Genomic DNA, 55,938 nt, shown 5'->3' on the forward strand with positions numbered 1-55,938 from the left:
GCAAGGGCAAACACATCATCACGGTGAAAACCGAGCACAAGGCCGTGCTCGATACCTGCCGCGAGCTCGAGCGCGAAGGTTTCGACGTCACATACCTGGATGTGAAGGACGACGGTTTGCTCGACCTGGACGTGTTCCAGGCAGCGATTCGGCCGGACACCATCCTCGTTTCGGTGATGAACGTGAACAACGAGATCGGCGTGATCCAGGATATCGCTGCTATCGGCGAGATCACGCGTGCGAAGGGCATCGTGCTTCACGTCGATGCCGCGCAAGCCACCGGCAAGATCGAAATCGATTTGCAGAAGCTGAAGGTCGACCTGATGTCGTTCTCGGCGCACAAGACGTATGGTCCGAAGGGCATCGGCGCGCTTTTCGTGCGTCGCAAGCCGCGGATTCGTATCGAAGCGCAGATGCACGGCGGCGGTCACGAGCGCGGCATGCGTTCGGGCACGCTGGCGACGCACCAGATTGTCGGCATGGGCGAGGCGTTCCGCATCGCGCGTGAAGAAATGGCAACCGAAAACGAGCGCGTGCGTATGTTGCGCGATCGTCTGCTGAAGGGTTTGTCGGAGATGGAAGAGGTTTATGTGAACGGCGACATGGCGACCCGTGTGCCGCATAACCTCAACATCAGCTTCAACTTCGTCGAGGGCGAGTCGCTGATCATGGCGGTGAAGGACGTGGCGGTGTCGTCGGGTTCGGCTTGTACGTCGGCTTCGCTGGAACCGTCGTACGTGCTGCGCGCATTGGGCCGCAACGACGAACTCGCGCATAGCTCGATCCGCTTCACGGTTGGCCGCTTCACGACCGAGCAGGATGTGGATTACGTGATCAATTTGTTGAAGGGCAAGATTCAAAAGCTGCGCGACCTGTCGCCGCTTTGGGAAATGCATAAGGACGGCATCGACATTTCGTCGATCCAGTGGGCCGCGCACTAAGCAGCACTTTGCGCCCCGGTTGAACGCACACGCATACGAATTCAAGGAGTTTGAATCATGGCTTATAGCGACAAGGTTCTGGACCACTACGAAAACCCGCGCAACGTCGGCTCGTTCGGCAAGGACGACGACACGGTCGGCACCGGCATGGTCGGCGCGCCGGCTTGCGGCGACGTCATGAAGCTGCAGATCCGCGTGGGCGCGGACGGTGTCATCGAAGATGCGAAGTTCAAGACGTACGGATGCGGGTCGGCGATTGCTTCGAGCTCGCTCGTGACCGAGTGGGTCAAGGGCAAGACGCTGGATCAGGCGCTGACCATCAAGAACACGCATATTGCCGAAGAACTCGCGTTGCCGCCGGTGAAGATCCACTGTTCGATCCTGGCTGAAGACGCGATCAAAGCTGCTGTTGCCGATTACAAGCAACGTCATGGCGCGGGCGCTTCTGAAGCTGTTTCTGTTGAAGCGAAGCAACACGCGGCTTGAGTTTCCAGGGAGGGCGCCTGATATCGCGAGATTCACGGGGCGCTCTGGTTTTCGATTCAAGGCAAGGCTGCAGCATGCGACCGGGAGCATCCATCCGGATTCAAGCAACTGCTGATGAGAGACTATGGCAATCACGTTGACGGACAAGGCAGCACAGCACGTGCAAAAGTATCTGGTTCGACGCGGCAAGGGCGTCGGGCTGCGTCTCGGCGTGCGCACGACCGGCTGCTCGGGACTGGCTTACAAGCTCGAGTACGTGGATGAACTCGCGCCGGAAGATCAGGTGTTCGAGTCGGCGGGCGTGAAGATCATTGTCGATCCGAAGAGCCTGGCTTATATCGATGGAACCGAGCTGGACTTTGCGCGCGAAGGGCTGAACGAAGGCTTCAAGTTCAACAACCCGAACGTGAAAGACGAGTGCGGCTGCGGCGAATCGTTTCGCGTCTAGCATCCCGGAAGAACAGCAAAGAGGCGGCGCGTGCCGCCTTTTTCTTTAGCGTTACTGCTTTTTAGTCTATTTAATTCTGCTCCCATGGCCACGCTCAACGACAGTCATTTCGACCTGTTCGATCTCCCGCCGACTTACGCCATCGATTCAACAAAGCTCGATGAAGCGTACCGGACGGTGCAGGCGCAGGTCCATCCCGACCGTTTTGCGGCCGCGGGCGACGCGCAAAAGCGCGTTGCAATGCAGTGGGCCACGCGCGCGAACGAGGCGTACCAGACGCTGCGCGATCCGCTCAAACGGGCGACCTACATGCTTTCGCTACGCGGCGTGCATGCCGACGCCGAGAACAACACGGCGATGGAACCCGCGTTCCTGATGCAGCAAATGGAATGGCGCGAGAATATTGAAGACGCGGCGGCGGCAAAGAACGTGGCGGCGCTCGAAGCGCTGCTCGGCGAACTGCGCGACCAGGAACGCATGCGCTTCGAGAAACTCGCGGCGTTGATCGACAGTCACGCCGATCAGGCTGCAAGCGAAGCCGTTCGTCAGCTGATGTTCATCGAGCGTGTGGCGAGCGAGATCGGCAACCAGATCGAAAAGCTCGACTGAGCGAGACGCGCCCGGCGCTGTATTCAAACCAGACGAACCAACCCCAATAGATCAACAATGGCTTTACTGCAAATTTCAGAACCCGGCATGGCTCCGGCGCCGCATCAGCGGCGCATAGCCGTGGGTATCGATCTCGGTACGACCAATTCGCTCGTGGCCGCCATGCGCAACAGCGTGGCCGAAGTGCTGCCTGACGAAGACGGTCATTACCTGTTGCCCTCGGTGGTCCGGTATCTGGAGAAGGGCGGGCGGCGTATCGGCCGGATCGCGAAGGAAGAAGCGGCACTCGATCCGCGCAACACGATTGTCTCGGTGAAACGCTTCATGGGCCGCGGCAAAAGCGAAGTGGAAGGCGCGGAGAACGCGCCTTACGATTTCGTCGATGCACCCGGCATGGTGCAGATTCGTACCATCGACGGCGTGAAAAGCCCGGTGGAAGTATCGGCGGAAATTCTGGCTACGTTGCGATATCGCGCGGAAGATTCGCTCGGCGACGACCTGGTCGGCGCGGTGATCACGGTTCCGGCGTATTTCGATGAAGCCCAGCGCCAGGCCACCAAAGACGCCGCAAAACTCGCCGGCCTGAACGTGTTGCGCTTGCTGAACGAACCGACCGCCGCCGCGATCGCTTACGGGCTGGACAATGCATCGGAAGGTTTGTACGCCGTGTACGACCTGGGCGGCGGAACCTTCGATCTTTCGATTCTCAAGCTCACCAAGGGCGTCTTCGAAGTGCTCGCGGCCGGCGGCGATTCCGCGCTGGGCGGCGATGATTTCGATGCCGTGGTGTATCGGCACGTGCTGGCAAAAACCAGGGTGGAACCCGCAACGCCCGAAGACGTGCGTTTGCTGCTCGACCACGTGCGCGCGGCCAAGGAAATGTTGTCGGACGCGCCGGAAGCGCGCGTTCAAGCCACGTTATCCGATGGCCGGAAGATCGACCTCGAAATTACGGAGCACGACTTTGCAGCGCTGACCGAGGCGCTCGTCGCTCGCACGCTGACGCCGACACGCAAGGCGTTGCGCGATGCAAAAGTCTCCGCGTCCGAGATCAAAGGCGTGGTCATGGTCGGCGGCGCGACGCGCATGCCGGTGATTTGCCGCGCGGTCGAAGAATATTTTGGCCAGCCGCCTTTGACCAATCTCGATCCCGATCAGGTCGTGGCGCTCGGCGCCGCGATCCAGGCCGACATGCTCGCGGGCAACCGGAGCGCCGAGGGCGACGACTGGCTGTTGCTGGATGTCATTCCGCTGTCGCTTGGCGTCGAAACAATGGGTGGCTTGACGGAAAAGATCATCCCGCGCAATTCGACCATTCCGGTCGCACGCGCACAGGATTTCACGACCTTCAAAGACGGCCAGACCGCGATGGCCATTCACGTGGTGCAAGGCGAGCGTGAGCTCGTGTCCGATTGCCGGTCGCTCGCGCGTTTCGAATTGCGCGGCATTCCGCCGATGGCCGCCGGCGCCGCGCGCATTCGCGTGACGTACCAGGTGGACGCGGATGGCTTGTTATCCGTATTTGCACGCGAGCAGTTGTCGGGCGTGGAGGCGTCGGTAGTGGTGAAGCCGTCCTACGGACTCGCCGACGACGACGTCGCCCGCATGCTGGAAGAAAGTTTCACCACCGCCGAAGTCGATATGCGCGCCCGTGCGCTGCGCGAAGCGCAAGTCGATGCACAGCGTCTCGTCGAGGCATCGCAGGCGGCGTTGAGCGCGGACAGCGAATTGCTGGACGACGCAGAGCGCCTGAACATCGAAACCTTGATCGGCCAGCTTGCGACGGTCACGACCGGTGACAGCGTCGACGCCATCGAAGCGGCGACCAAGGAACTGGCTGCAGCGACCGATGAATTCGCCGCCCGCCGCATGAACAAAAGCATTCGCCGCGCACTCGCCGGCCGCAGGCTCGACGAAGTCTGAGCCCACACTGATATAGAACGGAAAGAAGTCATGCCCCAGATCGTAGTGTTGCCCCACGTCGAGTTGTGCCCGGATGGCGCGGTGATCGACGCGGATACATCGAAGAGTATTTGTGACAACTTGCTGGATAACGGCATCGAGATCGAGCACGCGTGCGAGAAGTCGTGCGCCTGCACGACATGCCACGTGATCATTCGCGAAGGGTTCAACGCGCTCGTGCCTTCAGAAGAAGACGAGGACGATTTGCTCGACAAGGCCTGGGGACTCGAACCCACGTCGCGGTTATCATGTCAGGCGATGGCCCCCGCCAACGAGGATCTCGTGGTCGAGATCCCGCGCTACACCATCAATCACGCTAAAGAGAATCACTGAAACTATCAGGGACCTTGAGACAGGAGCGCTTGCCATGAAGTGGACAGACACGCAGGACATCGCGATGGCACTGACCGACGCGCATCAGAACGTCGATCCGCAGTTCGTCCGATTTACGGATTTGCATCGATGGGTGACGGAGCTTGCCGGTTTCGACGACGATCCCGAGCAATCCAACGAACGGATTCTCGAAGCGATCCAGGCGGCGTGGATCGAGGACGCGGATTACTGATCACTGGTCACTCATCGGCGCCCACGCGAAAGACAAAGCAAAACGGCGATTCGGCGAGGAATCGCCGTTTTGCTTTTTAGCGCTGCTATCGATATCAGCCTGCAGCCAGCGTACCGTTCTCGATACGCACGCGTTGCCCCTGGCTGAACGGCGGCGGCTGCTTGTACGTGAAGTATCGGGTCTTGCCGTTTTCCATGTGCACACGTACTGAATAATCGGTCTCGCTGCGCAGATGTTTCTCGACCGCATTGCCGCCGAGACCACCGCCCAGCGCGCCGAGAATCGTCATGCCGGTACGGCCACCGCCCCGGCCAAACTGATTACCGATAAGACCACCCGCCACCGCGCCGCCCACGGCACCGATACCCGTCCCGTGACCTTCACGCTTCACGGCGGAGATCGCTTCGACAGTGCCGCACGTCGAGCAATAGGCGGCTTGCACAGGTTGCTGTTGCGCGTAGTTCGGCTGCTGCACGGGCTGTTGTTGAGCCACTTGGCGAGCTTGCTGCTCCTGCGCTGCCTGTTGTTGCTGAGCGGCTTGCTGCTGGGCAAGTTGCGCTTGCTGCGCCTGCTGTTGAGCGGCTTGTTGCTGTGCTTGCGCTTGGGCGGCAGTCGGAGCAACGGGTTGCGTCGTGACTTGCGCCGCTTGCGTCTGGTCGTTCATGGGCGACGTGCTGGACGCTTTCGGAAAAAGGCCGGTGACGGCTGCCGTGGCCGCAAGACTCGCGATGATGACCGCGCCCGCTGCGGTGGCAACCAGCGGATGGATCTTCCGATTAGGTGAATTAGGTGTGGTCATGTTCTGGTTGCTGTTATCCATTTTTGAACCTCCGTCTCAAGGCAGAGTGGGACGATGCATTTGCCGCTTGCTTGCAGTTTGCGGCTGATATAAACGGCTGGTTTGTCAATTTGTAACGGTTTACGTGTGACCCTTAGATGCAAGAAGCGCACCGGGCCCGTGATGTGCTGTGCGATGTTGTCCCATAAGGGTTTCCGGCCGTGCGGGCGCTTCGGTTCAGTAAAGGCCTCGGTGCCTTTTACCTAAAGTTACAAACTACGTGACGCCTCGGGACGTAAAAAAGGCGCTTCCGCGCCTTTTTTACAACTCAGCCAGATCCTGCTGGAAGTCAGTCTTCGCGACGCAAATGCGGGAAAAGAATCACGTCGCGGATGCTCGGGCTGTCGGTAAGCAACATCACCATCCGGTCGATGCCAATCCCGCAACCGCCAGTCGGCGGCATGCCGTGTTCAAGCGCGCGAATGTAGTCGGCGTCGTAGAACATGGCTTCTTCGTCACCCGCATCTTTCTGGTCGACCTGTTTCTGGAACCGCGCTGCCTGGTCTTCCGGATCGTTCAATTCGGAGAAGCCATTCGCGATCTCGCGGCCCGTGATGAACAACTCGAAGCGTTCCGTAATGCCAGGGGCCGTATCCGATGCACGCGCCAGCGGCGAAACCTCCAGCGGATAGTCGACAATAAACGTCGGCTCCCACAATTGCGACTCGGCTGTTTCCTCGAACAACGCAAGTTGCAGTGCGCCCACGCCCGCATTCAGGAACTGCGGCTGCGATGCATCGACGCCGAACTTCTTGAGCTCAGGACGCAGGAACGTGGCGTCGGCTAACTGCTCGCTCGTATATTGCGGCGCGAATTTCTGGATCGCCTCGCAGATCGTCAACCGATGGAACGGCTTCGACAAATCCAGTTCGCGCCCTTGATACGTGATGTTCGCGGTGCCCCGGGCATCGACGGCTGCCTGCCGAATCAACGCTTCGGTGAAGTCCATCATCCACGTGTAATCCGTGTACGCGGCGTAGAACTCCATCATGGTGAACTCGGGATTGTGTCGCGGCGACACGCCTTCGTTACGGAAATTGCGATTGATCTCGAACACGCGCTCGAAGCCGCCGACCACCAGGCGTTTCAGATACAGCTCGGGCGCGATGCGCAGGAACATCTGCATATCGAGCGCGTTGTGATGCGTGATAAACGGCTTGGCCGCGGCGCCGCCGGGAATAGGGTGCAGCATCGGCGTTTCCACTTCCATGAAATCCGCCTTCGCCATGAAACTGCGAATCGATGCAAACGCCTTCGTGCGCGCGATGAACGTCTGGCGCGTTTCCGGCGTCACGATCAGGTCGACATACCGCTGGCGATAACGCATTTCCTGATCGGAAAGACCGTGGAATTTGTCGGGAAGCGGGCGCAGCGCCTTGGTGAGCAGACGCAGTTCGGTGCATCGGACGGACAATTCGCCTTTGTTCGTGCGGAACAAAACACCTTTTGACGCAATGATGTCGCCCAGGTCCCACTTCTTGAACGCGTCGTAGACTTCCTGGCCGACGTCGGCGGGCGTAATGAAAAACTGGATCTGTCCGCTGCCGTCTTGCACCGTCGCGAAGCTCGCCTTGCCCATCACGCGCTTAAGCATCATCCGGCCGGCGACCGCGACTTGCAGCGGGTCGGCTTCGAGCGCTTCCTTGTCTTTTTCGGCGTAATCGGCTTGAAGCGCGGCGGCTTGATGTGTCGGGCGGAAGTCGTTCGGAAACGCAATACCTTGCTCGCGCAACGCACGGAGTTTGTCGCGACGCTCGGCGAGAATCTGGTTTTCTTCCAGTTCGGGAGCGGCGCCCGGCTGAGTCGGTTCGGTCATGATGTCTTCGGCGATGAATACGGTGAATGCGGCTGAATTGCGACCTGATCCGGTCAACGGCCACAAATATCAGCGACGCAATGCTGCGATGGATTGCTGCAAAGCGTCGCTGCAAAATGCTTTGAACGCGCCTTAAATCAAGCAGCGCGTTACACGTCGTGCGCTATACGCCCTGTTTCAGGCTGGCGCTGATGAAGTCGTCCAGATCGCCATCGAGCACGGATTTCGTGTTGCTGATTTCCACGTTCGTGCGCAGATCCTTGATCCGGCTGTTATCGAGCACGTACGAGCGGATCTGGTGGCCCCAGCCCACGTCCGTCTTGCTGTTTTCCAGATTGTCTTTCTCGACCTGGCGCTTGCGCATCTCGAACTCGTACAGCTTCGCCTTGAGCATCATCATGGCTTCGGCGCGATTGCGGTGCTGCGAGCGGTCGTTCTGGCACTGCACGACAATGCCGGTCGGCGCGTGCGTCAAACGCACGGCGGAATCGGTCTTGTTAATGTGCTGGCCGCCGGCGCCCGACGCGCGGTACGTGTCCGTGCGAATGTCGGCCGGATTGATATCGATTTCGATGGAATCGTCGACTTCCGGATACACGAAGATCGACGAAAACGACGTATGGCGTCCACCCGATGAATCGAACGGCGACTTGCGCACGAGCCGGTGCACGCCCGTTTCCGTGCGCAGGAAACCGTATGCGTATTCACCTTCCACCTTGATGGTCGCGCTCTTGATCCCGGCCACGTCGCCGTCGGATTCTTCCAGCACTTCGGTCTTGAAACCTTTGCGCTCGCAATATCGAAGGTATTGGCGCATCAGCATGGCCGCCCAGTCGCACGCTTCGGTGCCGCCAGCGCCCGCCTGGATGTCGATAAAGCAATTGTTAGGATCGGCCGGATTCGCAAACATCCGGCGGAACTCCATGTCTTCTACGCGTTTTTGGAGCGCTGCCGCGTCCGCTTCGCACGAGACGAGCGTATCTTCGTCGTTTTCTTCGCGGGCCATGTCGAAGAGATCCTGCGTGTCGCGCAGGTCGTTATCGAGGTCCGTGATCGTGGTGACGACGCCGTCGAGCAGCTTTTTCTCGCGCCCGAGAGCCTGGGCGTTTTTCGAGTCGTTCCAGACGTTCGGGTCTTCGAGTACCCGGTTTACTTCGTCGAGGCGAAGAGCCTTGGCGTCGTAGTCAAAGATACCCCCGGAGCTCGCCGGCGCGATGGCGCAGGTCGGCGAGGAGGTTCTCGATTGCGTTTAGACGTTCCGCTTCCATTTGATCGTTTTCAGGTTTTTTGGCTAAGAGGGAAATTATAACTTAGCGGGAAAGCTCGCTGGGCGTGCGCAAGGCTCGGCGAACGTGTTTCATCCCAGCGCGTGCTCCACGATCATCTGGACGCGCGAAACACCGTTCCACGTGTCGGAAACCAGCCGGTATGCCACCACCGTCCGGTTCGGCAACGTGTCCGTGTGATTGAACCAGATGGCGTTGAAGCGCTGCTGGCCGCGGCGCAATTGCAGTTTCAGGTGCTTGTCCTTCACCAGCGCCTGCGATGCCACTTCGAATTCGCCTGAGAAAACCGGTGCCGGAAAGCCTTGGCCCCAGACGGCGTTATCGATCAGTTCGACGAATTGCGGCGTGAAATACGCATCTTCAAGCTCGCCATCGGTTTCAACCACGCGCGATAAAGCGTCCGTTGTCAGCCACTCGCGCCCGACCGCTTCGAACGCAGCGGTGAAGCGCGGAATGTCCGCGGTGACGATGGTCATGCCCGCAGCCATCGCGTGGCCACCGAATTTCACGATCATTCCCGGTTCGCGCTTGGAAATCAGGTCCACCGCGTCGCGCAGATGGAAACCGGGAATCGAGCGTCCCGATCCCTTCGATAAAACGCCGCTGTCGTCCGCGTGCGCGAAAGTGAACGACGGCCGATGAAATTTCTCCTTCAAACGCCCCGCGACAATCCCGATCACGCCTTGATGCCACGCCGGATTGAACAGCGTCAGCGTGGCGGAATCCGCCGGATCAATACTCGCCAGTTCTTCGAGCGCCTGTTCCTGCATGCCGGCTTCGATCTCGCGGCGTTCGCGGTTGATGCCGTCGAGTTGCTGCGCCAGTTCCCAAGCGCGGCCGATGTCGTCGGTAATCAGGCATTCAATGCCGAGCGACATATCCGATAACCGTCCGGCGGCGTTCAACCGCGGCCCGAGCGCAAAGCCGAGATCGAAACCGGAGGCGACGCGCGCATCACGTGCCGCCGCGCGAAACAGCGCCGCAATGCCGGGCTGCATGCGCCCGGCGCGAATCCGCTTCAAACCTTGCGCGACGAGAATCCGGTTGTTCGGGTCGAGCTTGACCACGTCGGCGACCGTTCCGAGCGCGACCAGGTCGAGCAGACCGTCGAGACGTGGTTCGGGCATTGAATCAGTGAAAGCGTTCCGGCGACGCAGTTCTGCACGCAACGCGAGCAGCACATAAAAGATCACGCCAACGCCCGCGATGCATTTGCTCGGAAAGCCGCAGCCCGGCTGATTCGGGTTCACGATAGCGCGCGCCGGCGGCAAGTCGTCACCGGGCAGATGGTGATCGGTGACGAGCACATCGATACCCAACTCGTTCGCCGCTTCCACGCCATCCACGCTGGCAATGCCGTTATCGACCGTGATCAGCAAATCCGGCTTGCCGCCCGCGCGGCCCGCCGCCAGCGCGACGATCTCGGGCGTCAATCCATAACCATATTCGAACCGGTTCGGCACCAGATAGTCGATCTGCGCGCCGAACATGCGCAAGCCGCGCACGGCCACCGCGCACGCGGTCGCGCCGTCGCAATCGTAGTCGGCCACGACCAGCATCCGGCGTTTCGACGCGAGCGCATCGGCGAGAACGATGGCCGCTTCGTCGCATCCCTTCAGGCCGACTGGCGCGTGCAACTTCTTCAGCTCGGTTTCGATCTCGTCCGGCGAACACACGCCCCGTGACGCGTAAAGCCGCGCGATAACCGGATGAACGCCGTGGCGCACGAGCACGGCGGCGTCGGCGGGAGAGGGAGCGCGGGTGACGATTCGGGTCATTCGTTTCAACTTTTATTCGATGAACAGCGCGGCGATCGGACGTCGCCGCCAGAACTTGCGCAACGCGCCGCGTGTAATAGTGAGCGATACCAAACCGGTATCGCTGCACAAGGTAAGACGCAACGCGCCGAGCGTGCCGTTTTCCAGCGCCGCGAGCGCAGGCGCGAACCAGTTGCGCTCGAGCGTGCCGAGCGCCTGATTCCATCGCGCCCAGTCTTGTTCGATGAACGGCGCGGAGAACGGATCGAGTTCGATCAGCGTGCGGCCATCGGTTTGATTCTGGCTTGCAGCAAAAGCTTCGAACGATGCCGGCGGCGCCTCCGGAACGATATCTGCGGCAAGCGCCAGTCCACGTGTTGCCGCGGCGCTCGACATCACCCGCGCAAACGGACTTGTCACGCTGCGCATGGCGCCTTGTGCGTGCAACCAGATCGAGTTGATCGCAGGCAGGCCGCGCATTTCGCGCGCTTCGTTGAGCGGATGTTCGAACCACGCCATCTGCACTTCGTTCTGTAACTTCATCCATGCCCGCGAGCGTTCGCCCGTGCCGGCTTCGTGCGGTAGCCAGATCTCGATATTGCGACCGCTCGCACGTAAAGGCGACGCGCCGGCGAGCGTGCCGAGACTCTCTCCCGTGACATACCAGCGTACGGATTGCGGCGCCTGGATTGTCAGGCCGAGGTCTTCTATCAGCGGCTTGACGACATCGAAAAGCGTGCGCGCTTCCTGATCTTCCACGCCGAGCGTGGCCGGATCGATCAGCACCAGATGGTCACGCGCAATTCGAACGTGAACTGGTTCGACGCACGCCCATGTGGCATCGCCCGGAATTCCGCCGTCGGCGAGCAGCATGTAGGGCGCGAGCGGCGCTTCGTCCGCGGCTTGCTTTGATGATTCGTTCACCAGGCCGAATTGCCGCGAAATCCAGCGTTCGTGCGGCAACGTTCGCTGGAAATCCTCGCCGATCACGCGTTCATCGAGCGTTGCGCGGGCAAGCAGCCGATCTAGCGCCGGGCGCGCGAGGGTATGCAGCGCGTTAGCGGCGTCCGCAGCCGATGGCAGCGCGAACGGAAGAAGGAGATGAAGATCGTTGAGCTTAGGCGTAGGCATGATGCTGGGCATTGTATGGCAAAGGGCCCGGCGCTTCCTTCGCTCGCCTCGGCGTGTCAGGGGCCAGTCAGGGGCGGGTCAGCTCGCGCGGTTCGACCTTGCGATCGATTTCGCTGCGGGTCGGGAGCGTCTTGAGGTCGTACATGGCTTGCAGATTCAGCCAGAATTCAGGCGTGGTGTCGAAGTAGCGCGCAAGACGATAAGCCGTATCCGCCGTGATGCCGCGACGTTCTTTCACAATCTCGTGCAACCTCGTGGCCGGCACGTTCAGCGCGAGCGCAAGCGCATTCACGCTCATTTCCAGCGGGACCAGATAATCTTCCCGGAGAATTTCTCCCGGATGAACTGCGCGCATTCCATTCTTGGACATGTGAATCTACCTGCTCAGTGATAGTCAATGAATTCGACGTCGACCGGACCTTTCGTCGTCCATTTGAAACAAACGCGCCACTGGCCGTTAATGCGGATGCTGAGCTGGCCACGGCGGTCGCCCGAAAGCCGTTCAAGACGGTTGCCCGGCGGTGACTTCAAGTCGCGCAACTCGTGCGAAGCGTCTAGCGCTGAGAGCCTCCTGCTTGCGACATCCGCAATTGCCTGAAACCGCTTGGGCGTTCGGCCCTCGTACAGTGCCTGCGTGTCCTTGCATCGGAACGTTTGAATCATTATGTTCATCGTATTACGTTTTGCGTAATACGTAAAGAGTTATATTGGTGGGCGCGTCAAGGAGATGAAGCGAAGCGGAGCGCTCGCCGAGTATGGACTGCGGTTGCGGTTCGGAAAAATCGGCCGAATGGCCTGTGGAGTGCGTTTTGACGGTGTTTTTCGGCGTGTTGCGTTGTCCGCGCTAAAGGGGTGCTTAAGCATTGTGTGGCAAACTTCGCGCTTGATCGGACGCGCGAGCGTGCGTCCAGGTCGTATCGGATTGAATGGAACAGCTATAAGAACGGCGCAAGTCGTACGGAGCGCTCAGCCGTGCGCCAAATGCGCGATATCAGATCGAAGAACGTTAGACGCTGAAAGGAATCGCTTGAAACTTCCCTATGAATGGCAGATCGGCTGGCGCTACACCCGCGCCGGCAAACGCACCACCGGCAACGGTTTCATCTCGTTCATCGCGCTGGTATCCATGTCCGGCATCGCGCTCGGCGTGGCCGCGCTGATCGTGGTGCTATCGGTAATGAACGGGTTTCAGAAAGAGGTCCGCGACCGCATGCTTTCCGTGCTCGCGCACGTCGAAATCTTCTCGCCCACCGGGTCCATGCCCAATTGGCAACTGACCGCGCAGCAAGCACGCAAGAATCCGGAAGTGATCGGAGCCGCGCCTTATGTGGACGCGCAGGCGTTGCTCACGCGGCAAGGCGCCGTCAGCGGCGTGGCGTTGCGGGGCGTCGAGCCGACGCTGGAGCCGCAAGTATCCGATATTGGCAAGGAAATGAAGGGCGGCAAGCTCACGGATCTCGTGCCGGGCGGATTCGGCATCGTGCTCGGACGGGATCTTGCGAGCAATCTCGGCGTGGGCACGGGCGACAAGATCACGCTGGTCGCGCCCGAAGGAACCATCACACCGGCAGGCATGTTGCCAAGGCTCAAGCAATTTACGGTGGTCGGCGTGTTCGAGTCGGGCCACTACGAATACGACTCCACGCTCGCGCTGATCTCCATCTCCGACGCGCAAGCGCTCTTCCGCTTGCCCGCGCCAACGGGCGTGCGGCTGAAACTCAAGGACATGCAGCGCGCGCCGGAAGTCGCGCGGCAACTTTCGCGCACGCTGTCCGGCGACCTCTATATTCGCGACTGGACGCAGCAGAACAAGACGTGGTTCTCGGCCGTGCAGATCGAAAAACGCATGATGTTCATCATCTTGACGCTGATCATTGCGGTCGCGGCGTTCAACCTGGTTTCGTCGCTGGTAATGACCGTGACCGATAAACAAGCGGACATCGCCATTCTTCGCACGCTCGGCGCGCAGCCCGGGTCCATCATGAAAATCTTCGTGATCCAGGGCGTGACGATCGGATTCATAGGCACGGCGATCGGCGTGACGCTCGGCTGCCTGATCGCGTGGAGCATCCCGTGGCTCGTTCCCGGTATCGAACATTTGTTCGGCGTGCAGTTCCTGCCGCCGTCGGTGTATTTCATCAGCGAATTGCCGTCCGAGCTCGTCCCCGCCGACGTGATCCGGATCGGCTTGATCGCGTTCGTATTGTCATCGCTCGCCACGCTCTATCCAAGCTGGCGCGGCGCGAAGGTCCGTCCGGCGGAGGCGTTGCGGTATGAGTGATGTGTCGAACAATATCGTGCTGGAAGCATCGGCGATTTCGAAGACGTTCGTGCAGGGCGGCTTCAACGTGCAAGTGCTGGACAACGCCGAACTGCAGGTGCGCCGTGGCGAAAAGCTGGCGATCGTCGGCGCGTCGGGCTCGGGCAAGAGCACGTTGCTCCACGTGCTCGGCGGTCTCGATGAACCCAGCGCCGGCAAGGTGTCGCTGCTCGGCAAGCCGTTCACCGCGCTGCGCGAACGCGAGCGCAACGAGCTGCGCAACAAGGCGCTCGGCTTCGTGTACCAGTTCCATCATTTGCTCGCCGAATTCAGCGCGCTCGATAACGTCGCCATGCCGCTGCGCATTCGCCGCATGACCGAAGCCGACGCACGCAAGCAGGCCATGGATATGCTGGAGCGTGTGGGTATCGGGCATCGGGCGAAACATCGGCCGGGCGAGTTGTCGGGCGGCGAGCGCCAGCGGGTTGCGATCGCGCGCGCGCTGGTGACGCATCCGGCCTGCGTACTCGCCGATGAACCCACGGGGAACCTCGACGGCGGTACGGCGGACACGGTGTTCAACCTGATGCTGGAGTTGTCGCAAACGCTCGAAACCAGCTTCGTGATCGTCACCCACGACCCCGACCTCGCCGCACGTTGCGACCGGATCATGCGCCTGCGCGACGGCGTGCTGTTCGAGGAGCCGGTCGTACCCGTCTAGTTGTCCTGGAGGGATCATGTGGATCGATACGCACTGTCATCTGGATGCTTCGGAATTCGATGCCGACCGCGATGACGTCGCGGCTTCGGCGTTGAAAGAGGGCGTCAGGCGCATTGTGATTCCGGGCGTCGAGCGCCAGAACTTCAATACGGTGCGCAAGCTCGCGCATCAAATTGAGGGCGGTGCCTACGCGCTCGGTATCCATCCGCTTTTCACGCCGCGTGCGCAGGACGACGATCTGCGCGTGTTGCGCGAGCAGATCAAGGCGAGCATGGATGATCCGCGGTTCGTGGGTATCGGTGAAATCGGGCTTGATTACTTCGTTCCAGGTCTCGACGACGCCCGTCAGACCTTCTTCTATTACGAACAGCTCAAGATCGCGCGCGACTTCGATTTGCCGGTCATTTGCCACGTGCGTAAATCGCAGGACAAGGTGCTCAAAGGGCTGCGCGTGCATGGCGTGAAGATTGGCATTGCGCATGCGTTCAACGGCAGTTTCCAGCAGGCCGAAACGTTTATTTCGCATGGCATGCGGCTCGGCTTTGGCGGGAATCTCACCTTCGAACGCGCGCGGCAAATACGCAGGCTTGCCGCCGATTTGCCGCTCGATGCAATCGTGCTCGAAACCGATGCGCCGGATATCGCGCCTTCATGGTTGTACAAACATCGCAACACGCCGGAGCAGGTGGCGGGTATTGCCCGGGTGCTTGCTGAACTGCGCGGCGTCAGCGAAGAGACGCTTTCCATAGGCACAACGGCTAACGCGCACGCGGCGCTGCCGCGGCTCGCACTTATCTCGGCATAATCAGTTCCTCTTGACTGTTCGATTGCAGGCATTGGAGAGAAGCGTTTCTCTTCGATGGGCTCGCGTTCGCGTCAGGTTTCGAGGAGCGGACGTGCGGGGAATGTTGATCGGGTTTGCACTCGGAATAGTGTGGCTGCAACAGCAGGCTGCGTTGCCGGGCGTGTTGATCATTTGCAGTTGTTTGTGCGTGTTTGCATGCTGCTGCACGCTCGCGTATTGCGTGCCGCGCTGGCGAAGCGCTTCGGTGATTTGCGCTGCGTTTATCGTGGGCTTTGGTTACGCCGCGTGGCGCGCTGATATCCGGCTGCAATACGCGTTGCCCGCGGCTTTCGAGAGCCGCAATATCGAGTTGACTGGCTTTGTGCGCGGCCTTCCGCTGCAAGGCGAGGACGGTACGCGTTTTCTGTTCGAAGTCGAATCGAACGAAGCAGGGATTGCCAAGTTTCCGCGCATCGTGCAGTTGTCGTGGATGGCCGTCGATGCATCGAAGCGCGGGCCCGCCGCCGCGCCGCCTCCAGCGCTTTGGGCCGGGCAGCGCTGGAGTTTTGTCGCGCGGCTCAAACGCCCGCACGGGAACGCCAATTTTCGCGGCCGCGATGCCGAAGCGGCGCTGCTCGCGCGCAATATTCGCGCGACCGGTTATGTATCGATGCCGGAATCTGCCCGCCGCATGCCCGCCGATGCACACAGTGGTGCGCTGACGATCGACCGCTGGCGGGCGCGCTTGCGTGAACGGGTGTTGCGCGTGCTCGAGGGCGCGTCGCATCGCGGGATCGTGGTCGCACTCGCGGTCGGCGCGCAAGACGTGGTCAGCGACGCTGATTGGGCCCTACTGCGCGCAACGGGCACAAGTCATCTGGTAGCGATCTCCGGGCTGCATATTGGCTTTGTCGCGGGGCTTGCGGCGTTGATTGGCGGATGGTTCTGGCGACGCTTGCGTTGGCGCGGCATGCCGCTGCCATTGATCGTATCGGCGCAGAAAGCGTCAGCAGGAACGGCCGCGGCATTTGCGGCTTTCTATGCCGCGCTCGCCGGTTTCAACGTGCCGGCGCAACGGGCGATGTGGATGCTCTGCTTTGTCGCGCTCGCGGTTCTGAGCGGGCGCAGGCCCGCTTCTTCGCTGGTGCTTGCATGGGCGCTCGGGCTCGTGTTGTTGCTCGATCCGTGGGCGGTCACGGCAGCGGGGTTCTGGCTGTCGTTTTGCGCAGTGGCCGCAATCCTGTTCGCGATTGCATCGAGGGGAAGAAGGGCGTCGATTGGTATCGCGGACGAGATCGAGCTGAAACGCGACGATGACCTGATCCCCGATATCCCGCACGGCCTGCCATGTGCACGCAGGCTAGTTCGCGACCGGATCGGCGACGTACTTCGCCGGTACAGCATTCGCTCGAAGTCGTGGCTCAAACGTATGGCGCGCAACATTGGCCGCCGGATCGCTGCAAGTGCGCGCGTGCAATACGCCATCACCATTGGTCTCGCGCCGCTTACGGCATATTGGTTTTTCCAGATTCCGCTGCTTGGACCGCTTGCCAACGCGTTTGCGATTCCATGGATCAGTTTCCTGGTCACGCCAACGGTACTGGTCGCTGTCTTGCTGCCCGCACCCTTCGATGAATTTGCGTACCGAGCCGCTCACAGTCTTTTGACGCTCATGTGCGACATGCTCACTCACATGTCCGGCCCGGCGTGGACGTTGTGGCGGCTGCCGCAGCCCGACGGATTCGCAATGACCGCTGCCGCGATCGGCGTGATCTGGGCGCTGGCGCCGCGCGGCTGGCCGTTGCGATTCGCCGCGCCGTTGACGTGGTTGCCGCTGGTTTTTCCGCCGTCGCACGCACCGCCGAACGGAGCGTTCCGTATCACGGCACTGGATATTGGACAGGGTTCGTCGTTGCTCGTGGAAACCTCGAATCACACCTTGCTCTTCGATGCCGGTCCGGGCCCCGAATCCACGCACGCCGGCGAGCGCCTTGTCGTGCCGTATCTCTTCGCGCACGGCGTTTCCACGCTCGATACATTGATGATCAGCCACTCGGATTCCGATCATTCCGGCGGCGCGCCTGCCGTGCTGGAAAACATCCGCGTGCGTCAGTTCGCAGCTTCCATGCGTCCTCGCGAAACTTTATGGAACGTTGCTCGAAAGCAGGGCAGCGATCCCGTGCGATGCATCGCCGGCCAGCGGTGGCAGTGGGACGGCGTGATCTTCAGCGTGCTGTGGCCGCAAGCAGGGCCGCTTGCAGGGAAGCCAAATGCAACCTCGTGCGTGCTGAAGATCACGAGCGCGGCGGGGCGCTCGGCGCTGCTCGCTGCGGACATCGAAGCGGACGTCGAGCGCCAGTTATTGAAACGAGATCGCGCGTTGCTCCGGGCGGACGTGTTGATCGTGCCGCATCACGGCAGCAAGACGTCGTCTACCGAGCCTTTCCTCGACGCCGTTGAGCCGCGCGTCGCGATATTTCAGGTAGGCTACCGCAACCGTTTTAACCATCCGAATCCGACGGTGTTCGAGCGCTACCGGCTGCGTCATATCGAGCTGTCTCGCAGCGACGAAGACGGCGCCGCGCGCATGGAGGTATCGGCGGAAATTTCCATCGAACGGTTCCGGCAAACGCACGCACGCTACTGGATGGGCCGGTAACACAATAAGAGAAGGAAAGAGGGCACGACGCTTGAAAGACATCCTGCATTTTTCGCACGCGAACGGGTTTCCGGCGTCGACTTACCGAACGATCTTCGCGGAACTCGCCGACGACTACGAGATTCGCGCGGTCGAACGCTTCGGCCACAATCCGCGGCTGCCGGTCACGCGCGACTGGCCTCATCTCGTGGACGAACTGCTCGAGGACATAGATTCGACCCGTCCCCAGGACACAAAAGTCTGGCTCGTCGGGCATTCGCTGGGCGGATATCTTTCGCTGATGGCAGCGCTCAAGCGGCCGCATTGGGTGAAGGGCGTCGTGATGCTGGACTCGCCCGTGATTGCCGGCTGGCGCAGTCATTTGCTGCGGATATCGCAATGGACCGGGCTCGACACCCGCTTGTCGCCGGCGGCCGCCACGAAGAACCGCCGCACGCACTGGCCCAGCCGCGAAGACGCGTGGCGCCACTTTTACGCAAAAAGCGCGTTCGCGCGCTGGGACGAGCGGATGTTGTCCGATTACATCGACTTCGGTATTCCCGCCGACAAGGACGCTTCCGCCGCGTCCGGCAGTCCGCGCAAACTCGCTTTTGATCGAGAGGTGGAATTTCGCATCTACAAGACCCTGCCGCGCACGTTGGGCGCCCGGGTTGCGCACGGCGTGCCGGTGCCGGCGGGGTTTATCGCGGGGACGCATTCGCGCGAGGTGCGGCAAGTGGGGCTCGATATGACGCGGCGGATCGTGGGCGAGCGTCTGGAGTGGATAGAAGGCAGTCATCTGTTCCCCATGGAGCGTCCTGTCGAAACCGCGCGCGCATTGCAACGCATGCTTAATGTCCTTCGTCGCGCCGGCATTTAATTCACGCGTAAATATGGGTCGCGCAATGCAAATCGGCCTTCCCGGCGCTGGGTTCCGAGGCGCCTTTCGGGTATAATCCGTTTTTCCCGCGAGCACCTAGCGATGACCAAATATGTATTCGTCACCGGCGGCGTAGTGTCTTCCCTCGGCAAGGGTATTGCCGCCGCTTCCCTCGCCGCGATCCTCGAATCGCGCGGTCTGAAAGTCACCCTCCTCAAGCTCGATCCCTACATCAATGTCGACCCCGGCACGATGAGCCCGTTCCAGCACGGGGAAGTGTTCGTGACAGAAGACGGAGCGGAAACGGACCTCGATCTTGGCCATTACGAGCGCTTCATCAGCACGAAGATGCGCAAGGCCAACAACTTCACGACTGGCCAGATTTATGAATCGGTGATCCGCAAGGAACGCCGCGGCGAGTATCTCGGCAAGACCGTTCAGGTCATTCCGCATATCACCAACGAAATCCAGGCGTTCCTGCAGCGCGGCGCGGCTGCGGCCACGTGCGGCGAACCGGATGTTGCGATCGTGGAAATCGGCGGGACGGTGGGCGACATCGAATCGTTGCCGTTCCTGGAAGCCGCCCGTCAGATGAGCCTGCGCCTCGGGCGCAATAGCGCGTGTTTCGTGCACCTGACGCTCGTGCCGTACATCGCCACGGCGGGTGAGCTCAAGACCAAACCCACGCAGCACAGCGTGCAGAAGCTGCGCGAGATCGGTATCTCGCCGCACGTGTTGCTGTGCCGCGCGGATCGACCGATTCCAGTGGACGAATGCCAGAAGATTTCGCTTTTTTCCAATGTGCCGGAAGACGCGGTCATCTCGGTGTGGGACGTGGACAGCATCTACAAGATTCCGCAGATGCTGCACGATCAAGGTCTCGACAACATCATCTGCGAAGAGCTCAAGCTCGAAGCGAAACCTGCTGACCTGACCATGTGGGCGGGCCTCGTGCAGAAGCTCGAGAATCCGCAGAGCGAAGTCACTATCGGCATGGTCGGCAAGTATGTGGAACTGACCGAGTCGTACAAGTCGCTGATCGAGGCGCTGAAACACGCGTCCATTCATACGTCGACGAAGGTCAACATTGAATATATCGATTCCGAACAGATCGATACCGACGGCGTGGACGCGTTGAAACATCTCGACGCCGTTCTTGTTCCGGGTGGTTTCGGCGCTCGCGGCACCGAAGGCAAGATCAAGGCAATCCGCTACGCGCGTGAGTCGAAGACGCCGTATCTCGGCATCTGTCTCGGCATGCAACTGGCCGTGATCGAATTTGCACGTGACGTGGCCGGTCTGGCGGACGCAAACAGCACGGAATTCGATACCTCGACCACGAATCCGGTCGTGGCGCTCATCACCGAATGGTATGACCGCGCTGGCCGCGTTGAAAAGCGTACGGAAGAGTCGGATCTCGGCGGCACCATGCGCCTCGGTTCACAAAAATGTCCGATCAAGCCGGGCACCATGGCGGCTCGTATCTACGGAACGGATGTGAACGAGCGTCATCGTCACCGTTACGAAGTGAACAACCGTTTTGTGCCGCAACTCGAAGCGGGCGGTCTTGTGATCAGCGCGCGTACGCCGAGCGAAGACTTGCCGGAAATGATGGAACTGCCGGAATCCATGCATCCGTGGTTTGTCGGCGTGCAGTTTCACCCGGAGTTCACGTCGTCGCCGCGCGATGGTCATCCGCTCTTCAAGGAATTCGTCGAAGCGGCGCGGGCCCATCACCAGGCGCTTGACACCAATGGTCATGTAGCCAAGACCGATCCGGCTCCGGCCGTTGCGGTTTCTGTCGGAGCGCAAGCATGAAGCTGTGTGATTTCGAGGTCGGTCTCGACCAGCCGTTCTTCCTGATTGCGGGCACATGTGTAGTCGAATCGGAGCAAATGACGATCGACGTCGCCGGCCGCCTGAAGGAAATTTGCGCCAAGGTCGGCGTGCCGTTCATCTACAAATCCTCGTACGACAAAGCCAATCGCAGTTCCGGCAAGTCGTTCCGAGGACTGGGCATGGACGAAGGCCTGCGGATTCTCGGCGAAGTGAAGAGGCAACTCGGTTTGCACGTTCTCACCGACGTTCACTCGGAACACGAGATCGAAGCGGTGGCATCGGTGGTCGACGTGCTGCAAACGCCGGCGTTCCTGTGCCGCCAGACCGACTTCATCCACGCATGCGCGCGCTCAGGCAAACCCGTCAATATCAAGAAGGGCCAGTTTCTCGCGCCGCACGACATGAAGAACGTCATCGATAAAGCTCGCGACGCCGCGCGCGAAGCGGGTTTGTCGGACGATCGTTTCATGGCGTGTGAACGCGGTGTGTCGTTTGGCTATAACAACCTGGTCTCCGACATGCGGTCGCTCGCGATCATGCGGGAAACCAACGCACCGGTCGTTTTCGACGCCACGCACTCGGTCCAGTTGCCGGGCGGCCAGGGCACGAGTTCCGGCGGTCAGCGCGAATTCGTACCGGTTCTCGCGCGCGCGGCGGTTGCTACAGGTGTTTCCGGCCTTTTCATGGAAACCCATCCGGACCCGGCAAACGCAAAGTCCGATGGCCCGAACGCCGTGCCGTTGCACAGAATGGAAGCACTGCTGGAAACGCTCGTTGCGCTGGATCGGGCCGTGAAAAGCGGACCGTTCCTCGAGAACGATTTCAGCTAAAAGAACAAGGCCCGGGCGCCGCGCTTGAGTAGTCAGGCGCGGCGCCCGTGTCGCATCGGAGGAGAGGGAAATGGCAAAAGGCTATGTGATCGTGAACGCCGTCGTCACGGACCTGGAGAAATATGCGGCGTACCGGCCGCTGGCAGCCGCGGCAATCGAAGAATTCGGCGGCCGCTACCTCGCTCGCGGCGGTAAAAGCGAGACCCTCGAAGGTTCGTTGCTCCCGCGCGGTGTCGTGATCGAATTCGACGATTACGACACCGCGGTCAAGTGGTACCACTCAGCCGGGTATGAAGCGGCGCGCAATGTGCGAGACGGCGCAGCCGAGATGCACATGATGGTGGTGGAAGGCGTATAAGCTTTCCGCTCAAAAGCCCGCGCAAGCGCTTCAATCCGAACTGCTGTCAGACCTGATTCATCGTCATTTCTTGAGGAAACCATGAGTGCCATCGTAGATATCATCGGTCGCGAGATTCTCGACTCGCGCGGCAACCCCACCGTCGAATGCGACGTCCTGCTGGAATCGGGCACGATGGGCCGCGCCGCGGTGCCGTCGGGCGCATCGACCGGATCGCGCGAAGCAATCGAGTTGCGCGACGGCGAAGCCGGCCGCTACGGCGGCAAGGGCGTGCTGAAGGCGGTCGAACACATCAATACCGAAATCTCCGAAGCCATCATGGGCCTCGATGCATCGGAACAGGCGTTCCTGGACAAGACCCTGCTCGAACTCGACGGCACCGACAACAAGTCGCGCCTCGGCGCAAACGCCATGCTCGCCGTTTCCATGGCCGTGGCAAAAGCCGCGGCTGAGGAAGCCGGCTTGCCGCTGTATCGCTATTTCGGCGGATCGGGCGCTATGCAATTGCCGGTTCCCATGATGAACATCGTGAACGGCGGCGCGCATGCGAACAACAGCCTGGACATCCAGGAATTCATGATCGTGCCAGTCAGCCAGCCGACGTTCCGCGAAGCGTTGCGTTGCGGCGCGGAAGTGTTTCACGCGCTCAAGAAGATCCTGAGCGACCGCGGCATGAGCACGGCCGTGGGCGACGAAGGCGGATTTGCGCCGAATTTCGGCAGCAACGACGAATGCCTGTCGACCATCGTTCAGGCAATCGAGAAAGCGGGTTATCGTGCGGGCGAAGATGTTTTGCTGGCTTTGGACTGCGCTGCCAGCGAGTTCTATCACGATGGCAAATATCAACTGGCGGGCGAAGGTCTGCAGTTGTCGTCCACTGAATTCGCCGATTATCTCGCCACGCTCGCCGACAAATTCCCGATCGTTTCGATTGAAGACGGCATGCACGAAAGCGACTGGGACGGCTGGAAGATCCTCACCGATAAACTCGGCAAGAAAATCCAATTGGTGGGCGACGACTTGTTCGTAACCAATACGCGCATCTTGAAGGAAGGCATCGAAAAGGGCATTGCCAATTCGATCCTCATCAAGATCAACCAGATCGGCACGCTGACTGAAACTTTTGCAGCAATCGAAATGGCGAAGCGCGCGGGTTACACTGCCGTTATCTCGCATCGTTCGGGCGAAACGGAAGATTCGACGATTGCGGATATCGCGGTCGGCCTGAATGCCGGACAGATCAAGACAGGTTCGCTGTCGCGTAGCGACCGGATCTCGAAGTACAACCAGTTGCTGCGTATTGAAGAAGATCTCGGCGATATCGCGAGCTACCCGGGCAAGTCGGCCTTCTACAATTTGCGCTGAAGCTAAAGCTTTCGCGCAAACGGACGTTAGTCTGGTTAGCCGATTGATTCAGTCCGCCGCCCCGTGTTCAAGCGAACCCGGGGCGGCGCCGAAATACAAGTTGAAGTTTCAGCGTTTTCTCTTGCCTCTTAAATGCGGATTGTCACCTTTGTCCTGATCCTGCTGCTGGCGATGATCCAGTATCCGCTGTGGTGGGGGCACGGTGGCTGGTTGCGCGTTCACGAGCTGCAGCAGCAACTGGTCAATCAAACGAAGAAGAACGTGGATTTGAAGCTGCGCAATGAACGCGTGCAGGGCGAAGTCGCGGATTTGCAGAATGGCACGGCGGCTGTTGAAGAACGCGCGCGCTATGAAATGGGCATGATGAAGGACAGCGAGGTTTTCGTGCAGTTTGTATCGCCAAATTCCGCTGCACCGGCGAACTCCGTGAACGCCCAATCGAGCGCGTCTACGCGAGGGCAAGTTTCCGCTGCACCTTTGCGAGTTGTACCTAATCCGGTTTCAAAATCCAAGGAAGAACGCCGTGCGTTTGAGCGACAGGCGACTAAAGAGAAACAGGACGCCGCCAAGAAGAAAGCGGGCGGATGACTTAAACCTGAATCGAGTGAAATGAAAAAGCCGTTCAACGCGAGTTGAACGGCTTTTTATCAACAGGACGGGATCAAACGTTCCGACTACCAGTAATACCCAGGGTAGCCGACACCAATACCCGTGCCCCATCTGTTACCCCATCCGCCGCTCGAATAACCGCCGTACACCGTAACAGGCGGCCGATAGTATTGCGAATACGCCTGAGCCGCTGCTTCCGCGGCCATCGCTTGTTGCTGCTCGGCGAGCACTTGCCGGTCGATCTGGTTGTAGCGTTGTTGCTCTTCAGGCGAAAGCGGCTGAGCCGCCTGGTTTTGTGCCACCGGCAAACGGCTATATACCGGCGAAGGTCCCGGCGGATCCATCATGCATCCGCTGAGCGCAAGCAACGTTGCGCCACACACGGCGCCGGCCAGTTGCTTCGATAAACATCCAAAGGGTTTCATGTCGACCTCCAGCGGGCCGGGCTACTAATCGGACAGGGATGATGCCACGCCGCAGAGCACCGAAGCGCTATACCGCGACGTCTTGTTACAGACCACCCAACTCTGGCCGCGAGACATCGATCAGTGCCGCTGATCCGGCGCCGGGCTGACGCCTTGCGAGATTTCTCCCGCGACAAAAAGCTGCGCCACGTCCACAGGATCGAATTCGTAGCGCTGATTGCAGAATTCGCAGTGCACTTCCACGCTGCCACGTTCCTCGATCACGCTATCCACTTCTTCAGGGCCCAGCATTTTCAGCATGCCGCCCACTTTTTCACGCGAACACGTGCACTCGAAACGCGCTTGTGCCGGCTCGAAATGCTGCACGTTTTCCTGCCAGAAAAGCCGCTTGAAAACTGTTTCCGGCTCTTCTTTCAACAGCTCCTCGTTCGATAATGTGCCGCCGAGGTGGCACACGCGCTGCCACGTATCGGCATCGTGTTCGCCCGGATGTGGGACGATACCGCCATCGCCCGGAAGCTTTTGCAGCAGCATGCCGACCGCGCGCTCGGTGTTCGCGGCGAGCCACATGCGCGTGTCGAGCTGCTCTGAATGATGCATATAGTGTTCCAGCACCTCGGCCATTGACGCGAGCGGCCCATGCTCACCGCTCAGCGGCACGATACCTTGATATGCCTGCTGGCCCGGCTGCTTGTCGCGCGGATCGAGCGTGATCACGCAGCGGCCCTGACCGTTGCGGTTGAGCAGGTCGGGCAGGGTCATGTCGTCGGTAATCGCGACGGGCGTTTCGCTCGTGCCTTCTATGGACTCCGCGAGCTTCGCCGTCGCGCGCAACGACAGGTCGGAATTGCACTGCACGACGAGCATAGTCACGGGTCCGTCGCCGTAGATCTGCATGATCAACGTGCCATCGAACTTGAGATTTGCCGAAAGCAGCGCGCACGCGGCCATCATTTCGCCGAGCACGTTGCGAACGGGCGCCGGATAGGAGCGGCGCGTCAGCACTTCCTGCCACGTATCGCGCAACGAGACGATCTCGCCGCGCACGGGCGCCGCGTTGAACATGAATTTTTGCAGCTGATCGTTAACCACGCTGGGGTCCTTTAATCGATAACGCAACGCGTCCAAAAGCGGCGTTCAGCCGATCCGTACGAGTTGCGCTTTGTAATATTCGCGGCGTTCCACGTAACCACGTGTGCCGGCCTGCATCTTTGCAATATCCGCTTCCGTCAGTTCACGCACGGCTTTCGCGGGTGCGCCGAGGATCAGGGTGTTATCGGGGAAAATCTTGCCTTCGGTCACCACGGCGCCTGCACCAACCAGACAATTGCGGCCAATTACCGCTCCATTCAAGACCACGGCCTGAATTCCGACGAGCGCACCTTCTTTGATCGTGCATCCGTGCAACATCGCCTGATGGCCGACAGTCACGTTCGCCTCAATGGTCAGCGGAAATCCTGGGTCCGTGTGAAGCACCGCGCCTTCCTGGATGTTGCTGCCATGGCCGAGCACGATCGGCTCGTTGTCCGCGCGCAGCGAAGCGCCGAACCAGACGCTCGAGTTCTCTTCGAGCGTCACGCGGCCGATGATGGTCGCCGTATCGGCAACAAATACACTTTCGTGGATGGTCGGTGCGGCATCGCCGAGCTTGTAGATTGCCACTATGTCTCCTGGGCTGGACGCGGGTTGGGCGGCGGGCCTGGCGCCGCGGCGGGACAGTACAATCAGTCGAAACAGGAAGCAGGTCGACGATTGTCCGGGTTTTACATTGCGGCGCGGCCCGCTTCGTGCCGACGAATTCAATAATTGGCCGTGCAAAACCGCTATTTTAGCCGTTTGCGGTGAACCGCCGTGCGCTCGGGCGCTGAAGCTGGAACGGGTTGGTTCCAGAGCGCAATACGAACGCATATCAAAACACTCGAGAATCATGTCCGATCAGCCCGATTTGTCCATTACGTTATCTGGTTCATCCAGCGTCCGGCACGCTGCGCTCGCGTTGCTGCGAGAACGTGATCCATCGGTCAAGGCCGACGCCACGCAGCTTTTCCACGACCGCATGCTCGCGATGGACGTTACGTTCGACCCCACCGCCAAGATTGCCGATCCGCTCGACCTTCCCGGGCGCCCTGACGCGCCGGAACTGGTCGCACCATCGGCGTTGAAACGGCGCAGCATGCAGTCCGACGCTGGCCGCGCCGTGTTGTTGCACGCGCTCGCGCACATCGAATTCAACGCCGTTAATCTGGCGCTCGATGCCGTCTGGCGGTTTCCATCGATGCCCGAGGCTTTTTACAGTGACTGGTTCAAGGTTGCGGCCGAAGAAGCAAAGCATTTTTCGATGCTCAGCGCGAGGCTGGCCGATTTCGGCCACGCATACGGCGATTTCCCCGCGCACGATGGCCTCTGGGAAATGGCCGAACGCACGCGCGGAGACGTGCTCGCGCGCATGGCGCTCGTGCCGCGCACGCTGGAAGCACGCGGACTCGACGCCGCGCCGCCAATCCGCCGGCGTCTTGCGCAGGCGGGTGACCATGCGTCGGCGGCCATTCTCGACGTGATTCTCCACGATGAAATCGGTCACGTGCTAATCGGCAATCACTGGTTCCGGCATTTGTGCGAGAAGGCCAACGCCGATCCGCACGTCACGTACGAGGCCCTTGCCGAGCGGTATCACGCGCCAAGACTGCGCGGCCCATTCAATTTCGAAGCGCGCCGCGACGCCGGTTTCGATGAAGCCGAGTTGCGCGCGCTGGCAGGCCTCGACGCCGCTGAGTCGTCCCAATGAAAACGCCCACATCTGAATTCCTGACGACGCGCGGCACGCGCTTGCACGTACGACGCTGGGGCTCGCCCGATGCACCCATCCTCTTCATGTTGCACGGCTGGATGGACGTTTCCGCGTCGTTCCAATTTGTCGTCGATGCGCTTGCCGGCGACTGGCAGGTCATCGCCCCCGATGCTCGCGGTTTCGGTCTATCGGACTGGCCGGTGGCCGAAGGAAGGGGCGGGCACTACTGGTTCCAGGACTATCTCGCCGATCTCGATGCCCTGATCGACCACTACGCGCCGCATCGCGAGCAGGCGAACCTGGTCGGCCACAGCATGGGCGCGAACGTCGTTTGCCTGTATGCGGGCGTGCGGCCGGAGCGCGTGCGTCGTGTGGTCGATCTGGAGGGATTCGGGATGGCCGCGACACAACCCGGCCGGGCGCCGGCACGCCTCGCGCAATGGCTGGACGATCTACGCATGCCGCCCGCGCTCAATACCTATGCCACGCTCGACGATGTCGCCCAGCGCCTGATCCGCACGAATCCGCGCTTGCCGCTCTCGAAGGCGCGGTTTCTGGCCCAACACTGGTCGAAGGCGGATGACAGCGGCCGTTTCCACTTGCTGGCCGATCCCGCGCACAAGCTGCGTGGTCCGGTTTTGTATCGACTTGAAGAGGTCATGGCCATCTGGTCGAAAGTCGAGGCAAGGGTTTTGCACGTCGAAGCAGTCGGGTCGCCGACTCTCGCCGCGATTGCGGCTGACGTTCCTATCGATGAATTCAAGCAGCGCTTCACCGCTTTTGCCGACTGGCGCGAAGAATTTGTCCCCGACGCGGGTCACATGCTGCACCACGACCAGCCGGAGCGAATTGCAGCGCTGATAGAGGCGTTTTGCGGCTGAACCGCTTTGACGCGTTGCAGTAGAATGAATAGATGACTACTGAGTTCCGCCGATGAACGCCGACCTGCATTGCCACTCCACCGTCTCCGATGGCCAGCTCGCTCCAGCCGAAGTTGCCGCGCGGGCTCACGCGGGTGGCGTAACGTTGTGGTCGCTGACCGATCACGACCAGATCGGCGGCCAGCGCGAGGCGCGCGAAGCAGCCAAAGCGCTGGGCATGGACTACGTAGGCGGTGTCGAGATCTCGGTCACGTGGGCCGGCCGCACGGTTCACGTCGTTGGACTCAACGTGGACGCGGATTGCCAGGAACTCATCGATGGCCTTGCCGAGACGCGTAGTGGCCGCCGGGCCCGTGGCGAAGCCATCGGGCAAGCGCTGGCCGGAATCGGCATTTCCGGCGCCTACGAAGGCGCGCTAACCTACGTGAACGACCCGGCCATGATCTCGCGCACCCATTTCGCGCGATTTCTGGTGGACAAGGGATATGCCGAATCCACGTCGGATGTGTTCTCTAAGTATCTCGGCGACGGAAAGCCCGGTTTTGTCGGGCATCGATGGTCGAAACTCGCCGACGCCATGAAGTGGATCAAGGCGGCAGGCGGCGAGGCGGTGATTGCGCACCCCGGACGCTACGACTTTTCGCAGGTCGAATTCGCCGCGCTTTTCGATGAATTCATCCAGCTCGGCGGCCGTGCCATCGAAGTGGTGACAGGCAGTCACACGCCGGATCAGTATCGCGAATATGCGGACGTTGCGCGTCGTTATGGCTTCTACGCATCGCGCGGTTCGGATTTTCATGCGGCGGGCGAAGGGCGTATCGACCTTGGCCAGTTGCCGCCGCTTCCCGCCGATCTGAAACCCGTATGGGAATGTCTGCGCTGAATTCCTGCGCTGAAACTCGCATAATCCTTGTAGAACCCGGGCGCACTAGCGCCGTTTGTCGCGCAATGGCATTCATTTGCGGGTATTCTGCCGAGTTCACATTTTAAGTTTCGGGCAAAAACCAACCCGCTATTCTTCGGGCAACTTTTCTAGTCCTCTGGTCATGTCTCAGTTCTTTCGGATTCACCCGGATAATCCGCAGCCGCGCCTGATCAATCAGGCGGTGCAGATCATCAACGATGGCGGCATCGTCGCGTTGCCGACCGACTCGAGTTACGCGCTGGCGTGTCATCTCGACGACAAGAATGCCGTCGAGCGCATCCGCCGCATTCGCGGGCTCGACGATAAACAACTGCTTTCGCTGCTGGTACGGGATTTATCGGAGTTATCGAACTTTGCAATGGTCGATAACCGGAACTATCGTCTGATCAAATCCGTGACGCCGGGTCCTTACGTGTTCGTATTGCAGGCCACCAAGGAAGTCCCGCGCCGGCTTTCGCATCCGTCGCGCAAGACCATTGGCCTGCGCGTGCCGAATCACGCGATCACGCTTGCGCTACTGGAAGCGCTCGGCCAGCCGCTGCTTGGCTCGACGCTGATCATGCCGGGTGACGTGCATCCGCTCAACGACGCCGAGGAAATTCGCGAGAAACTGGAAAAACAAATTGATCTCGTAATCGATGCCGGCGCGTGCCCAATGGAACCGTCCACCGTGATCGACCTGACAGGCGAAGATCCGGTGCTCGTGCGTCCGGGGCTCGGCAGTCTGGAGCCTTTCGGGCTCACCGCTGACAACGCGCAATGACATCGTCGGCAAACATTTCTATCAGCTGATTTTCCGCAATGACACAATAGAACGAAGCGTGGGCACGAGCGCAGGGACACCGCGCAGCGGCCCGCGAAAGCTCGCAACGACCCGCCATGAGTGGCGCCACAACTGCTTGATACAATAGCGAGCTATGGATTCCTCCCTGATACAAACCATCGCGGTCTACGCGCTCCCCGTGATTTTCGCGATCACGCTGCACGAGGCCGCGCACGGCTATGCGGCCCGCCTTCTCGGCGACAACACGGCGTACGTGCTCGGGCGCGTTTCGCTCAATCCGATGCGCCACATCGATCCCATCGGCACGTTGGCCATTCCGCTGGTGCTCTATTTCGTCACGAGCGGCGCATTCATGTTCGGTTACGCAAAACCGGTTCCGGTCGCGTTCGGCAATCTGCGCAACCCGCGCTGGGGCAGCTTGTGGGTCGCGGCTGCCGGCCCGGCGAGTAACTTCGCGCAGGCGCTGATCTGGGACGTGATCGCCGTGCTGCTCGCAGCTTTCAACGTCAACGAACCGTTTTTGACGCGCATGGCCGCGGCGGGCGTCGGCGTGAATCTCGTGCTGGGCGTGCTCAACCTTTTTCCGCTGCCGCCGCTCGACGGCGGTCGCGTGCTGATGGCTTTGCTGCCGGTGCGCGCATCGATCATGTTGTCGCGGCTCGAGCCGTACGGATTTTTTATCGTGATGGCGCTGGTCATGACCGGCACCCTGACGCGTTTCTGGCTCGGACCGCTGGTGAGCGCCGGCTACGTTGCGGTGTCGGCCGTCTTGAATCCCCTTGCTTCGCTTTTCCAATAAAACCATGTTCCCTGACCGTATCTTCTCCGGCATGCGGCCTACCGGCTCGCTGCATCTAGGCCACTATCACGGCGTGCTCAAGAACTGGGTGCGGCTGCAGTCCGAATACCCGTGCTTTTTCGCGGTCGTCGACTGGCATGCACTGACGACGCACTACGAAACGCCCGAGGTCATCGAGAAGAACGTGTGGGAAGTGCTGATCGACTGGCTCGCGTCAGGCATCGATCCGGCGCAAGCGACGCTTTTCATCCAGAGCCGCGTGCCTGAACATGCCGAGCTGGCGCTGTTGCTCGGCATGGGAACGCCGCTCGGCTGGCTCGAACGCGTGCCGACCTACAAGGAACAGATCGAGAAGCTCAAGGAAAAAGATCTGACCACGTACGGTTTTCTCGGTTATCCGGTGCTGATGGCCGCGGACATCTTGTTGTATCGCGCGTCGCTCGTGCCGGTGGGCGAGGACCAGGTGCCGCACGTGGAAATGACGCGTGAAATCGCGCGGCGCTTCAACTATCTTTATGGACGTGAAGCGGATTTCGAAGATAAGGCGCTCGATGCTGCCAAGAAGCTCGGCGGCAAGCGTTCGAAGCTTTATCACGAGTTGCGCGTCGCGTATCAGCAAGAAGGTGACAACGAAGCGCTCGAACAAGCACGCGCGATGTTGCAGGAATCGCAGAGCTTGTCCATGAACGATCGCGAGCGCCTTTTCGGTTATCTGGAAGGCGCGCGCAAGATCATCCTGGTCGAGCCGCAAGTGTTGTTGACCGAAGCGTCGCGCATGCCCGGTCTCGACGGCGCCAAGATGTCCAAGTCGTATGGCAATACCATCGGCTTGCGTGAAGACGCGGAAAGCATCACGAAGAAAGTGCGCACCATGCCGACCGATCCGGCGCGCGTTCGCCGCACCGATCCGGGCGATCCGGACAAATGCCCGGTATGGCAGCTGCATCAGGTCTATACCGACGAAGCCACGCACGAATGGGTGCAAAAAGGTTGTCGCACGGCCGGAATTGGCTGCCTCGAATGCAAGCAGCCGGTGATTGAAGGGATCTTGCGCGAGCAGCAGCCCATGCTCGAGCGCGCGCAAAAGTACATGGACGATCCTTCGCTGTTGCGCGCCATCGTGGCTGACGGTTGCGACAAGGCGCGCAAATTCGCGGTCGAAACCATGCGCGAAGTTCGCGACGCCATGGGCCTTTCCTATAATTGAAGCATCGAGTAATGTCGACTACTGCGCCGCATACGCCTCCAACAACTGCCAGCGAATGGATCGTGCAATGGTCGCATCTGGTGGAGAAGGGCGGTGCGGTCCTCGACGTCGCCGCCGGCAACGGCCGTCATGCGCGTTATTTTGCGTCGCGGGGACATAACGTTTTGGCGTTGGACCACGATGAAACCGCGCTCGCGAATCTCGCTGCCGTGCAGCACGTAACCACGCGCCGCGCTGATCTGGAAAATGCGGCGTGGCCCTTGCGCGAAGACGAAAAGTTCGTCGCCGTGGTGGTGACGAATTACCTTCACCGACCGCTGTTTCCCTTCCTTTTCGATGCACTCGCGCCCGGCGGCGTCCTGCTCTACGAAACCTTTGCCGCGGGCAACGCGCAATACGGCAAACCATCGAATCCCGACTTCCTGCTCAATCCCGGCGAATTGCTGGACGCGGTCCGCCCGCGCTTGCGAGTCATCGCTTATCAGGATGGTTTTATCAGCGTGCCGCGTGCATCCTGTGTGCAGCGCATTTGCGCAGTAGCTGAGCAGGCGCCACAGTCTTCTGGCCTTACGGACCGTAACAATGCCGCAACCCCGGATCGTTACGTTCTGCAGGGCTAATCCGCTACAATCGCTTTTTCCGACCAATTTCCATAGCGTTTCATGACAAACGGAACACACGGCGGCATCCAGATCCGCGGCAGCATTCCTGCCATCGTCACCCCGATGCACGAGGACGGTAGTCTCGATCTGCCGGCGTTTCGAAAACTGATCGACTGGCATGTCGAAGAGGGTTCGAACGGACTCGTGGTCGTCGGCACCAGCGGTGAATCAGCCACGCTTTCCGTGGAAGAGCACGTGCTGATGGTGAAAACCGCCGTCGACCATGCTGCAAAGCGCTTCCCGATCATCGCGGGCGCGGGTGGCAATTCCACCTCTGAAGCCGTCGAACTGGCGCGCGCCGCGAAAGAAGTTGGCGCCGACGCCACGTTGCAAGTTGTTCCTTACTACAACAAGCCCACGCAGGAAGGCATGTACCAGCACTTCCGCAAGATCGCGGAATCGGTCGATCTGCCTGTGATCCTGTACAACGTGCCCGGCCGTACCGTTGCCGACATGAACCACGACACCGTGATTCGCCTGGCGAGCGTGCCGGGGATCATCGGCGTGAAGGAAGCGACGGGCAACATCGACCGTGCGGCGAACCTGATCAAGGAAGCACCAGAGCATTTCGCCATCTACAGCGGCGACGACCCAACCGCAATCGCATTGATGCTGCTCGGCGGCCACGGCAATATTTCGGTGACGGCGAACGTCGCACCGCGCGCCATGAGCGAACTTTGCCGCGCAGCGCTCGCTGGCGACGCCATCACGGCACGCAAGATTCATTTGAGCCTTTTGTCCCTGCACAAAAACATGTTTTGTGAATCGAACCCGATTCCCGCGAAGTGGGCGCTTACCGCGCTTGGCCGCATGGAAAGCGGGATTCGCCTGCCGCTGACGCCGCTCGACGCCCGGTATCACGACGTCGTGCGCGATGCGTTGCGCGAGACAGGGCTTTTGGCCTGACTTACCGAAAGGCGAATGCGCTTGAACATCACGCGCGTTCGCCTGTTTGCAGTGCATCCCGGCCGCGCTACCGTTCGGCCAGCCAGCGAGTGTCATCAACCCGTCGTTCATCGACCCGTTCCCGGCTTAGCTTCCAGGCAACGCGCATTCAGCATCACGAAGGACCTCATGAAACGTTCCGCCTTATTCAATCACGCTCGCAGTCTGGGCGTGCTGTCGCTTGGAATCGGCACGCTTATCTCGCTTGCCGGTTGTGACACGTTGAACGACTGGCTCGCGCCGGATCGTGTGAACTACAAGGGTGCTGAAACGGCGCCATCGCTTGCCGTGCCATCGGACCTGACCACGGGCGACATCAGCCAGCGTTATGCAGCCCCGCCCAAACTCAACTCGCTCGGCGGCGCCGCGCCCCGTTCGCTGACGCCGGCGGGTAATGCAACGGTCGGCTTGCCGACGCCGCAAGACCCGTTCGGCATGCACGTGGAACGCGACGGCGATCGCCGCTGGCTCGTGGTCGATGGCCGTTCGCCCGACCAGCTCTGGCCGCAGTTGCAGGAGTTCTGGGAAGAGAACGGCTTCACGCTCAAAACCGATGCGCCGGCGACCGGCATCATGTCCACCGACTGGGCTGAAAACCGCGCGAACATTCCGGACGACTGGTTCAGGAAGAGCGTGGGCAAGCTGATCGACTTTGCATATTCATCGGGTACGCGCGACCAGTTCCGCACGCTCGTGGAACGTGGTTCGAACAACTCCACGGACATTTCGATCAGCCACAGCGCAATGGAAGAAGTGCTCACCGGCCAGGACAAGACATCGTCCAAATGGGAAGAACGTCCGCGCAACCCGGCGCTCGAAGCGGCGTTCCTTGCGAAGCTGATGGAGAAGTTCGGTCTGACGGACGCGCAAGCCAAGCAATTGCTGACCGATGCACGTCCGGCGGAACCTGCCATCGCGCTCGATCAATCAGGTGGTACGTCCACGCTCGACATTTCCGAGCCGTTCGATCGCGCCTGGTTGCGAGTCGGCCTGGCGCTGGATCGTACGAATTTCACGGTGGACAACCGCGACCGCGCGAAGGGCGTGTACTACGTGCGTTTCTCCGATTCCATGGCAGAGCTGAAGAAGGAAGGCTTGCTTGGCAAGCTGTTCAGTGGCGGCACGCCGAAGCCATCGCGGGAATTCATGGTCAATGTGCGTCCGAAAGCCGATGCCCTGACCCAGATCGCAGTGGTCGATGCCAACGGCCAGGTCGATACATCCACTGATGCTCAGCGCATTGTCGCGTTGCTGCACGCACAGTTGAACTAGGTTCTCGCCAATGCGCTTTGCCAGTCTCGGCAGTGGCAGTGAAGGCAACGCACTGCTGGTCGAGTCGACGAGCGGCACGACCACCACGCGTGTGCTGCTGGACTGCGGTTTCTCGGCCAAGGAAGTCGAGCGGCGCCTGGCGCGGCTCGACGTTCGCCCTGATCAGCTCGATGCCATTTTCATCACGCACGAGCATACGGATCACATCGGCGGCGCGCTGACACTGGCGCGTAAATGGTCCATTCCATTGCACATGAGCTGGGGCACGGCGCGCGCGGTTGGCGCCGACGACGCGCCGGTCGATTTACACGTGCTTTGGGGCGACGAGAGCGTCGCTGTAGGTAATCTGCATGTGTTGCCTTATACCGTTCCCCACGACGCACGCGAGCCCCTCCAGTACGTGTTTTCCGACGGCGCAAGCCGCTTGGGCGTCCTGACGGATGTGGGTGTCGCCACGCCGCATATCACCAGCACCTTGAGTGGTTGCGACGCGCTGGTGCTCGAATCGAACCATGACGTAGAGATGCTCGCCACGAGCCGATATCCGGCGTCGTTGAAGGCGCGCATCGGCGGCATGCACGGGCATCTGAACAACGATGCCGCGGCCGCCATCCTCGCGTCGCTGGACCGATCGAAATTGCGCCATCTGGTCGCGGCGCACCTGAGCCAGCAGAACAACCTGCCGGCGCTCGCCCAGGCGGCGCTGGCTGCCGTTTTAGGCGCTACAGCCACCGACGTGATGGTTGCAACGCAAACCGACGGCTTCGACTGGTTGTCCCTCTAAAACACCTCGTATTCCGAACGATAAAATCCAGATGCAGCAGACGTAAAAAAACCGGCCCGAGGGCCGGTTTTTTCGTAAGCCTACAAATTCAACCTTGTGGGCTTACTGCGGAGGCTTCGTTTCCTGCTGTATAGATAATGCTCAAGAGCGGGAAACTAGGCCTCTGACTGATTGCTTACTGGCTTGCGCCCGAAGCAGCAGCAGCCGGAGCAGCAGCGTCCGATGCCGTTGCAGCAGCCGAAGCTGCGTCGCTTGCAGCAGCCGTAGCGCTCGATGCTGCGTCCGTTGCGGAAGCCGCAGCGTCCGAAGCAGCAGCTGCCGGTGCCGAAGCAGCCGACGTATCGCTAGCAGCGCCCGGAGCAGCCGTATCGCTAGACTTGTTGCATGCAGCAAGAGCAACAGCAGCCAACAGGGATGCTACGAGGAGAGATTTCTTCATGATCACGTCCTTTTATGGTTAAAGGTAAGCAACAGCGCAAAGTACCGGTAATGTGTGCTCCAACACCGACCCGGGCCGTTGTGGACTCACATTATGTATGGTTGTGAGACTTCCTACGGCTTGGGCGGAAATTATATGCACTTTCGTACTGACCGTCGATAAACGCAGGGACAATACGTTGTCTTTCTCATACATTTCATCAGCCTGCGATAACAACCCGGCGAACTACAAGACCAAACAACGCTAGGCGTTCGCGTCGACTTGAATCCAGCCCGCACAATACCACTCGTGCAGTAGCACTGTCATTGACGAATCTCCAGAGAGTGTTACAAACCGTTTCCCCTCCAGATATCGCTTGTCGGCGAGTTCAAGCAACCATTTTCTGGCTTTCGGCGACATTAATTCGCGTTCGCCATTCAGAAAATAAGCGTGCTTGTCATAAAGCAGTACAGTTTTTTTATCGAGCTTCAAACCGGACTGCTTTGCACGCTCGATAAACCGCTTTTCATTCAAAGGACGTTGCGGCGGATCAAATACGACATTCGCCTTTGGTTCGCTCAAATAACTCCCGATAAAACCAGCAACATCTTTCTCATTCCATTCAATCTTCGCAAGGATCGCGCCTACTCGCTCCAGCAGAAGGGGAGGCAATTGCGCGGGGTTAGTGACGGCGGGCTGCGTAGGGTCGCGATAACGCTGTTCACTCTTGCCGCCAGCACCCGTTATATCTTCGATGCGCTCGGCCAGGTGATATAGGAATTGCCCTGACAATTCGGCCACGGACGGCGCCCGGAAGCCGATCGAACAGGTCATGCATTCGCCCTCGGCCACGCCGTCGTGAGCAATATGCGGCGGCAAATAGAGCATGTCGCCAGGCTCGAGCACCCATTCCTCATCGGCTTCGAAGTGCTGTAAAACTTTCAACGGCAATCCCTCTTTTAGCGAGAGATCGCGCTGCGCGCCAAAGCGCCAGCGGCGCTTGCCGTGCACCTGCAACAAGAAGACATCGTAGGAATCGAAATGCGCGCCAACGCCGCCGCCGTCCGTTGCATACGAGATCATCAGGTCGTCCAGACGTGCATCGGGAATGAAACGGAAGCGGTCCAGCAGCCCTCGGGCGCGATCGTCGTGCAGGTTCACGCCTTGCACGAGCAATGTCCAGTCACGCTTTTTCACGGGTGGCAATTCATCCGGTGCAAACGGCCCGTGCTCCATGGCCCAGGATTGGCGAAAATGTGTGATCAGGCGCGACTCGGTGTCTTCGCTGTCGGCGAGTTCGAACAGCTCGTCGCGCGATAATGGCGCCTGGATGCCGGGAATCGCCTGACGGATCAGCAGCGGCTTTTTCTGCCAATACCGGCGCATGAATTGCGCGGGCGTGATGCCGCCGAGGAGGGTTGCAGGTTCGTCGGGAAGCGGCACCGCGAAAGGAGTTGAGGGAACGTTAGGGGACTGCGCTGGCATCGTATAATTGAGGCTTGTATCTTGGAGAATCCAATGAAAATCGCAAAAGACACCGTCGTATCAGTCGCCTATAAGCTGTCTGACGCTCATGGCAACCTGATCGAGGAAAGCGACGAGCCGATGGTCTATCTGCACGGCGGCTATGATGGCACGTTCCCCAAGATCGAGGAAGCACTCGACGGTCAGGAAGCCGGCTATCAGACGCAATTGCAGCTGGAGCCGCAAGACGCGTTCGGCGAGTACGATCCCGATCTCGTGAAGGTGGAGGCGCGCGGCCGCTTTCCTGAGCCGCTCGAAGTCGGCATGCAGTTCGAGGGCACGCCGGAAGACGGCGAGGACGAACTCGATTCGCTGATCTACACCGTAACCGACGTCGCGGAAGACAAGGTCGTGCTCGACGGCAATCATCCGCTAGCCGGCATGGCGCTGCGTTTCGCGTTGAACGTGCAGGAAGTGCGTGAAGCCACCGAAGACGAAAAAGAGCATCAGCACGCACACGGGCTGGATGGTCTGGAAGTGCTCGACGAAGACGAGGAAGAGCCAGGCAAGGACACGGGTCCGACCTTGCATTGAGGCGCGGTAGTTAGCGTCGATGCAAGTATTGATGCGAAGTGGAACAAGGCGCAGGCAGGTTGCTGCGCCTTTGTTTTATTTCATTGCACAGGACTGGCTGGAGTCGATGCACCGCTTGCCGGCGTTGGCACATTCGACGGCGTGCCCAGGATCGGCGGCATAGTTGGCGGTGGATTTGAATTGATCAACGGCGGCATTTGAGGCACGGCATTGGACGCTGCGCCGTCACTTGCAGAGGCCGGTGCTGGATATTGCTGCACCGGTTGCATCTGCTGGGAAAACGATGACGGCCCGGGTGCGCCGTTCTCCACGCTTGGCATGGACGACGCGGCGGGTGCCGATCCCTGTGCAGATCCTTGAGCTTGGCTATTCGGCCGAATGGTTACGTCCCGTACACGAACACGAAAGGGCGGCCGCCAGTTCAGGTCGGACTCGACTTCGAGCCACTGCGATTGCGGATTCTTCAATCCGATTGCGATGCGCGTCAGATTCCCCACAACGGCGCCCTTGTCATTGCGCAAGGGTTGATCGATACGAAACCCCTTGGCAATGGGCGTGTCCGAGTTGTGGATCACAATCATCGGACCACGAAATGATTCCGCGGCTTTCACCAGGCTGCGTTTCAGTTCGAGAAAGCCATCGCGCGATGCGTCGCCGCGCGAGAAGCGCAGCCATGCGAAACGATCGCGCCGTTCGTAACGCGCGAAATCCGGATCGCCCTGGAGGATCACGACGACCGCGCGCAAGTCGCTACGGCGGGCGTTTTCCACTGCGTGTTCGAGCCAGAACGCGTTGGCGACCGAGCGATCCTCGAATTCGCCGTTGCGCCCGCCGGCAGTCGAGTAGTGGTTGTTTGGCGCGGGCGCGTTCAGGCCGATGAACGCAATGCCGTTCGCCTGCCATCGAACGTTTTCACGGAACGGTCGAAAGCGCGCGACATCGCTTTCGCGAATCATGCTGATCGGCGTCTGACCGAGCGAATTCGAGTCGCCGAAGAATAGCTGGCGAATAAAGTCGAGGCGTTCGACCGGATCGTAACCACCGGCTTGCGACATATTGCACGACGCCCAGTCGTTACCGCCAGGAAGCAGGACCACAGGTTTGCGCGAACTGTCGAAGATTTGCTGGCGCGTGTTGTAGAGCGTGTCGCGGCACGGCTCTGCTTCGCTTTTGAGATTGCCGTCGTAGACAATGAACGACGTATTGCGATCCCGTCCAATGGCATCGAGCATTTGTTGCAACGCGGTTTCGTCGGCTGGTTTATTCACGACGTTCGATGCAATCGCGAAGCTCATCGGCGCTGTTTCAGCGTGCGCGGTCTGCATTGTAATGACGATGCAGGCAACGGCAAATGCGCGCGACACGCATCGCGCGCGAAGCCTCTGAGCGGGAAACCCGCAGCTAGTGAGACGCATCCGGAGCGTGCGACGCCAGCTCATGTAGTTCGTAGAGCAGATCGAGTGCGTCGCGTGGACGTACGTCGTTCGGATCGATTGCGCGGAGGCGGTCCAGCGCCGGATGGGGCGCGGCTGGCTCGTCGCGCGCTTCGATCTCGTTCAGATTGTCAATATGCGGCGGCGCGAACAGGTCGAATTGCGGCGAGGCCTGACCGATGGACTGCTGCTCCAGATGCGCCAGATGTTTTCTGGCCGCCTTGATCACCGCGGGCGGAACACCGGCGAGTTGCGCTACTTGCAAGCCGTAGCTTTGATTCGCCGGACCTTCGTTGACCGAATGCAAGAACACGATGCCGTGATCGTGCTCGACCGCCGACAAATGCACGTTCGCGGCGTGCGCGAACTCGGCCGGCAACTGGGTCAGCTCGAAATAATGCGTGGCAAACAACGTATGGCAGCCGTTGTGCGAGAGCAGATGCCGTGCGATTGCCCAAGCGAGCGCGAGGCCATCGAAGGTGGATGTGCCCCGGCCGATCTCGTCCATCAGCACCAGGCTCGACGGTGTTGCGTCGTTGAGAATGGCAGCGGCTTCGGTCATCTCGACCATGAAGGTCGAGCGCCCGCCCGCTAGGTCATCGGCGGCACCAATGCGCGTGAAAATCCGGTCGATAGGACCAAAACTCGCGCGCTTGGCGGGTACATAGCTGCCCACGTAGGCAAGGAGCGCGATTAACGCGGTCTGGCGCATGAACGTCGACTTACCGCCCATGTTCGGGCCGGTGATCAGCAGCAGCTTGCGATCGGTGTTCAGGCAACAATCGTTAGCGATAAATTGTTCGACTTGCGCTTCGACAACAGGATGCCGCCCTTGCTCGATATCGATTCCCGAGTCGTTCGCAAAACTCGGTGCAACCCAGTCGAGCGCAAGTGCGCGTTCGGCGAATGCGCTCAGCAGATCCAGCTCGGCGAGCGCCGCCGCGACACGCTGGCAATCGCCGATATGCGGCAGCAAGGTCTGCAGCAGCGCGTCATAAAGCATGCGTTCGCGGGCAAGCGCCCGATCCTGCGCGGACAACGCCTTGTCTTCGAACGTCTTCAATTCCGGCGTGATGTAGCGCTCGGCGTTCTTGAGCGTCTGACGGCGCCGGTAATCGTCCGGAACCTTGTCCGTCTGACCACGCGTGACTTCAATATAAAACCCGTGCACCTTGTTGTATTCGACCCGCAAGTTCGCGATTCCCGTGCGTGCGCGCTCACGCGTTTCCAGGTCGATCAGGAACTGGTCGCAGTTCTCCGAGATGTCGCGCAGCTCGTCGAGATCTGCGTCGTACCCGCGCGCGATCACGCCGCCGTCGCGAATCAGTACAGCGGGTTCTTTGGCGATCGCGCGGGTCAGCAAGTCGAGACATTCCGGCGGCGGCTCGAGCGCGCTATCGATTCGATCGAGCCATGCGGCGTGCACCTTGACCGGAGCCAGCCGTTCGCGCAGTTGCGGTAAGGCGGCGAAGGTATCGCGCAGGCTCGAAAGATCACGCGGCCGCGCTGAAAGCAGCGCGAGTCTCCCCGTGATTCGTTCGATATCCGAAATCTGGCGCAGCGCCGAGCGCAGACCATCGAGACTCGCGCCCGAAGGAGCGTCGAGCAAGGCGCCGATCGCGCGTTGACGTCCCTGAGCAATGGCCGAATCGCGCGGCGGATGATGCAGCCAGTGACGCAGCAACCGGCTGCCCATGGTCGTGCAGCACGTGTCCAGCAACGAACAAAGCGTCGGCGATTCCGTTCCGCGCAGCGTTTCGGTCAGTTCAAGATTGCGTCGCGTGGCGGGATCGAGTCCGATGTATTCCGACTCGTACTCCACCTTCAGGCTGCGCACGTGCCGCAGTTGCTGACCTTGGGTTGCAGCGGCATAAAGGAGCAGCGCACCAGCTGCGCCGCATGCGCACGTCAGCGAGTGGGCGCCAAAGCCGTCGAGACCCGCGACGTCGAGTTGTTCGCATAAGCGCTGCGTACCGGAATCGATATCGAAATGCCATGCAGGAACGCGCGTGGTCGCGCCGATGTTCGGCACCTGGAACGGCGCGTTCGTATCCGAGAACGAATCGGCCGTCAGGGTTTCAGCCGGCCGGATTCTTTCGAGCGCCGCGCCCAGTTGATCGGGCGCGACTTCCGCGAGGCGCAACGCGCCGCTTGCAAGGTTGAGCCACGCAAGTCCGACGCTCGTTACAACGCCGCGACGGTTGTGCGCGGGACACAACGCCAACAGGAAGACGTCGTTTTTGTCGGAGAGAAGGGCGGCGTCGGTGAGCGTACCGGGCGTGACCACGCGCACGACCTTGCGCTCGACCGGTCCCTTCGATGTTGCCGGGTCACCAATCTGTTCGCAGATGGCAACCGACTCGCCGAGCTTCACGAGCTTGGCGAGATATTGCTCGCACGAATGGTGGGGAATGCCCGCCATCTTGATTGGGTTGCCACCCGATGCGCCGCGTTGTGTCAGGGTCAGGTCGAGAAGGCGGGATGCCTTGACTGCATCGTCGAAGAAAAGCTCGTAGAAGTCGCCCATGCGATAGAACACGAGCGTGCCCGGATGCTCCGCCTTGATTCGCAGGTACTGCTGCATCATCGGTGTATGTGACGAAAGCTCTGCTTCGGTCATTGCCTTTGCTGGCGGGCCAGAATCGGGTGTAAGGCTAAGCCTAACATTGGTTTCGGACAATTTATTGCTCTCAGACCGTGTTCGTTTTACATCAAACGTGTTCGTTTATAGCTGGATTTTCGGTGTAGGTGTAGGTATCGTTGAGCTATTCCGTAGCGAGAACGATAATGAAACCTACACCCGCGGGCGATAGACCCAAAACACTTACACCGGCGATTATCGCCGCTATGGCGCCGGGCGTCGAACTGAGCGACCCTGACAACCCAGGTTTGCGAGTCCGGTGCAATTCGTCGGCGAAAGTTTTCTTCTACCGCTACCGCGCACCGGACGGTGCCCTGCGGCAAATCAAGCTCGGGGAGTTCGGCGCGATGACCCTTGCCGCAGCCCGTGCGGCGCTTGCCAAGCGAAAGCTCGATCGTGAACAGGGGATAGATCCTCAGCTCGTAAAGCGGCAGGCCAGGGCCGACGCCGCGAAGGCCCGCGAAGCCAAGCGCGCCACTAGCTACACCGTTGAGGATCTGGTCAACGATTACATTGTTGAAAATCTAGAGAAGCAAAAGAAGGGCGCGGAGGGCGTACGGCTTCTACAGCGTGAACTCGTGCCAAAGCTCGGCGCGCGTCCGGCTGCTGCTGTTACGCGCCGCGAGTTGCAGGACGAGGTGATCCGGCCGACGATGGCGCGCGCGCCGCGGGTCGCGACTTATCTGTTAAGCCGTATCCGGTGCGCTTATGCCCATGGACTCGAACAAGGGCGCCTTCCCGACGACCATATTTCCCCGACGATAGGCATTAAAGGCGCGTCGCAAGTTCGCCGGAAGCGCGCGCTCGGGGATAGCGAGCTGGCGACGCTACTGCGGTGGCTACCGCATAGCCCATACAGCCGGTCGGTGCGCAAAGTGCTGCTGTTGTCCCTGCTGACTGCCTCGCGAAGCGGCGAGATCGTAGCGGCGCGCTGGTCCGACATCGACTTCGAGCGCGGCACGTGGCAGCAACACGACACTAAGAACGGCACGCCGCATCTCGTGATGCTGTCGCGTCAGGCGCTTGAGGTGCTCAAGTACCGCCGCGAGCTCGATCCCGTTTTCGTGTTCCCAAGCGGCAAACGGAAAGATCAGCACATCAATCAGAAAGCGGTGGGCTTGGCGCAGTACGCCGCGCGGCAGGCGTCAGACGGCGCGCCGGCGGCTGACCCGTTGTCAACCGGTTGGACAACGCACGACCTGCGCCGCAGCGCCGCTACGGGGCTTGCACGCCTGGGCTGTCCGCGCGTCGTGCAGGACCGGTGTTTGAACCACGTCGACAACTCGATCGCCGCCATCTACGACACGCATCGGTACGACGAGGAAGCGCGCACGTGGTTGCAAAAGTGGGCAGACCATCTCACTGCGCTGTCGACGCCGAACGTTACCTCGATCGACGCCGCAATGGCGGCATAGCATGGCGCCGGTCACCGCAACTTGTATCGGGGTGTTCTTCGCTACGTCCTTGGGGCTGGCGTGGGCTGCGGTTGTTGCCCACTTCATCAGAATCACTCGTAGCTGAACAGCAACAAAGCGTACACATACCGCAAGCCGACCCCACGATCATTGAGCACGTTCTAACACACAAGGACACGCTCAATGAAAACCTCCGTGACCCGCGCTCCAATCGAGCCGGAATTGATAAACATGGCCGAGCTGCGGGTTCTACTCGGCAACTGCTCGCGCAATTGGATCTACGACCAGCTTCGTCGCGATCCGGCATTCCCCCGTCCGCTAAAGCTAAACGCGTTTTCAAACGCGTGGAAGATCAGCGAGATCCGCGCGTACATTGATTCGTTACCGAGACACAACCTCAATGGTCTGGCGGCACCCGACTGGCACGCAGCGGCCGTACGTTCTTCGGGAGCTGCATGACCTATTCCGCTCCTGTCGCTGCCGCGGTTGCAAGGCTCATTCAAGCGCACAAACAACTTGAGCAGGCGCTGCTCGATCGATGTGGCACAACCGAAGACGGACTCGCGCAACCGCGTTGGCTGCTTTGCCTCGCGCAAAAAGCAATCGAAGGGATCGTTTTGGTTGCCGACTTCACGGCAGTAGAGATACACGGGCGCGCTCAAGGTGAAATCGCACGAATCATAAAGGTTGTCGACGGGACACTGCCGCGTGTGCCCACTTCAAGAGACATGACCATCGATGACGCTGCGCCGGTTCTGCTGCCACTGATCGACGAAATCAAGCCGCTGGTCGTACTTGTGACGTCACTCGACAAATACATCTCACCGACAGGGAAGCTTTTCTAATGGACGATAAAACGGTCGCTGGCGGCCCGCATGTTGTATTCGACATCGTCGACGACGGGCCGCCAGAGTTTCAAATGGCGCCAGCAGGCGCGATTGTCTGGATCGAGGTTGACCCTTCAGAGCCGAGGACGTTGCTCGTCGATCCGGTCCCGCACCTTGTCTGCGATTCACTGCTCGGCATACAAGTGCAACGGCTCAAGAAAACAGAGATCGCGACCGGCCGGGTGGAGTGGTATTTCGAGAGCCTGCCCTACGGCGACACCGGCGAGATCAGCCAGTACTACTGCATCGAGCGCCCAAACGGGGTGATTACCTATAGCGACGGCCGGCTGCAGACAGCAGAAGAACGCGCACAGCTGTTGGCGGCCAAGAAGCGGTTCTTCAGTGGCGAATAAAAAAGCGCACCCGAAGGTGCGCTAAGACAAACGTTTTGAAGCAAAAGGTGATTCATTATGACTAGTTTGGCTCAGCCTGACAAGAAATATTTTAGTAGTGCTATCAATAACATAGCGTTTGATATTGAGGAATTTGAACGATTCGTAAAGCTCGCGCGGCCGAACGATGGTTCGATCCAGATCTTGGCGATCCCGAAGAATGGCGGGTCGATCCAGATTCCCGCGATGTCATTCGCACTGCCGGGAGGGTTCGACGCGGCAGCAGAGTGGGCGGCCGAATACAACATGTCGCAGTTCAACATGTATTGGACGGTGAACGAACTTAAGCCATCGTCGAATCCCACGAAAAAAGCCAAGAAAGTCGACATTGCGCGGGGGCTGTTCGTGCAGCAAGACTTCGACCCTCGCGCGGGCGCTGCATATGACGACGAGCGCGCCCGACTGCTCGCCCACGCGACGACATTGGCCGCCGTTGCGAGCTTCGTAGTCGACAGCGGCAACGGCGTTCAAGCGTTCTACCGGCTCGCCGTGCCGACCGAGTTTTCGGAGCAGGATTGGAAGAAGGATGCTAACGGCCCGCACGAGGCGATCAACAAGCGGCTGTGCGCGGGCAGCGATTCGGTTTTTAACATTGACCGCATCATGAAACTGCCGGGCTCGGTTATGTGGCAGCCCGCCAGTAAGATCGCGGAAAAGGGCTATCCCGATGTCGCACGAGTGGTGCGCGTTCTCAGCCAGTCCGAGAAAAGCTACACGCTTGCCGAGATCGAGGCGCTTGCGCCGAAAGTCGAGGCGGTCACAGCGAAGGCCGCGGCGACGACCACTATTCCGAAGAAACAACGCGTTTCGCGATCGGCGGATGCCGTGTTGGAAGCCTTCGAAAAACTCAAGACGTCGCACGCCAAGCTCTCGGCGCGTTTGGCCGGCGACGGGACAGGACTCAACGATCCGTCTGGTTCTGGAAGGTTGCAATCGATAGTCGGCATCTTGAAGGCTGCACGTTTCACTGATTCAGAGATTCTTACATTGCCCATTGCATGGCCAGGTGGTGATGCCGCGAAAGACCTGGATCGCGCAGTTCGCAAATCATTCGAAGGTTCGATCGCCGAGCCGATGCCCGAAGTTGGTAGTTACGAGGACGTAATGTCCGCGATCAACGAGCGGCACGCCGTCACGCTGGTGGGCGGCACGTGCGTAGTGATCCGGGAGAACGATAACGATCTGCCGGATTTCTTGAATAAGACTTCCTTCGAGACGTTTCACGCCGCGCTGAAATACGAGTACGAGGCGACGGACGGGCAAACGGGCGAGATCGTCACTAAGACCGCCGCCGCGGCCCCTGCATGGGTCAAGTCACCTTTGCGGCGTACATTCGACGGCGTCGAGTTCGCGCCAGGCGGCGGACGAGCAGGCTATTACAACCTGTTTCGCGGATTCGCTGTTGAGCCCGCCGCGGGCGACTGCTCGTTATTCTTTGCTCACTTGCTCGAAAACATCTGCCAAGGCGACGCCGCGCAGTTTGCGTACTTGACATGTTGGCTCGCAGATCTTGTGCAGAATCCGGGCGCGAAGCCAGGCGTTGCGATTTCGATCAGTGGCAAGAAAGGCACCGGCAAGTCGAAGCTTGCTGATACGATCGCGGCGTTACTTGGCACACACGCCGTGACGGTATCGAACGCCGACCAACTGACAGGACGATTCAACGCCCATCACAGCACTGCGCTGCTTATCACTGGTGAAGAATCGTTTTGGGCGGGTGACAAAAAAGCGGAAGGTGCGCTCAAGCACATGATCACTTCCGAAAAGATCGCGCTCGAACGGAAGGGCGTCGACATCGCCATGATCGATAACTATTCACGGTTCATTTTCGTAGGTAACGCCGAGTGGCTTTTCCCTGCGACGCAAGACGAGCGGCGCTTGTTCGCGCTCGAATGCGGAGAAGCGCACCGCCTTGATTATGCGTATTTCGCTGCGATCGACGCGCAGATGTACGGCCGAGCCGGCCTCAAGCGCATCACAGCGGGCGTCGAGCCCACCGGTCTTAAGGCGCTGTTGGCTCACTTGCTCGCTATCGATCTTCGCGGGTGGCAGATTCGGGCCGTCCCGGAAACCAAAGGGCTGAGGGCGCAGCGCTCGGCGACGCTTGAGCCGCATTTCCAGTTTATGTACGACGCCATTGAAGCCCACGAGCTGGTCGGCGAGGCGTGGACTGGCGAGATGCGCATCCAAAAGGGAAAGCTCTACGAACAATTCGTCGAGTCGGCGCGCAGGCGCGGCGTTACTCACCCCTGCGACAACAGAGTGTTTGGTCTGCGGGTCAAAGAAACGTTCGGATGGGGCACGGTGCAGTCAAGCGACGATCTGCGGTACTGGAAAGTAACACCTTGGGCAGAATCGAAGTCCGCCTTCGAGCGCAGCCGAAAAGTGACGTTCCTCGATGACGATGCCGAGCATGACGATACGTTGTTCGAAGGCGATTTCACGGCGGAAACCTACCTGCAAAAATTTACCAAAAGGGACATTGAGCAGGGTTTGGACTTGCTGTGAAGAAGTGCATTGTTGGAGTGTTGGGAGGGGGCCTTACTGGTTAAGGCTTCCACCAATCCAACACGCCAACATAGGGTTTCAAATCCCTAAAGCTTTTTATATCCCTATGGTTTTCCGTTACCGCAACGATTGACTGTTCTCTACTAACTCTATTTTATTGTTGGAATAGTGGGGATAGTTGGAAAGAAGTAGGGGTAAGGGTTTCGGCGCCAACAATAGGGCCAACAGTGCTGTAAAACGCTGCGGCGACTGTGGGCGGCAAATGCCACCTGAAAACAGGAACAACGCGAACGCGGTTGTTTTTGCGCAACTCCTGTTTCCGGATGGCGGATAGTCTTCGATACATAAAGCGCATTACTTCGGCCTCGCATGCACGCAAGCGCACACGAAGCCGCAAAGCAGCACAGACAAAACGCAATGCCCGTCGACGAGACTGATCTGTCAGCGGGGTTTGACCCGCCACCGAATGCGCAGTCGGCGATTAAGTTGCGAAACCTATACCGAGGGCTACACCATGGGCGAACTTGATTTTGGCGATGGGCTTGTATTGCCGTGTACAGCCGGACGTTTGATGCTTTGGCTGCTATGGACATCAATCGGAGCGCCGGTGCCCGTGGTGAGCATCTTGGGCGTGTCGCAAAAGGCTGCAATGATGCGCATCTATCGGGAAGCCGACGCACTCGGACAGTACAGCCCAAAGCACGCCGCGGCGTTGCGCAACCACGTGCATTTTGAAGGCGGCGTCGCTACCTTCCGACCGGCGCACCGGTGCCGTTGAGGATTACGAATAGATTACGTTGACGCAAAATGTTACCCGCGCGACTTTCACTTTCTGCCTGCGTAACCTTGGATCATCAAATTCAAGGAGCGCAACGTGCGCAGAGCTTTAGTCCTCAAATCCGCGATCGCTGAGACGGAACACGAGCATCAGCTTGCGATCAATGCCCGAAGCACTGCAGTGCAGGCCGTCAGTCGCGATCCCACCAACGACTTGGCGCATAAAGCATTGGACGCCGCTGCTGCCGCCGTAAGGTCGCACAGTGCCCGTCTCGACCAGCTTCAGTCTGCATTAACCGAAGCCGAGCGACTCGATCACATGGACGAAGTCAACGCGAAGAAAGCAGGGTGGATCGCAGCGCGAGAAAAGGCAATTGCACTTTCGTCTGCACGGGTCAAGCAGGCGAAGGCGCTGCAGGCGGCCATCGACAACATGGCCGTCGCGCTGAGAGACTTTGAAACGGCTAATGACGCCGCGCTTGTCGCGATCTATCAGGCCACGGCCGGCGCTGCTCCAAAAGATCACCAGGCAATGGTTGTCTTCGGTCAGCGCGCAGCTATTGCGCCACGCGCGGTCACCGATCCGCTGCGCGCTGCGTTCGTTATGGCGTTACACGATTCGGGCTTCGGCGAGGTTGGTTTAAGTCTGGACGGCATGCTCACGTATCAGAATCACCAGCACCTGGCACACGGCAATCGCGACGGACTTGTCGCAGCCGTGAAGCAGTCGACGCAGGCAATTGACGATGCCTTGACGGACGTGCACAAGCTGGTCGGCGTCATTGCGCCTGATCCCGTTATCGAATTCGAGCCAACGATCGTGTCGCCCGACGACCCCAATGCCGGCGTGATTCCCGCTGTCGAATGGGGCGCGCCTGCCGTGCCCGCGATCGGCGCACGTTTGATGCCTTCGGGAGGCTGATATGAGCGACGAAATCCAATCAAGCGGCCCCGACCTGAACGCGATCGCTGACCGCCTGTACGGCACGCCGGCCACTGCGCCCGCTGAACCGGCGCAGGTTGCAGCGAAGACCAAACCCGCATCCGAGCCTGTCGAAGCGAAACCCGCAGACCCGCGCGCGTTGCGCCGGCAAGCGGAAGACATCGAACGTGCAGCACGCGCTAAGCAGGCAACCAGCGACGCCGACAAGGCACTCGCGGAGAAATACCCCAACGTGCCGGCCGAAGTCGCGAAGCTGCGCGACACGTCGGAACGCCGCATGTTCAGCCCACAAGGCACGTTTGCCAGCGTGCAGCTCGAAGCAGCGATGAAAGACGTAACGATTGACCCGGCCATTAAAACAGCGGTCGCCGCGGAGTACCGCGAGGTGTTCGCCGACATTGGCGCGAGTGCGCAGGATGCACAGGAGATCGTCGACGCCGTGGGCCGCTTCACTGCTGAACCGATGACTCCTGAGCGCGATGCCAAAAACGCAAATTCCGCGATCCAGATGCTGACCGAGCACTACGGCGCGGATGCAAAAGCAGCCCTGGCGTCCGCTGTGGAAATGGTCACGCGTGATCCCCGATTTGCTCGCGTGCTTGAGGTCTCGCGCCTAGGCAACGATCCGCAGACCGTTCTCAAACTCTGCCAGCTCGCGCGTTCGCAAAAAGCGCGCGGCGGTTAGTGAGGCAATGACCATGTCCGCAATCGTGATCCGTGAATGCTCGGCTGACGAACTCGCCAACGCGTCGAACTTCGATGCGCTATGTGCCGAGTACGCCGCGGAGTCGGGACGCATGCCTGAATTCGGGGAGCCGAAGGTGGACATCGACGCGTATCGAGCGATGGAAGCCGCAGGCGTGGCGCACTTCCTGGGCGTATGGAACGTTGGTGCCTACCGCGATGAACTTGTGGGCTTCGGTGTGGTGACGCTATCCACGTTGCCGCATTTCTCGAAGCGCATTGGCTGTCTGATCTCGTTCTTCGTGGCCGCTAATGCGCGCAACGGTAGCGCCGGCACACGACTTCGAGAAGCGGCTGAACGCATCGCAAGCGAGAACGGCGCCGCGGGATTGATGATCAGCGCGCCATGCGAAAGCCGACTTGACGTGATCCTGCCGCGCAGCGGATACCGCGCAACAAATCGCATGTACTTCAAGGGCTTCGCACAATGAACTCGATCGCGCTGCCGTCCATGCTCACGTGCCCGGCGCCGGAAACGCTTGCCGTGTTGCGTGACATCGACGCAAGCCTGCGAGCGTTGCCGCAGACCAATGTCGACATCGATCACCTGATCCACGGCGGTATGTACGCGAGAACCGCGCGCATACCAGCCGACACAGTGGTGTCGGGCGTGGTGCTTAAAGTCGCAACGGTGCTCATTATCCACGGCGATGTCACAGTTTTCACCGGCGCTGATTCGGTACGGCTCACCGGTTTTAACGTTTTGCCAGGCAGCGCCGGGCGCAAGCAGTTATTTCGCACGCACACCGAAACGCAAATGACGATGGTGCTGCCGAGCGCCGCGCATTCAGTTGACGAAGCCGAATACGAATTCACCAGCGAACCGCATCTTCTTATGAATTCAGCGGGTCACGTCTTAATCACAGGGGAAAAAGCATGAGTGGAATCACTGCAGCCACTGCAGGTTTAATCGCGGCCGGCGTCGGGGCGGCCGGCACCGCCATTACTGCGCACATGAACAGCATCGCGCAAGGCCAGCAGGCTGACAAAGCCGCACAACTCGCGCAAGCCACCGGTACCGCGCAGAAGGCGACACCCGCCGACACGAGCGGGCTTAACGCTGGCGGCACACCCGCATCGGCTGGCGTGAACAGCGGCCCCGCATCCACGTTGCTCACCGGCAGCGGCGGCGTCGCTAATTCAGCACTCAACCTTGGCGGCCCCGGTGGCCTGCTCGGTTCGAACTCGTTGCTTGGGCAGTAGGTATCGGCGCCGATGTAGGCGTCAGTGAACGAGCTCGCCCAACGTTGTCAGATAAGCGTCAAACGCCGACAGCAGGGCGGCGTAACAAAAGGAAAATCATGGTTATCGACCAGCAGAATCTTTTCTCCGACTCGCAGCTAATCACGACTAGTGCGAACTCGACGAACGTTATCGACAACTTGGGCAACCAGGTGCTGCCAACTGCGATGGTAGCGCAACCGATCGGCGTCTTTGCTCGTGTGCTTCAGGCGTTTGCCGGCGGCACATCGTTGCAGATTGCCGTTGTATCGGCCGATGACGCCGCCTTGACAACGAATGTCGTCACGCATTTTCAGACGACCGCAATCGCTACTGTGGCGTTGGCCGCCGGGTCGTTAGCGCTCGGCGTGCATGTGCCCCCACAGAAGTTGCGCAAGTATCTTGGGCTCAAATACACCGTCGTTGGCACCATGACCAGTGGCTCGATCCTCGCGGGCCTTGCCGAAGATATCGACACGGTGATGAAGCCGACCGATTTCGGCAGTGGATATGCGGTGCTCTGATGGCTGACCGGAACGAACTTGGACACTTCAAGCCGGGTGCATCGGGCAACGCAGGCGGCAAACCGCTGTCTGCGAAGCGCTTGCGCGACTTGCTTGAGCTGGACCTGAACCTTTACGCCGAAGTCCTTAAGAAGCAGGCTCTTGCCGGCGAGCCGATAGCGCTCAAGCTGGTAATAGAACGCCTGTTCCCAGCGCCGAAAGCAAGCCGCGACGCCGTGGTGATTCCAGGCCTGTTCGCGGCGGAGACCTTCACGGACAAAGCGCATGCAGTGATGGATGCGATCTCACGCGGCGAAGTAACCACCGAAGACGGCGCGGCCGTGCTCGGCGGCATTGCGGGCGTGTTGCGCGCGAACGAGATGGACGAGTTCAATCGACGCCTTGCCGCGCTCGAAGGCGGTCCGACGAAGCCAGCATCGGCGGAAGGGAGTGATTTGCTGTGAACCTGCTCGCTCGCCTTGAAGCCTTGGAAGCGCGTCACGATTCGCATACTCCGGCCGGAGAAATGACGGCGAAAGAACGCGCAGAAGTTGTCGAATTCGCGTTTTCATACGGACTGGAATACGACCGCTCGTATGACAGCCCGATCACCCCATCGGATTCGCGTCACGGTTATTGGCCGTACACAGATGCTAGGCATGACGGCAAACACCTTTTGCGCTATGACGCACTTGAAACGCTGCTTCGCGCAACGGGCGATGATCTGGTTCGATGCGCATTGAAGTGGGCGAATCGGATTCGCCCCCCAGGCGGAGGCAGGGCCGATTTTTATTACGACGAGGGCGACGACGTACCGGTCGTCAGCTTCTGGTTTGAGCCGCAAGAAGGTCACGATTTGATGTAGCAGTATCGGCGCCGATATATGTCGCCGAAGTACCGAACACGAAAGGCAACGCGGCTAAGCGTCACATACCGATAGCTGCGCAGCACATGCAACAGTGAACGAGGTGAGCCATGCCGAGATTGATCGCTGTTAACGACCGGGGGTGGCGCATTGGGGAAGACCACCAGCGCGCCAAGCTCACCAATCGCGACGTCGAGCTGATCCGGCAGATGCGAGAACAGGACCGCTTACCGTATCGAAAAATTGCGGAGATCTTCGAGATCAGCAATGCCGCAGTGTTCGGCATCTGCAATCACACCCGGCGGAACCAGGCGCCGGCTCGATGGAAGACAGTCAGGGAAGCACCGCGCGACTGAAGCCGCTAGGTGTTGGATTGAATTCGCGGGCGACAATCCGCGATACGCTGCGGTAACGCCCGCGCCGCTGCGGGGATAGCGCCCACTTAGGTGGGCGTTATCTTTTGCTTGCCTCGTACAGAAGTCGGGCGCTCTGCGAACCGCACACTCGCTGCATTTGCGCGCGCTTGCACCGAAATCAGTTGACAAAGTCATCTAGCCCGTTAAGTATACAACCTTATCGACATAACCTTTTAACCACATGAACAAAGACCTTGGGCAGCTCAATGAAGTCCGCGCGATGCTGTCTCGCGCATTAAGCATGGTTGATGGCCTGATCGCGCAGAGCCCGGATCGGGGGACTGTCGGGGACGTTGCGAGCTATCGAACCAGGCCAGGTGGCCCTCTGAACGAACGCGGCGTCGCCGAAGTCCTCAGAAGGCTTAACAGCGGAGAGACCGACAGCAAGATTGCGCTCGAAATGGGGATTTCTCTCGTTGGTGCTGCGAAACGCCGTGCGCTTTGGCGTCGGGCTAAAGGACTGTGATCTTCTGTACGGTACCGGTCATGATCGACACACTGGAACTTTCGATGAAGCTTCGTGCGGCCGGGCTTTCGGTGGCCGCGGCGGACGCCATCGCTAAAGCGCTGTTCGAAGAAACGCAGTCCTTGCGGAGATCACGGGCGCTTTCGTCGAACACCGATGTTTCGCTGCCTTTTAACCGTACGTTCCTGCTGGTAACCAGCGGAATAGGAACCGGGTTGCTAATGGCGATCATCGAGTTCGTGCTCGCAAAGTTAATGATTCGGTTCTTTTAATTAACCAGTGGATGGTGAATTGATAAGGGGAATGCCGTGAGTGAAAATCTGATGTTTTCAAGAGCTGGAAATGCTGATGATGGAGCGAAGGACGTTGTGACGAAAACCACGTGCGAGCTCAAGGATGTCAAACCGCTTATAGACGCTTGCAGGCGCGAGGGACAAACAACCTGCACGAGCGGCTTTATCATCAGAGGCGTGTGCGGGCTATTTCTTTCCCAAGTTGGGGTACCGGCTAGCACCGCATACACCGCGAAGATCGGGCGCTTTGTTATGAAAAACCGCTCGGCGCTCGGCTTGACGCATTCAAGCGCGAGGCGTGAAAAAGCCGACAATGATCGCTGGACGACAGTGCAAGAATACGTGCTTGACGCAGCAGTGCAGCAGTGATCGCAGCGGTTTTGATTTGCTCCAACATTGTGATTTCACTTGAGTTTCTTTGTATTCTGCCGTTATGCATGGAGCGTCCAGGTTGCGACGCTTCATGCATCGGAGACAACAATGAAAAAAGTTCTGCTTTTAGTGTCCTTGGTTATCGCCTCAGCGCCTGCGTTCGCGCAGTTGTACAACAATCAACGCGCGCAGCCGAGCGGTTCGGGCATGTACGGCAACGACCAACAGGTGAATGGCTACTCACGCAGCAACGGGACCTATGTCGAGCCGTATCATCGCACCGAAGCCGACAGCAACCCGTATAACAACTATTCATCGCAGGGCAACGTCAACCCGTACACTGGCCAGGTCGGGCATAAGAGCCCGGGATATTAAATGCAGCGAACCACTTAGCGTTTGGGCGCAAGTAGACGGCTATGCGGCGATGTCTGCGCGCGCCCACAGCGCTTCGTATGCCGGGATTTTCATACCTGCTGTGCTGTCTGTCCGATAGATTTCGCCCGGGGATCGCTCTGCAAAATTCTTAAAGGATTGAGTAACGGCCCAAGCTTCGGTTGAGTCAATAAAGAACGCCCGGTCGTGCAACGAGCCAGACGGCGCCCATCGAAGCTCAACCGGTCGTTGGTTACCCCACTGAGCGCGCCAAGCGTTCGCAGCCGGCAAGAGCGCGGCGGTTTGCTTTGCTTTCGAAGTCAACAAGCAAAGTCTAACTCCCTCGATAGGCAATGCGCCGAACGAGGTAAGAATCGTCTCGTCAAGGTATGGATCAACGACGAGGATCAATTTCTTTGCGCGCTTCATGACCTTGTCGACGGCAGCAAACGCATCGAACTCTGCGCCTACGGCGATGAACGATCCGGCCACTGCTGGCGGCGCTGCCAGCTCGGTCAGGGCCAGCGCTCGGTGCAAAATTCCGAGAATGTCGCGCGCGGCCCATACTCGGTGAGACGTGTTAATGCGCGTCATTTGAATTTGCATCGCCGCAATGAGCGGGAAATCACCCGTTTCCTTTACGTATGCTTCGGCTTTTCCGAGCCACGACAACACGTCCGGATTCATACCGAGCGCGTGATCGTCAAGCCGCGGTATCTTTTCGAGGTGTCGCCCGATTAAGATGTAAAGCGCTTGCGGGTCTAAGGCCATGGCGTTGCACGTGAGATTGCAAAGGGCACATTGTATGGTTACTGCCGACGTTTAGGGATACCGCTTTCCCGCATCTGCCGGCGCAGAAGGAATCTCGTCGCGGCTGATTCCAAGCCGCGATCGTTCGCCCTCAATCATCGTCCGCATTTTCTCAAGCCCGACCAGCTTGGCGCGCGTCTCTTGAAACCAGCAGCGTTCGACCACGACGCGATAGGCCTCGATTTCCTTGAATACCTGGCGCATCCGTTCGATCTCTAAACAGGCGTTGTGAACCATTTCATCGTCAGGATATTCGCGCCATAGCTCGCGCAATTGACGCGTCGTTGGCGTTGTAAAGTCAGGGAGCAGGGCAGAAAGCCAGCCCCTATCTGGCGGCCAGCAATGTTCGGAGTCACTGAACATCGTGTTCGGTAACGCTAAACAATTGATTTTAAACGATATTTGTATTGCATTTGTTTAGCCTCTCTCGTATCCTTCAACGTCGACGCAAGCACCACGACCTCATCGTTCGGTCGACGTGCTAGCGACGAATGATCTTCTAGGGCGAGAGGTCCCTGGCTATCTTGTCTTTGTAATTCGCGCGCTATTAGGAATCCTAAGCTCTTATATTTTGTTTTAGCACCGCGCAACCGTTTGCCAGCGGGCGCGCTTAACGCATATGGAGATTCATCATGAACGCAGCAGCCGTCGCGCAAAAACTCTTTGTCCAAGTTGCAGCACCGGTTGAAGGGGCGCCGTTTCATGTCGGCGACACGTTGATTATCGACCGCCTTTGCAACAAGCAAAGCCCATGGGTCATGATCGAATACGCAGACCAACAACACGTAATCGCTGCCAACTCAGCCGTG

The 55,938-nt window shown here is 59.8% G+C and carries 63 protein-coding genes (2 of these 63 only partly in view); 47 read left to right on the top strand and 16 right to left on the bottom strand.

The genetic code is table 11. The annotated features are described in order from the left end of the window. The 7 genes from ASG35_RS02805 to iscX form a co-directional block, all read left to right on the top strand. On the top strand, window positions 1-941 hold the 3' portion of the coding sequence (locus tag ASG35_RS02805) for an IscS subfamily cysteine desulfurase (RefSeq protein WP_056352495.1). 283 nt of this gene lie to the left of the window's left edge; only the last 941 of its 1,224 coding nucleotides appear in the window; its start codon lies beyond the left edge, outside the window; it ends in the stop codon at window positions 939-941. Between the two features lie 57 nt (window positions 942-998). Further along, window positions 999-1,427: a Fe-S cluster assembly scaffold IscU gene (iscU, locus tag ASG35_RS02810; RefSeq protein WP_056352496.1), complete on the top strand. Its 429-nt coding sequence runs from the start codon at window positions 999-1,001 to the stop codon at window positions 1,425-1,427. 124 nt (window positions 1,428-1,551) lie between these two features. After that, entirely contained in the window at window positions 1,552-1,875 is a 324-nt protein-coding gene (iscA, locus tag ASG35_RS02815; RefSeq protein ID WP_047896463.1) for an iron-sulfur cluster assembly protein IscA, read from the top strand. 84 nt (window positions 1,876-1,959) lie between these two features. Continuing rightward, window positions 1,960-2,484, top strand: coding sequence for a Fe-S protein assembly co-chaperone HscB (hscB, locus tag ASG35_RS02820; protein ID WP_056352497.1), 525 nt, complete (start codon window positions 1,960-1,962; stop codon window positions 2,482-2,484). Between the two features lie 57 nt (window positions 2,485-2,541). Then, a complete protein-coding gene (gene hscA, locus ASG35_RS02825; protein ID WP_056352498.1) occupies window positions 2,542-4,407 on the top strand; it encodes a Fe-S protein assembly chaperone HscA in 1,866 nt (621 codons plus the stop codon). Between the two features lie 30 nt (window positions 4,408-4,437). Then, window positions 4,438-4,779: an ISC system 2Fe-2S type ferredoxin gene (fdx, locus tag ASG35_RS02830; protein WP_056352500.1), complete on the top strand. Its 342-nt coding sequence runs from the start codon at window positions 4,438-4,440 to the stop codon at window positions 4,777-4,779. 34 nt (window positions 4,780-4,813) lie between these two features. Further along, window positions 4,814-5,011, top strand: coding sequence for a Fe-S cluster assembly protein IscX (iscX, locus tag ASG35_RS02835; RefSeq protein WP_056352502.1), 198 nt, complete (start codon window positions 4,814-4,816; stop codon window positions 5,009-5,011). Window positions 5,012-5,105: 94 nt separating this feature from the next. Here the strand turns inward: iscX and ASG35_RS02840 are convergent, their stop codons facing one another. The 7 genes from ASG35_RS02840 to ASG35_RS02870 form a co-directional block, all read right to left on the bottom strand. Beyond that, window positions 5,106-5,831 (bottom strand): glycine zipper 2TM domain-containing protein, encoded by a 726-nt coding sequence (locus ASG35_RS02840; RefSeq protein ID WP_056352503.1) that lies wholly within the window; start codon window positions 5,829-5,831, stop codon window positions 5,106-5,108. Between the two features lie 307 nt (window positions 5,832-6,138). Beyond that, complete coding sequence (gene lysS / locus ASG35_RS02845) at window positions 6,139-7,665, bottom strand: lysine--tRNA ligase (RefSeq protein ID WP_056352505.1); 1,527 nt, start codon at window positions 7,663-7,665, stop codon at window positions 6,139-6,141. 163 nt (window positions 7,666-7,828) lie between these two features. Further along, a protein-coding gene (prfB, locus tag ASG35_RS02850) for a peptide chain release factor 2 (RefSeq protein WP_156392960.1) occupies window positions 7,829-8,933 on the bottom strand; the annotation gives its coding sequence in 2 pieces (ribosomal slippage) (window positions 7,829-8,851 and window positions 8,853-8,933; 1,104 coding nt in all). Between the two features lie 89 nt (window positions 8,934-9,022). Further along, window positions 9,023-10,729, bottom strand: a complete 1,707-nt coding sequence (gene recJ, locus ASG35_RS02855; RefSeq protein WP_056352508.1) for a single-stranded-DNA-specific exonuclease RecJ — start codon at window positions 10,727-10,729, stop codon at window positions 9,023-9,025. Window positions 10,730-10,741: 12 nt separating this feature from the next. Continuing rightward, window positions 10,742-11,851 carry a hypothetical protein gene (locus ASG35_RS02860; protein ID WP_056352509.1) on the bottom strand — a complete coding sequence of 370 codons (1,110 nt, stop codon included), beginning with the start codon at window positions 11,849-11,851 and terminating at the stop codon, window positions 10,742-10,744. Between the two features lie 55 nt (window positions 11,852-11,906). Next, a complete protein-coding gene (locus ASG35_RS02865; RefSeq protein WP_056352510.1) occupies window positions 11,907-12,209 on the bottom strand; it encodes a HigA family addiction module antitoxin in 303 nt (100 codons plus the stop codon). A 14-nt stretch (window positions 12,210-12,223) separates the two neighbouring features. After that, window positions 12,224-12,511 (bottom strand): type II toxin-antitoxin system RelE/ParE family toxin, encoded by a 288-nt coding sequence (locus ASG35_RS02870; RefSeq protein ID WP_082508195.1) that lies wholly within the window; start codon window positions 12,509-12,511, stop codon window positions 12,224-12,226. Between the two features lie 355 nt (window positions 12,512-12,866). Here ASG35_RS02870 and ASG35_RS02875 point away from each other — a divergent pair, with 355 nt between their 5' ends. The 10 genes from ASG35_RS02875 to ftsB all read left to right on the top strand — a co-directional run bounded on the left by ASG35_RS02875 (window position 12,867) and on the right by ftsB (window position 24,102). Further along, the gene (locus ASG35_RS02875; RefSeq protein WP_056352511.1) at window positions 12,867-14,120 is read left to right on the top strand and encodes a lipoprotein-releasing ABC transporter permease subunit; all 1,254 of its coding nucleotides are present in this window, start codon (window positions 12,867-12,869) and stop codon (window positions 14,118-14,120) included. After that, a complete protein-coding gene (gene lolD / locus ASG35_RS02880; RefSeq protein WP_056352513.1) occupies window positions 14,113-14,820 on the top strand; it encodes a lipoprotein-releasing ABC transporter ATP-binding protein LolD in 708 nt (235 codons plus the stop codon). Before ASG35_RS02875 ends, lolD begins: the two co-directional genes overlap by 8 nt. Before the next feature lie 16 nt (window positions 14,821-14,836). Further along, entirely contained in the window at window positions 14,837-15,625 is a 789-nt protein-coding gene (locus ASG35_RS02885; protein WP_056352515.1) for a TatD family hydrolase, read from the top strand. A gap of 91 nt (window positions 15,626-15,716) precedes the next feature. After that, on the top strand, window positions 15,717-18,263 hold the full coding sequence (locus tag ASG35_RS02890) for a DNA internalization-related competence protein ComEC/Rec2 (RefSeq protein WP_056352518.1): 2,547 nt from the start codon (window positions 15,717-15,719) through the stop codon (window positions 18,261-18,263). Window positions 18,264-18,294: 31 nt separating this feature from the next. Then, window positions 18,295-19,122 (top strand): alpha/beta fold hydrolase, encoded by an 828-nt coding sequence (locus tag ASG35_RS02895; RefSeq protein WP_056352519.1) that lies wholly within the window; start codon window positions 18,295-18,297, stop codon window positions 19,120-19,122. Window positions 19,123-19,224: 102 nt separating this feature from the next. Continuing rightward, window positions 19,225-20,940, top strand: a complete 1,716-nt coding sequence (locus tag ASG35_RS02900; RefSeq protein WP_056352520.1) for a CTP synthase — start codon at window positions 19,225-19,227, stop codon at window positions 20,938-20,940. Further along, window positions 20,937-21,791 carry a 3-deoxy-8-phosphooctulonate synthase gene (kdsA, locus tag ASG35_RS02905; RefSeq protein ID WP_056352521.1) on the top strand — a complete coding sequence of 285 codons (855 nt, stop codon included), beginning with the start codon at window positions 20,937-20,939 and terminating at the stop codon, window positions 21,789-21,791. Before ASG35_RS02900 ends, kdsA begins: the two co-directional genes overlap by 4 nt. 70 nt (window positions 21,792-21,861) lie before the next feature. Next, the gene (locus tag ASG35_RS02910) at window positions 21,862-22,149 is read left to right on the top strand and encodes a DUF1330 domain-containing protein (RefSeq protein WP_056352522.1); all 288 of its coding nucleotides are present in this window, start codon (window positions 21,862-21,864) and stop codon (window positions 22,147-22,149) included. Window positions 22,150-22,230: 81 nt separating this feature from the next. Further along, window positions 22,231-23,514 (top strand): phosphopyruvate hydratase, encoded by a 1,284-nt coding sequence (gene eno, locus ASG35_RS02915; RefSeq protein WP_056352523.1) that lies wholly within the window; start codon window positions 22,231-22,233, stop codon window positions 23,512-23,514. 132 nt (window positions 23,515-23,646) lie between these two features. Then, window positions 23,647-24,102 carry a cell division protein FtsB gene (gene ftsB / locus ASG35_RS02920; protein ID WP_056352525.1) on the top strand — a complete coding sequence of 152 codons (456 nt, stop codon included), beginning with the start codon at window positions 23,647-23,649 and terminating at the stop codon, window positions 24,100-24,102. 86 nt (window positions 24,103-24,188) lie between these two features. Here ftsB and ASG35_RS02925 read toward each other — a convergent pair whose 3' ends face one another. From ASG35_RS02925 to ASG35_RS02935, 3 genes are all read right to left on the bottom strand, one after another. Then, on the bottom strand, window positions 24,189-24,548 hold the full coding sequence (locus ASG35_RS02925) for a hypothetical protein (RefSeq protein WP_056352527.1): 360 nt from the start codon (window positions 24,546-24,548) through the stop codon (window positions 24,189-24,191). 120 nt (window positions 24,549-24,668) lie between these two features. Beyond that, on the bottom strand, window positions 24,669-25,613 hold the full coding sequence (gene hslO, locus ASG35_RS02930; RefSeq protein WP_056352944.1) for an Hsp33 family molecular chaperone HslO: 945 nt from the start codon (window positions 25,611-25,613) through the stop codon (window positions 24,669-24,671). 72 nt (window positions 25,614-25,685) lie between these two features. Continuing rightward, window positions 25,686-26,210, bottom strand: coding sequence for a gamma carbonic anhydrase family protein (locus ASG35_RS02935; RefSeq protein ID WP_056352529.1), 525 nt, complete (start codon window positions 26,208-26,210; stop codon window positions 25,686-25,688). A gap of 265 nt (window positions 26,211-26,475) precedes the next feature. Here ASG35_RS02935 and ASG35_RS02940 point away from each other — a divergent pair, with 265 nt between their 5' ends. From ASG35_RS02940 to ASG35_RS02985, 10 genes are all read left to right on the top strand, one after another. After that, the gene (locus ASG35_RS02940) at window positions 26,476-27,333 is read left to right on the top strand and encodes a ferritin-like domain-containing protein (RefSeq protein WP_056352532.1); all 858 of its coding nucleotides are present in this window, start codon (window positions 26,476-26,478) and stop codon (window positions 27,331-27,333) included. After that, on the top strand, window positions 27,330-28,217 hold the full coding sequence (locus ASG35_RS02945) for an alpha/beta fold hydrolase (RefSeq protein WP_056352534.1): 888 nt from the start codon (window positions 27,330-27,332) through the stop codon (window positions 28,215-28,217). Before ASG35_RS02940 ends, ASG35_RS02945 begins: the two co-directional genes overlap by 4 nt. 52 nt (window positions 28,218-28,269) lie before the next feature. After that, window positions 28,270-29,100, top strand: a complete 831-nt coding sequence (locus ASG35_RS02950; protein ID WP_056352536.1) for a 3',5'-nucleoside bisphosphate phosphatase — start codon at window positions 28,270-28,272, stop codon at window positions 29,098-29,100. Window positions 29,101-29,263: 163 nt separating this feature from the next. Then, window positions 29,264-29,905, top strand: coding sequence for an L-threonylcarbamoyladenylate synthase (locus ASG35_RS02955; protein ID WP_056352537.1), 642 nt, complete (start codon window positions 29,264-29,266; stop codon window positions 29,903-29,905). A gap of 154 nt (window positions 29,906-30,059) precedes the next feature. Then, window positions 30,060-30,725, top strand: coding sequence for a site-2 protease family protein (locus ASG35_RS02960; RefSeq protein WP_056352540.1), 666 nt, complete (start codon window positions 30,060-30,062; stop codon window positions 30,723-30,725). A 4-nt stretch (window positions 30,726-30,729) separates the two neighbouring features. Further along, window positions 30,730-31,932: a tryptophan--tRNA ligase gene (locus ASG35_RS02965; RefSeq protein ID WP_056352541.1), complete on the top strand. Its 1,203-nt coding sequence runs from the start codon at window positions 30,730-30,732 to the stop codon at window positions 31,930-31,932. Continuing rightward, window positions 31,929-32,552, top strand: a complete 624-nt coding sequence (locus ASG35_RS02970) for a class I SAM-dependent methyltransferase (RefSeq protein WP_442854798.1) — start codon at window positions 31,929-31,931, stop codon at window positions 32,550-32,552. Before ASG35_RS02965 ends, ASG35_RS02970 begins: the two co-directional genes overlap by 4 nt. A gap of 42 nt (window positions 32,553-32,594) precedes the next feature. Continuing rightward, the gene (gene dapA / locus ASG35_RS02975) at window positions 32,595-33,500 is read left to right on the top strand and encodes a 4-hydroxy-tetrahydrodipicolinate synthase (RefSeq protein WP_056352545.1); all 906 of its coding nucleotides are present in this window, start codon (window positions 32,595-32,597) and stop codon (window positions 33,498-33,500) included. Between the two features lie 168 nt (window positions 33,501-33,668). Continuing rightward, entirely contained in the window at window positions 33,669-34,811 is a 1,143-nt protein-coding gene (gene bamC, locus ASG35_RS02980) for an outer membrane protein assembly factor BamC (RefSeq protein WP_056352946.1), read from the top strand. Between the two features lie 10 nt (window positions 34,812-34,821). Further along, on the top strand, window positions 34,822-35,595 hold the full coding sequence (locus ASG35_RS02985) for an MBL fold metallo-hydrolase (protein WP_056352547.1): 774 nt from the start codon (window positions 34,822-34,824) through the stop codon (window positions 35,593-35,595). A 175-nt stretch (window positions 35,596-35,770) separates the two neighbouring features. Here ASG35_RS02985 and ASG35_RS30650 read toward each other — a convergent pair whose 3' ends face one another. Both ASG35_RS30650 and ASG35_RS02990 read right to left on the bottom strand, forming a co-directional pair. Further along, a complete protein-coding gene (locus ASG35_RS30650; RefSeq protein WP_075360448.1) occupies window positions 35,771-36,034 on the bottom strand; it encodes a hypothetical protein in 264 nt (87 codons plus the stop codon). Between the two features lie 243 nt (window positions 36,035-36,277). Further along, window positions 36,278-37,498: a cupin domain-containing protein gene (locus ASG35_RS02990; protein WP_056352549.1), complete on the bottom strand. Its 1,221-nt coding sequence runs from the start codon at window positions 37,496-37,498 to the stop codon at window positions 36,278-36,280. Window positions 37,499-37,531: 33 nt separating this feature from the next. Here ASG35_RS02990 and ASG35_RS02995 point away from each other — a divergent pair, with 33 nt between their 5' ends. Then, window positions 37,532-38,071 carry an FKBP-type peptidyl-prolyl cis-trans isomerase gene (locus ASG35_RS02995; RefSeq protein WP_056352551.1) on the top strand — a complete coding sequence of 180 codons (540 nt, stop codon included), beginning with the start codon at window positions 37,532-37,534 and terminating at the stop codon, window positions 38,069-38,071. 80 nt (window positions 38,072-38,151) lie between these two features. On the opposite strand, the gene ASG35_RS03000 is transcribed toward ASG35_RS02995, so the two are convergent. Next, window positions 38,152-39,366, bottom strand: coding sequence for a hypothetical protein (locus ASG35_RS03000; RefSeq protein WP_235527425.1), 1,215 nt, complete (start codon window positions 39,364-39,366; stop codon window positions 38,152-38,154). Window positions 39,367-39,472: 106 nt separating this feature from the next. Continuing rightward, window positions 39,473-42,124, bottom strand: coding sequence for a DNA mismatch repair protein MutS (mutS, locus tag ASG35_RS03005; protein ID WP_056352554.1), 2,652 nt, complete (start codon window positions 42,122-42,124; stop codon window positions 39,473-39,475). A 167-nt stretch (window positions 42,125-42,291) separates the two neighbouring features. Between mutS and ASG35_RS03010 the strand changes: the two genes are divergently transcribed. The 18 genes from ASG35_RS03010 (at window position 42,292) to ASG35_RS03100 (ending at window position 54,322) form a co-directional block, all read left to right on the top strand. Further along, window positions 42,292-43,560, top strand: a complete 1,269-nt coding sequence (locus ASG35_RS03010) for a tyrosine-type recombinase/integrase (protein WP_082508196.1) — start codon at window positions 42,292-42,294, stop codon at window positions 43,558-43,560. Between the two features lie 183 nt (window positions 43,561-43,743). Beyond that, window positions 43,744-44,019, top strand: a complete 276-nt coding sequence (locus tag ASG35_RS03015; RefSeq protein ID WP_056352558.1) for a helix-turn-helix transcriptional regulator — start codon at window positions 43,744-43,746, stop codon at window positions 44,017-44,019. Then, window positions 44,016-44,405, top strand: a complete 390-nt coding sequence (locus tag ASG35_RS03020) for a hypothetical protein (RefSeq protein WP_056352560.1) — start codon at window positions 44,016-44,018, stop codon at window positions 44,403-44,405. Before ASG35_RS03015 ends, ASG35_RS03020 begins: the two co-directional genes overlap by 4 nt. Then, entirely contained in the window at window positions 44,405-44,800 is a 396-nt protein-coding gene (locus tag ASG35_RS03025; protein ID WP_056352562.1) for a hypothetical protein, read from the top strand. The genes ASG35_RS03020 and ASG35_RS03025 overlap by 1 nt, the downstream gene beginning before the upstream one ends. A gap of 57 nt (window positions 44,801-44,857) precedes the next feature. Continuing rightward, entirely contained in the window at window positions 44,858-47,347 is a 2,490-nt protein-coding gene (locus tag ASG35_RS03030) for a primase-helicase family protein (protein WP_156392964.1), read from the top strand. Between the two features lie 514 nt (window positions 47,348-47,861). Next, window positions 47,862-48,125 carry a hypothetical protein gene (locus ASG35_RS32050; protein WP_056352566.1) on the top strand — a complete coding sequence of 88 codons (264 nt, stop codon included), beginning with the start codon at window positions 47,862-47,864 and terminating at the stop codon, window positions 48,123-48,125. A 96-nt stretch (window positions 48,126-48,221) separates the two neighbouring features. Next, window positions 48,222-49,046 (top strand): hypothetical protein, encoded by an 825-nt coding sequence (locus tag ASG35_RS03040; protein WP_056352567.1) that lies wholly within the window; start codon window positions 48,222-48,224, stop codon window positions 49,044-49,046. Between the two features lies 1 nt (window position 49,047). Next, window positions 49,048-49,752, top strand: a complete 705-nt coding sequence (locus ASG35_RS03045) for a hypothetical protein (protein WP_056352569.1) — start codon at window positions 49,048-49,050, stop codon at window positions 49,750-49,752. 13 nt (window positions 49,753-49,765) lie between these two features. Next, window positions 49,766-50,242, top strand: coding sequence for a GNAT family N-acetyltransferase (locus ASG35_RS03050; protein ID WP_162244384.1), 477 nt, complete (start codon window positions 49,766-49,768; stop codon window positions 50,240-50,242). A gap of 53 nt (window positions 50,243-50,295) precedes the next feature. Continuing rightward, window positions 50,296-50,691 (top strand): hypothetical protein, encoded by a 396-nt coding sequence (locus ASG35_RS03055; protein ID WP_156392966.1) that lies wholly within the window; start codon window positions 50,296-50,298, stop codon window positions 50,689-50,691. Then, entirely contained in the window at window positions 50,688-51,014 is a 327-nt protein-coding gene (locus tag ASG35_RS03060; protein ID WP_056352572.1) for a hypothetical protein, read from the top strand. Before ASG35_RS03055 ends, ASG35_RS03060 begins: the two co-directional genes overlap by 4 nt. 98 nt (window positions 51,015-51,112) lie before the next feature. Next, entirely contained in the window at window positions 51,113-51,556 is a 444-nt protein-coding gene (locus ASG35_RS03065; protein WP_056352574.1) for a Bbp16 family capsid cement protein, read from the top strand. Further along, window positions 51,556-51,999 carry a hypothetical protein gene (locus ASG35_RS03070; RefSeq protein ID WP_056352576.1) on the top strand — a complete coding sequence of 148 codons (444 nt, stop codon included), beginning with the start codon at window positions 51,556-51,558 and terminating at the stop codon, window positions 51,997-51,999. Before ASG35_RS03065 ends, ASG35_RS03070 begins: the two co-directional genes overlap by 1 nt. Beyond that, window positions 51,996-52,400 carry a hypothetical protein gene (locus ASG35_RS03075; protein WP_056352578.1) on the top strand — a complete coding sequence of 135 codons (405 nt, stop codon included), beginning with the start codon at window positions 51,996-51,998 and terminating at the stop codon, window positions 52,398-52,400. Before ASG35_RS03070 ends, ASG35_RS03075 begins: the two co-directional genes overlap by 4 nt. 110 nt (window positions 52,401-52,510) lie before the next feature. Further along, window positions 52,511-52,756, top strand: a complete 246-nt coding sequence (locus ASG35_RS03080; RefSeq protein ID WP_056352580.1) for a hypothetical protein — start codon at window positions 52,511-52,513, stop codon at window positions 52,754-52,756. 546 nt (window positions 52,757-53,302) lie between these two features. After that, window positions 53,303-53,554 (top strand): hypothetical protein, encoded by a 252-nt coding sequence (locus tag ASG35_RS03090; protein WP_056352584.1) that lies wholly within the window; start codon window positions 53,303-53,305, stop codon window positions 53,552-53,554. 36 nt (window positions 53,555-53,590) lie between these two features. Continuing rightward, complete coding sequence (locus ASG35_RS03095; RefSeq protein ID WP_156392967.1) at window positions 53,591-53,944, top strand: hypothetical protein; 354 nt, start codon at window positions 53,591-53,593, stop codon at window positions 53,942-53,944. 111 nt (window positions 53,945-54,055) lie between these two features. Further along, the gene (locus ASG35_RS03100) at window positions 54,056-54,322 is read left to right on the top strand and encodes a hypothetical protein (protein WP_200945677.1); all 267 of its coding nucleotides are present in this window, start codon (window positions 54,056-54,058) and stop codon (window positions 54,320-54,322) included. A gap of 39 nt (window positions 54,323-54,361) precedes the next feature. Here ASG35_RS03100 and ASG35_RS03105 read toward each other — a convergent pair whose 3' ends face one another. Both ASG35_RS03105 and ASG35_RS03110 read right to left on the bottom strand, forming a co-directional pair. Continuing rightward, window positions 54,362-55,090 carry a hypothetical protein gene (locus ASG35_RS03105; protein ID WP_056352587.1) on the bottom strand — a complete coding sequence of 243 codons (729 nt, stop codon included), beginning with the start codon at window positions 55,088-55,090 and terminating at the stop codon, window positions 54,362-54,364. 51 nt (window positions 55,091-55,141) lie between these two features. Next, window positions 55,142-55,492, bottom strand: a complete 351-nt coding sequence (locus ASG35_RS03110; protein ID WP_156392969.1) for a hypothetical protein — start codon at window positions 55,490-55,492, stop codon at window positions 55,142-55,144. Window positions 55,493-55,761: 269 nt separating this feature from the next. On the opposite strand from ASG35_RS03110, the gene ASG35_RS03115 reads away from it, so the two are divergent. Continuing rightward, window positions 55,762-55,938, top strand: partial view of a hypothetical protein gene (locus ASG35_RS03115; RefSeq protein ID WP_056352591.1) — the 5' portion only. It continues 72 nt past the right edge of the window; only the first 177 of its 249 coding nucleotides appear in the window; it begins with the start codon at window positions 55,762-55,764; its stop codon lies off the right edge, out of view.

The sequence above is a fragment of the Burkholderia sp. Leaf177 genome, from assembly GCF_001424345.1.
Classification (GTDB): Bacteria; Pseudomonadota; Gammaproteobacteria; order Burkholderiales; family Burkholderiaceae; genus Caballeronia.

Coding starts and splice junctions, on each gene's coding strand:
- iscU (WP_056352496.1), top strand. CDS start 999: ATGGCTTATAGCGACAAGGTTCTGGACCACTACGAAAACCCGCGCAAC.
- iscA (WP_047896463.1), top strand. CDS start 1,552: ATGGCAATCACGTTGACGGACAAGGCAGCACAGCACGTGCAAAAGTAT.
- hscB (WP_056352497.1), top strand. CDS start 1,960: ATGGCCACGCTCAACGACAGTCATTTCGACCTGTTCGATCTCCCGCCG.
- hscA (WP_056352498.1), top strand. CDS start 2,542: ATGGCTTTACTGCAAATTTCAGAACCCGGCATGGCTCCGGCGCCGCAT.
- fdx (WP_056352500.1), top strand. CDS start 4,438: ATGCCCCAGATCGTAGTGTTGCCCCACGTCGAGTTGTGCCCGGATGGC.
- iscX (WP_056352502.1), top strand. CDS start 4,814: ATGAAGTGGACAGACACGCAGGACATCGCGATGGCACTGACCGACGCG.
- ASG35_RS02840 (WP_056352503.1), bottom strand. CDS start 5,831: ATGGATAACAGCAACCAGAACATGACCACACCTAATTCACCTAATCGG.
- lysS (WP_056352505.1), bottom strand. CDS start 7,665: ATGACCGAACCGACTCAGCCGGGCGCCGCTCCCGAACTGGAAGAAAAC.
- recJ (WP_056352508.1), bottom strand. CDS start 10,729: ATGACCCGAATCGTCACCCGCGCTCCCTCTCCCGCCGACGCCGCCGTG.
- ASG35_RS02860 (WP_056352509.1), bottom strand. CDS start 11,851: ATGCCCAGCATCATGCCTACGCCTAAGCTCAACGATCTTCATCTCCTT.
- ASG35_RS02865 (WP_056352510.1), bottom strand. CDS start 12,209: ATGTCCAAGAATGGAATGCGCGCAGTTCATCCGGGAGAAATTCTCCGG.
- ASG35_RS02870 (WP_082508195.1), bottom strand. CDS start 12,511: ATGAACATAATGATTCAAACGTTCCGATGCAAGGACACGCAGGCACTG.
- lolD (WP_056352513.1), top strand. CDS start 14,113: ATGAGTGATGTGTCGAACAATATCGTGCTGGAAGCATCGGCGATTTCG.
- ASG35_RS02885 (WP_056352515.1), top strand. CDS start 14,837: ATGTGGATCGATACGCACTGTCATCTGGATGCTTCGGAATTCGATGCC.
- ASG35_RS02900 (WP_056352520.1), top strand. CDS start 19,225: ATGACCAAATATGTATTCGTCACCGGCGGCGTAGTGTCTTCCCTCGGC.
- kdsA (WP_056352521.1), top strand. CDS start 20,937: ATGAAGCTGTGTGATTTCGAGGTCGGTCTCGACCAGCCGTTCTTCCTG.
- ASG35_RS02910 (WP_056352522.1), top strand. CDS start 21,862: ATGGCAAAAGGCTATGTGATCGTGAACGCCGTCGTCACGGACCTGGAG.
- eno (WP_056352523.1), top strand. CDS start 22,231: ATGAGTGCCATCGTAGATATCATCGGTCGCGAGATTCTCGACTCGCGC.
- ftsB (WP_056352525.1), top strand. CDS start 23,647: ATGCGGATTGTCACCTTTGTCCTGATCCTGCTGCTGGCGATGATCCAG.
- ASG35_RS02925 (WP_056352527.1), bottom strand. CDS start 24,548: ATGAAACCCTTTGGATGTTTATCGAAGCAACTGGCCGGCGCCGTGTGT.
- hslO (WP_056352944.1), bottom strand. CDS start 25,613: ATGTTCAACGCGGCGCCCGTGCGCGGCGAGATCGTCTCGTTGCGCGAT.
- ASG35_RS02940 (WP_056352532.1), top strand. CDS start 26,476: ATGTCCGATCAGCCCGATTTGTCCATTACGTTATCTGGTTCATCCAGC.
- ASG35_RS02945 (WP_056352534.1), top strand. CDS start 27,330: ATGAAAACGCCCACATCTGAATTCCTGACGACGCGCGGCACGCGCTTG.
- ASG35_RS02950 (WP_056352536.1), top strand. CDS start 28,270: ATGAACGCCGACCTGCATTGCCACTCCACCGTCTCCGATGGCCAGCTC.
- ASG35_RS02955 (WP_056352537.1), top strand. CDS start 29,264: ATGTCTCAGTTCTTTCGGATTCACCCGGATAATCCGCAGCCGCGCCTG.
- ASG35_RS02960 (WP_056352540.1), top strand. CDS start 30,060: ATGGATTCCTCCCTGATACAAACCATCGCGGTCTACGCGCTCCCCGTG.
- ASG35_RS02965 (WP_056352541.1), top strand. CDS start 30,730: ATGTTCCCTGACCGTATCTTCTCCGGCATGCGGCCTACCGGCTCGCTG.
- dapA (WP_056352545.1), top strand. CDS start 32,595: ATGACAAACGGAACACACGGCGGCATCCAGATCCGCGGCAGCATTCCT.
- bamC (WP_056352946.1), top strand. CDS start 33,669: ATGAAACGTTCCGCCTTATTCAATCACGCTCGCAGTCTGGGCGTGCTG.
- ASG35_RS02985 (WP_056352547.1), top strand. CDS start 34,822: ATGCGCTTTGCCAGTCTCGGCAGTGGCAGTGAAGGCAACGCACTGCTG.
- ASG35_RS30650 (WP_075360448.1), bottom strand. CDS start 36,034: ATGAAGAAATCTCTCCTCGTAGCATCCCTGTTGGCTGCTGTTGCTCTT.
- ASG35_RS02990 (WP_056352549.1), bottom strand. CDS start 37,498: ATGCCAGCGCAGTCCCCTAACGTTCCCTCAACTCCTTTCGCGGTGCCG.
- ASG35_RS02995 (WP_056352551.1), top strand. CDS start 37,532: ATGAAAATCGCAAAAGACACCGTCGTATCAGTCGCCTATAAGCTGTCT.
- ASG35_RS03000 (WP_235527425.1), bottom strand. CDS start 39,366: ATGAGCTTCGCGATTGCATCGAACGTCGTGAATAAACCAGCCGACGAA.
- mutS (WP_056352554.1), bottom strand. CDS start 42,124: ATGACCGAAGCAGAGCTTTCGTCACATACACCGATGATGCAGCAGTAC.
- ASG35_RS03010 (WP_082508196.1), top strand. CDS start 42,292: ATGAAACCTACACCCGCGGGCGATAGACCCAAAACACTTACACCGGCG.
- ASG35_RS03015 (WP_056352558.1), top strand. CDS start 43,744: ATGAAAACCTCCGTGACCCGCGCTCCAATCGAGCCGGAATTGATAAAC.
- ASG35_RS03020 (WP_056352560.1), top strand. CDS start 44,016: ATGACCTATTCCGCTCCTGTCGCTGCCGCGGTTGCAAGGCTCATTCAA.
- ASG35_RS03025 (WP_056352562.1), top strand. CDS start 44,405: ATGGACGATAAAACGGTCGCTGGCGGCCCGCATGTTGTATTCGACATC.
- ASG35_RS03030 (WP_156392964.1), top strand. CDS start 44,858: ATGACTAGTTTGGCTCAGCCTGACAAGAAATATTTTAGTAGTGCTATC.
- ASG35_RS32050 (WP_056352566.1), top strand. CDS start 47,862: ATGGGCGAACTTGATTTTGGCGATGGGCTTGTATTGCCGTGTACAGCC.
- ASG35_RS03045 (WP_056352569.1), top strand. CDS start 49,048: ATGAGCGACGAAATCCAATCAAGCGGCCCCGACCTGAACGCGATCGCT.
- ASG35_RS03050 (WP_162244384.1), top strand. CDS start 49,766: ATGTCCGCAATCGTGATCCGTGAATGCTCGGCTGACGAACTCGCCAAC.
- ASG35_RS03060 (WP_056352572.1), top strand. CDS start 50,688: ATGAGTGGAATCACTGCAGCCACTGCAGGTTTAATCGCGGCCGGCGTC.
- ASG35_RS03065 (WP_056352574.1), top strand. CDS start 51,113: ATGGTTATCGACCAGCAGAATCTTTTCTCCGACTCGCAGCTAATCACG.
- ASG35_RS03070 (WP_056352576.1), top strand. CDS start 51,556: ATGGCTGACCGGAACGAACTTGGACACTTCAAGCCGGGTGCATCGGGC.
- ASG35_RS03080 (WP_056352580.1), top strand. CDS start 52,511: ATGCCGAGATTGATCGCTGTTAACGACCGGGGGTGGCGCATTGGGGAA.
- ASG35_RS03090 (WP_056352584.1), top strand. CDS start 53,303: ATGATCGACACACTGGAACTTTCGATGAAGCTTCGTGCGGCCGGGCTT.
- ASG35_RS03100 (WP_200945677.1), top strand. CDS start 54,056: ATGAAAAAAGTTCTGCTTTTAGTGTCCTTGGTTATCGCCTCAGCGCCT.
- ASG35_RS03105 (WP_056352587.1), bottom strand. CDS start 55,090: ATGGCCTTAGACCCGCAAGCGCTTTACATCTTAATCGGGCGACACCTC.
- ASG35_RS03110 (WP_156392969.1), bottom strand. CDS start 55,492: ATGTTCAGTGACTCCGAACATTGCTGGCCGCCAGATAGGGGCTGGCTT.